Source organism: Halalkalibacter flavus (genome assembly GCF_036663575.1).
GTDB classification, from domain to species: Bacteria; Bacillota; Bacilli; order Bacillales; family Bacillaceae_D; genus Halalkalibacter; species Halalkalibacter flavus.
The window spans coordinates 173,014-230,684 of sequence record NZ_JAWRVK010000001.1 but is presented as its reverse complement, the minus strand read 5'-3'; the positions used below and the strand labels follow the sequence as shown (position 1 = coordinate 230,684).

The 57,671-nt window shown below is 40.6% G+C and carries 59 protein-coding genes (2 of these 59 only partly in view); 47 read left to right on the top strand and 12 right to left on the bottom strand.

Annotation, left to right across the window (positions count from 1 at the left end; genetic code table 11):
• The 28 genes from SAY88_RS01040 to SAY88_RS00905 form a co-directional block, all read left to right on the top strand.
• Nucleotides 1-1,065, top strand: the 3' end of a protein-coding gene (locus SAY88_RS01040) for a S8 family serine peptidase (protein WP_332628616.1). 1,203 nt of this gene lie to the left of the window's left edge; 1,065 of the gene's 2,268 nt are visible here — the last part of the coding sequence; its start codon lies off the left edge, out of view; its stop codon occupies nt 1,063-1,065.
• 246 nt (nt 1,066-1,311) lie between these two features.
• Nucleotides 1,312-1,539 carry an AtpZ/AtpI family protein gene (locus SAY88_RS01035; RefSeq protein ID WP_250096819.1) on the top strand — a complete coding sequence of 76 codons (228 nt, stop codon included), beginning with the start codon at nt 1,312-1,314 and terminating at the stop codon, nt 1,537-1,539.
• Nucleotides 1,539-1,931 (top strand): ATP synthase subunit I, encoded by a 393-nt coding sequence (locus tag SAY88_RS01030; RefSeq protein ID WP_332628615.1) that lies wholly within the window; start codon nt 1,539-1,541, stop codon nt 1,929-1,931. Before SAY88_RS01035 ends, SAY88_RS01030 begins: the two co-directional genes overlap by 1 nt.
• 7 nt (nt 1,932-1,938) lie before the next feature.
• Nucleotides 1,939-2,652: a F0F1 ATP synthase subunit A gene (gene atpB, locus SAY88_RS01025; protein WP_332628614.1), complete on the top strand. Its 714-nt coding sequence runs from the start codon at nt 1,939-1,941 to the stop codon at nt 2,650-2,652.
• A 69-nt stretch (nt 2,653-2,721) separates the two neighbouring features.
• A complete protein-coding gene (gene atpE, locus SAY88_RS01020) occupies nt 2,722-2,934 on the top strand; it encodes a F0F1 ATP synthase subunit C (protein WP_034632875.1) in 213 nt (70 codons plus the stop codon).
• 181 nt (nt 2,935-3,115) lie between these two features.
• On the top strand, nt 3,116-3,607 hold the full coding sequence (gene atpF, locus SAY88_RS01015) for a F0F1 ATP synthase subunit B (RefSeq protein WP_250096822.1): 492 nt from the start codon (nt 3,116-3,118) through the stop codon (nt 3,605-3,607).
• The gene (locus SAY88_RS01010) at nt 3,604-4,149 is read left to right on the top strand and encodes a F0F1 ATP synthase subunit delta (RefSeq protein ID WP_250096823.1); all 546 of its coding nucleotides are present in this window, start codon (nt 3,604-3,606) and stop codon (nt 4,147-4,149) included. The genes atpF and SAY88_RS01010 overlap by 4 nt, the downstream gene beginning before the upstream one ends.
• 18 nt (nt 4,150-4,167) lie before the next feature.
• A complete protein-coding gene (gene atpA, locus SAY88_RS01005) occupies nt 4,168-5,676 on the top strand; it encodes a F0F1 ATP synthase subunit alpha (RefSeq protein ID WP_332628613.1) in 1,509 nt (502 codons plus the stop codon).
• 75 nt (nt 5,677-5,751) lie between these two features.
• Entirely contained in the window at nt 5,752-6,609 is an 858-nt protein-coding gene (locus SAY88_RS01000) for a F0F1 ATP synthase subunit gamma (RefSeq protein WP_332628612.1), read from the top strand.
• Nucleotides 6,610-6,766: 157 nt separating this feature from the next.
• Nucleotides 6,767-8,176 carry a F0F1 ATP synthase subunit beta gene (gene atpD, locus SAY88_RS00995; protein ID WP_332628611.1) on the top strand — a complete coding sequence of 470 codons (1,410 nt, stop codon included), beginning with the start codon at nt 6,767-6,769 and terminating at the stop codon, nt 8,174-8,176.
• 55 nt (nt 8,177-8,231) lie between these two features.
• Nucleotides 8,232-8,633, top strand: a complete 402-nt coding sequence (locus tag SAY88_RS00990; protein WP_250096827.1) for a F0F1 ATP synthase subunit epsilon — start codon at nt 8,232-8,234, stop codon at nt 8,631-8,633.
• Between the two features lie 699 nt (nt 8,634-9,332).
• A complete protein-coding gene (locus SAY88_RS00985) occupies nt 9,333-9,569 on the top strand; it encodes a DUF1146 family protein (RefSeq protein ID WP_250096828.1) in 237 nt (78 codons plus the stop codon).
• Nucleotides 9,570-10,416: 847 nt separating this feature from the next.
• Nucleotides 10,417-11,736: a UDP-N-acetylglucosamine 1-carboxyvinyltransferase gene (murA, locus tag SAY88_RS00980; RefSeq protein ID WP_332628610.1), complete on the top strand. Its 1,320-nt coding sequence runs from the start codon at nt 10,417-10,419 to the stop codon at nt 11,734-11,736.
• 217 nt (nt 11,737-11,953) lie between these two features.
• Entirely contained in the window at nt 11,954-12,979 is a 1,026-nt protein-coding gene (gene spoIID, locus SAY88_RS00975) for a stage II sporulation protein D (RefSeq protein ID WP_332628609.1), read from the top strand.
• Nucleotides 12,980-13,190: 211 nt separating this feature from the next.
• A complete protein-coding gene (gene spoIIQ, locus SAY88_RS00970) occupies nt 13,191-14,048 on the top strand; it encodes a stage II sporulation protein SpoIIQ (RefSeq protein ID WP_332628608.1) in 858 nt (285 codons plus the stop codon).
• 200 nt (nt 14,049-14,248) lie between these two features.
• Entirely contained in the window at nt 14,249-14,425 is a 177-nt protein-coding gene (locus SAY88_RS00965; protein ID WP_250096833.1) for a hypothetical protein, read from the top strand.
• 380 nt (nt 14,426-14,805) lie between these two features.
• Nucleotides 14,806-15,108: a DUF4212 domain-containing protein gene (locus SAY88_RS00960; protein WP_332628607.1), complete on the top strand. Its 303-nt coding sequence runs from the start codon at nt 14,806-14,808 to the stop codon at nt 15,106-15,108.
• Nucleotides 15,109-15,150: 42 nt separating this feature from the next.
• Nucleotides 15,151-16,812 carry a sodium:solute symporter family protein gene (locus SAY88_RS00955; RefSeq protein ID WP_332628606.1) on the top strand — a complete coding sequence of 554 codons (1,662 nt, stop codon included), beginning with the start codon at nt 15,151-15,153 and terminating at the stop codon, nt 16,810-16,812.
• A gap of 220 nt (nt 16,813-17,032) precedes the next feature.
• A complete protein-coding gene (locus tag SAY88_RS00950) occupies nt 17,033-18,697 on the top strand; it encodes a DUF294 nucleotidyltransferase-like domain-containing protein (protein WP_332628605.1) in 1,665 nt (554 codons plus the stop codon).
• Between the two features lie 55 nt (nt 18,698-18,752).
• Nucleotides 18,753-19,424, top strand: coding sequence for a 3'-5' exonuclease (locus SAY88_RS00945; protein WP_332628604.1), 672 nt, complete (start codon nt 18,753-18,755; stop codon nt 19,422-19,424).
• A gap of 96 nt (nt 19,425-19,520) precedes the next feature.
• Nucleotides 19,521-19,805 carry a sporulation transcriptional regulator SpoIIID gene (gene spoIIID / locus SAY88_RS00940; protein WP_332628602.1) on the top strand — a complete coding sequence of 95 codons (285 nt, stop codon included), beginning with the start codon at nt 19,521-19,523 and terminating at the stop codon, nt 19,803-19,805.
• Nucleotides 19,806-19,926: 121 nt separating this feature from the next.
• On the top strand, nt 19,927-20,931 hold the full coding sequence (locus tag SAY88_RS00935) for a rod shape-determining protein (protein WP_250096838.1): 1,005 nt from the start codon (nt 19,927-19,929) through the stop codon (nt 20,929-20,931).
• 77 nt (nt 20,932-21,008) lie between these two features.
• A complete protein-coding gene (locus SAY88_RS00930; protein WP_332628601.1) occupies nt 21,009-21,206 on the top strand; it encodes a flagellar hook-basal body protein in 198 nt (65 codons plus the stop codon).
• Nucleotides 21,203-21,643, top strand: a complete 441-nt coding sequence (locus SAY88_RS00925; protein ID WP_332628600.1) for a flagellar hook-basal body protein — start codon at nt 21,203-21,205, stop codon at nt 21,641-21,643. Before SAY88_RS00930 ends, SAY88_RS00925 begins: the two co-directional genes overlap by 4 nt.
• An 83-nt stretch (nt 21,644-21,726) precedes the next feature.
• Nucleotides 21,727-21,828 (top strand): flagellar basal body rod C-terminal domain-containing protein, encoded by a 102-nt coding sequence (locus SAY88_RS00920; protein WP_431308824.1) that lies wholly within the window; start codon nt 21,727-21,729, stop codon nt 21,826-21,828.
• 57 nt (nt 21,829-21,885) lie between these two features.
• On the top strand, nt 21,886-22,527 hold the full coding sequence (locus tag SAY88_RS00915; RefSeq protein ID WP_332628599.1) for a DNA-directed RNA polymerase subunit beta: 642 nt from the start codon (nt 21,886-21,888) through the stop codon (nt 22,525-22,527).
• Nucleotides 22,528-22,642: 115 nt separating this feature from the next.
• Nucleotides 22,643-23,065, top strand: a complete 423-nt coding sequence (gene fabZ, locus SAY88_RS00910) for a 3-hydroxyacyl-ACP dehydratase FabZ (protein ID WP_250096842.1) — start codon at nt 22,643-22,645, stop codon at nt 23,063-23,065.
• 495 nt (nt 23,066-23,560) lie between these two features.
• Entirely contained in the window at nt 23,561-23,833 is a 273-nt protein-coding gene (locus tag SAY88_RS00905) for a hypothetical protein (protein WP_250096843.1), read from the top strand.
• A gap of 135 nt (nt 23,834-23,968) precedes the next feature.
• Here SAY88_RS00905 and SAY88_RS00900 read toward each other — a convergent pair whose 3' ends face one another.
• Nucleotides 23,969-24,529: a transposase gene (locus SAY88_RS00900; protein WP_332628597.1), complete on the bottom strand. Its 561-nt coding sequence runs from the start codon at nt 24,527-24,529 to the stop codon at nt 23,969-23,971.
• A gap of 206 nt (nt 24,530-24,735) precedes the next feature.
• Here SAY88_RS00900 and SAY88_RS00895 point away from each other — a divergent pair, with 206 nt between their 5' ends.
• Nucleotides 24,736-27,783 (top strand): efflux RND transporter permease subunit, encoded by a 3,048-nt coding sequence (locus SAY88_RS00895; RefSeq protein WP_332628595.1) that lies wholly within the window; start codon nt 24,736-24,738, stop codon nt 27,781-27,783.
• Between the two features lie 227 nt (nt 27,784-28,010).
• On the opposite strand, the gene SAY88_RS00890 is transcribed toward SAY88_RS00895, so the two are convergent.
• Together SAY88_RS00890 and SAY88_RS00885 are read right to left on the bottom strand one after the other, a co-directional pair.
• Nucleotides 28,011-28,610 (bottom strand): hypothetical protein, encoded by a 600-nt coding sequence (locus SAY88_RS00890; protein ID WP_332628593.1) that lies wholly within the window; start codon nt 28,608-28,610, stop codon nt 28,011-28,013.
• Nucleotides 28,611-28,906: 296 nt separating this feature from the next.
• Nucleotides 28,907-30,946, bottom strand: coding sequence for a sigma 54-interacting transcriptional regulator (locus SAY88_RS00885; protein ID WP_332628591.1), 2,040 nt, complete (start codon nt 30,944-30,946; stop codon nt 28,907-28,909).
• Nucleotides 30,947-31,230: 284 nt separating this feature from the next.
• On the opposite strand from SAY88_RS00885, the gene SAY88_RS00880 reads away from it, so the two are divergent.
• A complete protein-coding gene (locus SAY88_RS00880) occupies nt 31,231-31,482 on the top strand; it encodes a biotin/lipoyl attachment domain-containing protein (RefSeq protein ID WP_332628589.1) in 252 nt (83 codons plus the stop codon).
• A 26-nt stretch (nt 31,483-31,508) separates the two neighbouring features.
• The gene (locus tag SAY88_RS00875; protein ID WP_332628587.1) at nt 31,509-32,726 is read left to right on the top strand and encodes a M20 metallopeptidase family protein; all 1,218 of its coding nucleotides are present in this window, start codon (nt 31,509-31,511) and stop codon (nt 32,724-32,726) included.
• A 44-nt stretch (nt 32,727-32,770) separates the two neighbouring features.
• Here the strand turns inward: SAY88_RS00875 and SAY88_RS00870 are convergent, their stop codons facing one another.
• Entirely contained in the window at nt 32,771-35,011 is a 2,241-nt protein-coding gene (locus tag SAY88_RS00870) for a helix-turn-helix domain-containing protein (protein WP_332628586.1), read from the bottom strand.
• 631 nt (nt 35,012-35,642) lie between these two features.
• Between SAY88_RS00870 and SAY88_RS00865 the strand changes: the two genes are divergently transcribed.
• The 10 genes from SAY88_RS00865 (at nt 35,643) to SAY88_RS00820 (ending at nt 46,534) form a co-directional block, all read left to right on the top strand.
• Complete coding sequence (locus SAY88_RS00865; RefSeq protein WP_332628585.1) at nt 35,643-37,226, top strand: ABC transporter substrate-binding protein; 1,584 nt, start codon at nt 35,643-35,645, stop codon at nt 37,224-37,226.
• A gap of 126 nt (nt 37,227-37,352) precedes the next feature.
• On the top strand, nt 37,353-38,267 hold the full coding sequence (locus SAY88_RS00860; protein WP_332628584.1) for an ABC transporter permease: 915 nt from the start codon (nt 37,353-37,355) through the stop codon (nt 38,265-38,267).
• Between the two features lie 14 nt (nt 38,268-38,281).
• Nucleotides 38,282-39,166: an ABC transporter permease gene (locus SAY88_RS00855; RefSeq protein WP_332628583.1), complete on the top strand. Its 885-nt coding sequence runs from the start codon at nt 38,282-38,284 to the stop codon at nt 39,164-39,166.
• Between the two features lie 72 nt (nt 39,167-39,238).
• Nucleotides 39,239-40,231 (top strand): ABC transporter ATP-binding protein, encoded by a 993-nt coding sequence (locus SAY88_RS00850; RefSeq protein ID WP_332628582.1) that lies wholly within the window; start codon nt 39,239-39,241, stop codon nt 40,229-40,231.
• Between the two features lie 12 nt (nt 40,232-40,243).
• Nucleotides 40,244-41,290: an ABC transporter ATP-binding protein gene (locus SAY88_RS00845; protein ID WP_332628580.1), complete on the top strand. Its 1,047-nt coding sequence runs from the start codon at nt 40,244-40,246 to the stop codon at nt 41,288-41,290.
• Between the two features lie 5 nt (nt 41,291-41,295).
• Nucleotides 41,296-41,958, top strand: a complete 663-nt coding sequence (locus tag SAY88_RS00840; RefSeq protein ID WP_332628579.1) for a hypothetical protein — start codon at nt 41,296-41,298, stop codon at nt 41,956-41,958.
• Nucleotides 41,959-41,983: 25 nt separating this feature from the next.
• A complete protein-coding gene (locus SAY88_RS00835; protein WP_332628578.1) occupies nt 41,984-43,480 on the top strand; it encodes a gamma-glutamyltransferase in 1,497 nt (498 codons plus the stop codon).
• Between the two features lie 104 nt (nt 43,481-43,584).
• A complete protein-coding gene (locus tag SAY88_RS00830; protein WP_332628577.1) occupies nt 43,585-43,899 on the top strand; it encodes a hypothetical protein in 315 nt (104 codons plus the stop codon).
• A gap of 45 nt (nt 43,900-43,944) precedes the next feature.
• Complete coding sequence (locus SAY88_RS00825; RefSeq protein WP_332628653.1) at nt 43,945-45,141, top strand: golvesin C-terminal-like domain-containing protein; 1,197 nt, start codon at nt 43,945-43,947, stop codon at nt 45,139-45,141.
• 259 nt (nt 45,142-45,400) lie between these two features.
• Nucleotides 45,401-46,534: a CapA family protein gene (locus SAY88_RS00820; protein ID WP_332628576.1), complete on the top strand. Its 1,134-nt coding sequence runs from the start codon at nt 45,401-45,403 to the stop codon at nt 46,532-46,534.
• Between the two features lie 209 nt (nt 46,535-46,743).
• On the opposite strand, the gene SAY88_RS00815 is transcribed toward SAY88_RS00820, so the two are convergent.
• Nucleotides 46,744-47,202, bottom strand: coding sequence for an NUDIX hydrolase (locus tag SAY88_RS00815; protein WP_332628652.1), 459 nt, complete (start codon nt 47,200-47,202; stop codon nt 46,744-46,746).
• Nucleotides 47,203-47,347: 145 nt separating this feature from the next.
• Here SAY88_RS00815 and SAY88_RS00810 point away from each other — a divergent pair, with 145 nt between their 5' ends.
• Nucleotides 47,348-47,545 (top strand): PLDc N-terminal domain-containing protein, encoded by a 198-nt coding sequence (locus SAY88_RS00810; protein WP_250096849.1) that lies wholly within the window; start codon nt 47,348-47,350, stop codon nt 47,543-47,545.
• A 132-nt stretch (nt 47,546-47,677) separates the two neighbouring features.
• Here the strand turns inward: SAY88_RS00810 and SAY88_RS00805 are convergent, their stop codons facing one another.
• Entirely contained in the window at nt 47,678-48,082 is a 405-nt protein-coding gene (locus tag SAY88_RS00805) for a VanZ family protein (protein WP_332628575.1), read from the bottom strand.
• A gap of 118 nt (nt 48,083-48,200) precedes the next feature.
• Between SAY88_RS00805 and SAY88_RS00800 the strand changes: the two genes are divergently transcribed.
• On the top strand, nt 48,201-48,653 hold the full coding sequence (locus SAY88_RS00800; protein WP_332628574.1) for a hypothetical protein: 453 nt from the start codon (nt 48,201-48,203) through the stop codon (nt 48,651-48,653).
• A gap of 181 nt (nt 48,654-48,834) precedes the next feature.
• Here the strand turns inward: SAY88_RS00800 and SAY88_RS00795 are convergent, their stop codons facing one another.
• A complete protein-coding gene (locus tag SAY88_RS00795; protein ID WP_332628573.1) occupies nt 48,835-49,572 on the bottom strand; it encodes an SGNH/GDSL hydrolase family protein in 738 nt (245 codons plus the stop codon).
• 260 nt (nt 49,573-49,832) lie between these two features.
• Between SAY88_RS00795 and SAY88_RS00790 the strand changes: the two genes are divergently transcribed.
• Nucleotides 49,833-50,729, top strand: coding sequence for an LCP family glycopolymer transferase (locus tag SAY88_RS00790; RefSeq protein WP_332628572.1), 897 nt, complete (start codon nt 49,833-49,835; stop codon nt 50,727-50,729).
• A gap of 251 nt (nt 50,730-50,980) precedes the next feature.
• Here the strand turns inward: SAY88_RS00790 and SAY88_RS00785 are convergent, their stop codons facing one another.
• From SAY88_RS00785 to SAY88_RS00770, 4 genes are all read right to left on the bottom strand, one after another.
• Nucleotides 50,981-51,715 (bottom strand): DEAD/DEAH box helicase, encoded by a 735-nt coding sequence (locus SAY88_RS00785; protein WP_332628571.1) that lies wholly within the window; start codon nt 51,713-51,715, stop codon nt 50,981-50,983.
• Complete coding sequence (locus SAY88_RS00780; protein WP_332628570.1) at nt 51,712-53,295, bottom strand: TOTE conflict system archaeo-eukaryotic primase domain-containing protein; 1,584 nt, start codon at nt 53,293-53,295, stop codon at nt 51,712-51,714. Before SAY88_RS00780 ends, SAY88_RS00785 begins: the two co-directional genes overlap by 4 nt.
• 157 nt (nt 53,296-53,452) lie before the next feature.
• Nucleotides 53,453-53,782, bottom strand: coding sequence for a type II toxin-antitoxin system PemK/MazF family toxin (locus SAY88_RS00775; protein WP_332628569.1), 330 nt, complete (start codon nt 53,780-53,782; stop codon nt 53,453-53,455).
• 6 nt (nt 53,783-53,788) lie between these two features.
• Nucleotides 53,789-54,022, bottom strand: coding sequence for a hypothetical protein (locus SAY88_RS00770; protein WP_332628568.1), 234 nt, complete (start codon nt 54,020-54,022; stop codon nt 53,789-53,791).
• A gap of 203 nt (nt 54,023-54,225) precedes the next feature.
• Here SAY88_RS00770 and SAY88_RS00765 point away from each other — a divergent pair, with 203 nt between their 5' ends.
• Both SAY88_RS00765 and SAY88_RS00760 read left to right on the top strand, forming a co-directional pair.
• Nucleotides 54,226-54,495 (top strand): hypothetical protein, encoded by a 270-nt coding sequence (locus SAY88_RS00765; protein ID WP_332628567.1) that lies wholly within the window; start codon nt 54,226-54,228, stop codon nt 54,493-54,495.
• 66 nt (nt 54,496-54,561) lie between these two features.
• Nucleotides 54,562-55,755, top strand: coding sequence for an IS1096 element passenger TnpR family protein (locus SAY88_RS00760; protein ID WP_332628566.1), 1,194 nt, complete (start codon nt 54,562-54,564; stop codon nt 55,753-55,755).
• Nucleotides 55,756-55,846: 91 nt separating this feature from the next.
• On the opposite strand, the gene SAY88_RS00755 is transcribed toward SAY88_RS00760, so the two are convergent.
• On the bottom strand, nt 55,847-57,391 hold the full coding sequence (locus SAY88_RS00755) for a gluconokinase (protein WP_332628565.1): 1,545 nt from the start codon (nt 57,389-57,391) through the stop codon (nt 55,847-55,849).
• Between the two features lie 143 nt (nt 57,392-57,534).
• Here SAY88_RS00755 and SAY88_RS00750 point away from each other — a divergent pair, with 143 nt between their 5' ends.
• Nucleotides 57,535-57,671, top strand: the 5' portion of a protein-coding gene (locus SAY88_RS00750; protein ID WP_332628564.1) for an ATP-binding protein. It continues 1,123 nt past the right edge of the window; only the first 137 of its 1,260 coding nucleotides appear in the window; the start codon lies at nt 57,535-57,537; the stop codon falls past the right edge of the window.

Genomic DNA, 57,671 nt, shown 5'->3' with positions numbered 1-57,671 from the left:
GTTGTCAGCATCTCTAAAGAAGATGGTGAGTGGCTGTTAGAACAGCTAGAAGAAAGCAAAGATCGTCAGTTTGCACGAACGATTTACCGTAATGAGGAGGATTTTATCGCCCCATTTAGCTCAAGAGGACCAGTTACGCAAACGTGGGAAGTAAAACCTGACTTGGTTGCACCTGGCGTGTCTATCGATAGCACCGTGCCAAAAGGGTACCTAGGACTAAATGGAACGAGTATGTCAGCACCTCACGTGGCAGGAGCGGCAGCATTGGTGAAACAAGCACATCCTGATTGGAATCCAGACCAAGTTAAAGCAGCGTTAATGAATACGGCAAAAAAGCTTATGAACGAGGACGGAGAACCGTATTATCCATATGAACAAGGAGCAGGAAGACTTCAAGTCGATAAAGCGATTGATGCGACAACTCTTGCGTATCCAGGAGCGATTACGTTTGGAAAATGGACAAAGGATGATCCGAGGGAAAAGCGTGAAGTGACGTTTACGATTGAGAACCATGACAAGAAGACGCGTACGTATAATGTGAAGCCACCATTTGAGCTACCTGATGGGTTGCAATGGGATGTTCCATTTGCAACGACAATTAAGCCAGGTAAGAAAAAAGAGGTTACGGTCAAGCTAGATCTCTTTCCGGCAGTACTTGCAGAAGGAATCCATCATGGGGATATTGTCATTGAAGGTGGCAAAGATCCAATCTCGATTCCTTATGTGTTTTTCATTGAAGAACCGGATTACCCGAGGGCAATGGCCTTTAACTTTGGACACGGTGATCGTCCTGGTGAATACCGTTATGAACTGTACTTACCAGGTGGAGCGGAAGAAATGGGTATCGCCTTGTATGACCCGGACACCTTCCAGTTTGTCAAGTTTTTAGACTTCAAGGAAGACGTCGGACGCGGCATGGTCGGAAAAGAATGGGATAATCTTGACTTGCCAGATGGCAATTACAAAGCATTAATTTTTGCTAAAAAAGATGGAAAAGAGGACACGATTGAATCGACGATTACCATTGGGGCCTCGCTGCCAGAAGAGAAACAAAGTGAAAATTAAGGGTCAGACCCCTCTTTATCACTGCGAAGCGTGAAAGAGGGGTCTGACCCCTATTTGTGAGCTTTTTTGACAATCGTGTGAACGCGGGAAATATCCTATTTATTTAGTGCGAAATCGCATTGACACAGGGTTTTCACTATTGTACGATTAAAAAGGTTGTGGTGAGAAGGTTTACATATGTGAAATTGTGTGAAGGTTTAGAATTACAAATTTCGACCAAAGCATAATGCGAAGAGGAGGCTGTTCATGACGAATGGCAGACGAAGTCCGTTACGTGCAATCGTACTCGTTTCGATCATTTCTTCTTACGTCGTAGGGGGAACCGTTGGTGGGGTCTTTCTCGGGTTATGGCTCGGCAATCAGTTCGGAGCAAAACCATTCTTTCTTATCACGTGCTTATTTTTAGGACTTTCAACAGGGTTATACGGTGTATACAACGCTGTCAAACCTTTTTTAGGAGACGGTAAAGAGTAATGTTAACAGTTGATGGAAAGATGAAACGTTATACCATTGTAGTAAGTGTGATTCTGTTGCTCTTTACAGTAGGTTTTTTTCTTACCGTACATAAACCTCAATTCCTCGGTCTCATAGTTGGACTAGCTTTTAGCTATCTTAGTCTTTGGACAACCTTCAGAAAAACGAAAGTAATTGGAGACGTTGCTTCTGGACTGAAGAAGTATTCGATGTTTTCCTATCTAATTGCTAGTTTTGGCGTCTTAATTCGGATAGGGTTGGCTATATTATGTGTGTGGCTAGCTTTGATGTACCCCAAGACGCTCCATTTAATTTCGGTCATTACAGGGTTTTCCCTGATCTATATTATCATTATGGCAGATATGCTTATTGAATTTGGTAGAAAGAGGTGAAAACATTATGGATCATATAGCACCTATGAGGGAGATTGGCGGCTTATGGTTTAATATGTCAACAGTTCTAATGACGACTGTGGCATGTCTAATCGTATTCTTAATCTGTTTTATTGGTACTCGTAAGTTGGCAATGCGCCCAAGTGGTTTACAGAACTTCCTGGAGTGGCTAATTGATTTCGTACGCGGAATCATTAAAGCGAACATGGGATGGAAAGTCGGTGGACAATTTATTGCCCTCGCCTTCACATTAATATTCTATGTCTTCGTTGCAAATATGCTGGGACTTCCTTTTGAAATCTACAATAAGGATTCTCACGAAGTATGGTGGAAATCACCAACATCAGATCCTGCCTTAACATTAACAATGGCAGCACTCGTTATTATCTTAACTCACTATTATGGAATTAAGATTAGAGGGTTTGGAGAGTACTTGAAGGATTATGTTCGTCCTGTACCATTCCTATTACCTTTTAAGATTATTGAGGAGTTCGCGAATACGTTAACGCTAGGTATGCGTCTATTCGGTAACGTATATGCAAAAGAAATTCTCATGGTATTACTCGTCGGCCTAGGTACATCAGGTTTGGTGGGGATGTTCGGAGGATTCCTTCCGACAATGATATGGCAAGCCTTTGGTATGTTCATTGGAACCCTGCAAGCATACATTTTCGCGATGCTAGCAATGGTTTACATGGCACACAAAGTAGAACATCATTAAACACAGCTCAATCCTGAGCGTTTAAAAATAATAAAAAAATTATATTATCCTTAAGGAGGACTTATTCTCATGGAAGCATTAGCAGTAGCAATTGTAGCAGGTTTAGCAGCAATCGGTGGTTCGATTGCAGTAGCAATTATCGTAAGAGCAACACTTGAAGGTGTAACGCGTCAACCAGAACTTAAAGGGACGTTACAAACACTTATGTTCATCGGTGTACCTCTTGCAGAGGCTGTTCCGATCATCGCGATCGTTATCTCTTTCCTATTACTATTTGGATAATTGCGCTCATCGCTTATTTGGCGAGGAGTTCACACATAACAATGGCGACAGGGTCGGGCTATGGGACCTTTCGCCATTCCTTATGTATCGTTAGTGAAATGAAACATTAATTACTGTCTGAGCAGTCTGTGAATAAATAGATTTACGAAAATCTTCACATCCAAGAAAGGAGTGAATCGAAATGGGTTTTGTAATTCCATGGGGATCAATACTTTATCAACTAGCAGCATTTTTAGTATTACTTTTCTTCCTCAATAAATTTGCTCTTAAGCCGTTACTAGGCGTAATGGAAAAGCGTGAGCAAATGGTTAATGAAAATATGGACTCAGCTGAAAAAAGCCGTAAAGATGCAGAGGGATATATTGAACAACAACGTAAAGAGTTAGAAAAAGCAAAGCTTGAAGCTCAAGAAATCATTCAACAAGCGAAAAAGCTAAGCGAGCAACAAGGTCAAGATATTTTAGATCAAGCACGTGAAAATGCTGAACGCCTGAAAGATTCGGCTTTAGCTGAAATTCAACGTGAGAAAGAACAAGCTGTATCTGCTCTTCGTGAACAAGTTGCTGGTCTTTCCGTTTTAATTGCCAAGAAGGTAATTGAAAAAGAGTTAGATGAAAAGGCACAAGAGAAACTTGTTGAAGAGTATCTTAAAGAGGTAGGCGATAAGCTATGAGCAATCAAGCAGTAGCGAATCGTTATGCATCAGCCCTATTTCAGCTTGCAAAAGAAAAGCATGACTTAAAGAAAGTAAATGAAGAATTACAAGTTGTGAAAAATGTTGTTGAATCAACACCTGAACTTGTACAATTCCTAACTCATCCGAAAGTGACCGTTGCACAGAAGCAAGCTTTTATCAAAGAAAGCTTTAAAGGCTTAAGTGACGTGAGCTTAAATGCACTTCTTATGTTAATTGACCGTAAACGAACAGATATCCTTGTTCCAATGGTAAATAAATATAAAGAGTTAGCCTACGAGGCTCAAGATATGGCTGAAGCGATCGTGTATTCGACAAAGCCGTTAACTGAGAAAGAGCAAGACCATATCGCAAAGGTATTTGCGAAAAAAGCAAAGAAATCAAAGCTTGAATTAAAAAACATCGTTGATTCAGAGTTAATCGGCGGAATTAAGATCCGTATCGGGGATCGCATATATGACGGCACTGTAAAAGCGCAGCTTGATAAGCTTGAGCGCAATATCGTAGCCGGAACACGCTAGAAGATAGGGGTGAAAGCAATGAGCATTAAAGCAGAGGAAATTAGTTCTCTTATTAAACAGCAGATTGATCAGTTTCAGTCTGATGTTCAAGTACAGGATGTAGGTACAGTTATCCGTGTTGGTGACGGTATCGCGCTTGCTCATGGCCTTGAAAACGTAATGGCTGGTGAGCTTCTTGAGTTCTCAAACGGGGTAATGGGGATGGCTCAGAACCTTGAGGAGAATAACATCGGTATTATTATCTTGGGTCCTTACTCAGATATCCGCGAAGGTGACGAAGTAAAACGTACTGGTCGTATCATGGAAGTACCAGTAGGTGAAGAGTTACTTGGTCGTGTTGTAAATGCTCTTGGACAACCTATCGATGGATTAGGTCCAATTGCTACTTCAAAAACTCGTCCAGTTGAAAGCAAAGCACCGGGTGTTATGGCTCGTAAATCGGTTCATGAGCCGCTTCAAACTGGTATTAAGTCAATCGATACAATGGTTCCAATCGGTCGTGGTCAACGTGAGTTAATCATCGGAGACCGTCAAACAGGGAAAACAGCTATTGCGATTGATACAATCTTAAACCAAAAAGACCAAGATATGATTTGTATCTATGTTGCGATTGGTCAAAAGAAAACAACAGTTGCAGGTGTAGTAGAAACACTACGTTCGCGTGGTGCTCTTGACTATACAATCGTTGTTTCTGCAAGTGCGTCTGACCCAGCACCGATGCAATTCTTAGCTCCATATGCAGGGGTATCAATGGGTGAGGAGTTCATGTATAATGGCAAGCATGTTTTAATCATCTATGATGATTTATCAAAACAAGCTGCTGCTTACCGTGAGCTTTCATTATTGTTACGTCGTCCTCCAGGTCGTGAGGCATTCCCAGGGGATGTATTCTACTTACACTCTCGTTTATTAGAACGTGCAGCGAAATTAAGCGATGAACTAGGTGGAGGTTCAATTACAGCTCTTCCATTCATCGAAACGCAAGCTGGTGACGTATCTGCGTACATTCCAACAAACGTAATTTCGATCACAGATGGACAAATCTTCTTACAATCAGATTTATTCTATTCTGGTGTTCGTCCAGCCGTTAACGCAGGTCTTTCTGTATCACGTGTTGGTGGTTCTGCACAAATTAAAGCAATGAAAAAAGTAGCTGGTACACTTCGTCTTGACCTAGCTGCATACCGTGAGTTAGAAGCATTCGCTCAGTTCGGATCTGATTTAGATAAAGCAACTCAAGCGAAATTAAATCGTGGACAACGTACGGTTGAGGTTCTGAAACAAGACCTTCATAAACCACAACCAGTTGAGTACCAAGTAACGATTATTTATGCTCTAACAAAAGGTTTCTTAGATGATATCCCAGTTGAAGACGTTCTTCGTTTTGAATCAGAGCTATTCACTTACTTTGATCATAACAAGAAAGAAATTCTTGATCACATTCGCACAACTGGTGGTCTTCCAAACGAAGATGAGTTCAAAGCTGCGATCAGTGAGTTCAAAAAAGGATTCGTTCCTAGTAACTAATTAGTATTTGTTCAACTGACATTTGAACATCTTAGGTAGATCGGATTAGTTTTTGCGAAAAGGTGGTGAAAAGAAATGGCTTCAATGCGAGATATAAAAGGACGAATTACTTCGACAAAGAAGACAAAGCAAATTACAAAAGCGATGCAAATGGTATCAGCTGCTAAGTTGAACCGTGCGCAGCAGAATGCGCAGTCATTCCAACCATACACGGAAAAAATTCGTGAGGTGGTAGCAAGTATTGCATCTTCTTCAACAGAAGTTTCTCACCCGATGCTAGAAGAGCGTCCGGTAAAGAAAACGGGCTATGTTGTGATCACTTCTGACCGTGGGTTAGCTGGAGGTTACAATGCAAGTTTAATTCGTTCCCTTCTCAAAACGATTAGTGAGCGTCATAAATCACCTGATGAGTACGGAATTATTGTCATCGGTCGAATCGGACGTGACTTATTCAAAAAACGTAATCTTCCAATCATTCAAGAAATCACTGGGCTAGCGGATCAACCAGATTTTAACGATATTAAAAATTTGGCGAAGACAACAGTTGAGATGTTTTCTGATGGGGTGTTTGATGAGCTATACGTGTGGTACAACCACTTCGTAAGTGCACTTACACAGGAAGTAACGGAGTCAAAGCTCTTGCCGCTTACAAACATTGCGGAAGGTGTGACGACAACAGCGTATGAGTATGAGCCGTCTGAGCAAGCCATTTTAGAACGTTTATTGCCACAATATGCAGAAAGCCTTATTTTCGGTGCATTGCTTGATGCAAAAGCAAGTGAATTTGGTGCACGTATGACGGCAATGAGCGCTGCAACAGACAATGCAACTGCTCTCATTGATGATTTAACATTAATTTACAACCGAGCACGTCAAGCGGCGATCACACAAGAAATTACGGAAATCGTCGGCGGGGCTGCAGCTCTCGAATAAAACAAAAGAGGTCTCTCAGAGTAGGGAGTCTCATTAATAAATCAATAGGAGGGTTTCCTTTTTCGGTTAATAAGTGTGAAAAAGGAACGCTCCGACATACAAGGAAGAAGGAAGATCCTTCAACCTTCAAGTAGTAGTGAATAGGAGGGACTAAAAAATGAATAAAGGTCGCATTACTCAGGTAATGGGTCCAGTTGTTGACGTAAAATTCGACAGTGGAAACCTTCCTGAAATCAACAATGCATTAACTGTTTCGCAAAAGAGCGATAACAATGCTGTTGATGTAAACGTTACTCTTGAAGTTGCCTTGCACCTTGGCGATAACTCAGTTCGTACAGTTGCAATGGATTCAACGGATGGTCTAGTACGTGGAACAGAAGCAGTAGATACAGGTGCGCCAATTTCTGTACCTGTTGGTGAAGCTACACTTGGACGTGTATTCAACGTGCTTGGAGAAGCAATCGATCTAAAAGATCAAGTTCCAGCAGATGTGAAGCGTGATCCAATTCACCGTGAAGCTCCTAAATTTGAAGAGCTTTCAACTACGACGGAAATCCTTGAAACAGGGATTAAAGTCGTTGACCTTCTTGCACCATACGTTAAGGGTGGTAAGATCGGTCTATTTGGAGGTGCCGGTGTAGGTAAGACGGTACTTATCCAGGAATTAATTAATAACATCGCTCAAGAGCACGGCGGTATCTCGGTATTTGCTGGTGTAGGTGAGCGTACTCGTGAAGGAAATGACCTTTTCCACGAGATGACTGACTCTGGCGTTATTAAGAAAACGGCAATGGTATTTGGTCAAATGAACGAGCCACCTGGAGCACGTATGCGTGTTGCTCTTTCTGGTTTGACTATGGCTGAGCATTTCCGTGATCGTGATGGACAAGATGTACTTCTTTTCATCGATAACATCTTCCGTTTCACGCAAGCAGGTTCAGAGGTTTCGGCCCTATTAGGTCGTATGCCTTCGGCCGTTGGTTACCAACCAACACTTGCAACAGAAATGGGTCAATTACAAGAGCGTATCACGTCAACAAAAGTTGGTTCAGTAACATCGATCCAAGCGATCTATGTACCAGCCGATGACTATACGGATCCAGCTCCAGCAACGACGTTTGCTCACTTAGATGCAACGACGAACCTTGAGCGTAAACTTTCTGAGATGGGTATTTACCCAGCGGTTGATCCACTTGCATCAACATCACGTGCGCTTTCTCCTGAAATCGTTGGAGAAGAGCATTATGAAGTTGCTCGTCAAGTTCAGTCAACTCTTCAAAAGTATAGAGAATTACAAGATATCATTGCGATCCTTGGTATGGACGAGCTTTCTGAAGAAGATAAGTTGATCGTTGCGCGTGCGCGTCGTATCCAATTCTTCTTATCTCAAAACTTCCACGTTGCAGAGCAGTTCACTGGCCAACCAGGATCTTATGTACCAGTTAAAGAAACGATCAAAGGCTTCAAAGAAATCCTTTCAGGTAAGTATGACGATCTTCCTGAAGATGCATTCCGCCTAGTTGGTCGTATTGAAGAAGTAGTTGAAAAAGCTAAACAAATGGCGTAAATAGCGCTTTATCAAATATTAAAACCCGGTTTTGCTACTTTAGGAGGGTTTTCAAATGCCGACAATTCAAGTAAGTGTTGTTACTCCTGATGGCAAGGTGTATGACGGTGCTGTTGATATGGTCGTTGTTCGCACAGTAGAAGGCGAACTCGGTATTTTACCAAATCACATCCCGTTAGTTGCTCCATTAACTGTTGGAGCCGTACGCTTAAATAAAGGCACCACTGTGGAAAAAGTAGCTGTGACTGGTGGATTTGTTGAAGTCCGTCCAGACCAGGTAACGATTTTAGCAGAGGCAGCTGAGTTGCCTTCAGATATTGATGTAGACCGTGCAAAAGAAGCTGAAAAACGTGCGAGACAACGTATTGATTCAGCTAGATCAGACGAAATTGACTTCAAACGTGCTGAATTAGCACTTAGAAGAGCTGTAAACCGTCTTGATGTTGCAGGTAAATAATCTTTACAAAAATAAGACGCCTTTTGGTGTCTTATTTTTTTGTTTTGCTAATACTATAAATGTGGGACTATTACTTCCTATTTATTCCATTGAAAAGTTGCTTATTTGTTCATTGTTTTGTGTCTAATTTGTTAACAGAAATTGTGTGTTTTTTGTGGAAAATGGTGCAAAATGAGCGGTTTGGGTAGTACTTTTTTTAATGTTGGTTTATTGTATTTTTAGTGTGATGTTGAAGTGGTTTAGTGTCCAAAAGAAAAAGGGTAAATCGTCCTTTTGAAGCTGTGCTACGAAAAGTGGCAATGGCTCCGCGCGCCGTACGCTTTTTGAGAAACCCGCTCAAAAGGCTTAAGAGATAACGGCGGTTGGGCACATTACGAAGTATCAATAAGAGGGAGGACGTCCTTTTTAGAAGCTGTGCTACGAAGAGTGGCAATGGCTCCGCACGCCGTACGCTTTTTGAGAAACCCGCTCAAAAAGCTCAAGACACAACGGCGGCTGCGCTCATTGCTTAGTCCAAAAGAAAAAGGGTAAATCGTCCTTTTTCTTTTGGACTAAAATAGGTCCGAACAACTAGAAAAATCGTGTGGATTTTTTACAATGAATCAGTTATGATGGAAAATGGGCTGAAATTTGTAGAGATGCTGATACAAAGGTAGGTTCGCCGTTTTTTTGATCATGAATAAGGGAGTAATGATGACGATGTTTGATGGATTGGGACAGCAAGCGGTCATACATATTGTGGTCAATGTGTTTTTCATTGGCGTTACATGGTGGGCATTACAATCTTTTCGATTTGATCTTTTTGTAAGAGAACCAAAGGGTCCGAAGGCAAAAGTCCTCATGATAATCGTGACGATTGCCATTGCTCAATTGGTTAGTCAGTTCTTTCTTGATTATCTATATTCTTCACAAATGCTTAAGTATTTGTGGGAGTAAGCACTTTCAAGTTTGACTACAACTTCCATGTATGCTTAGTCTTCTTCAGGAAAAAATGATAGTAATAAACGTTTTCTTGGGGAGGAGAACAACGTGGGTAAGGTTTGATTGTTCTTGTAATTGGTTTGAATCTTTCTGTTAAAGGGTATGAAGATGTTCAGCGGGCAAAAATAGACGTTCTGTCATATCAGCAACTATTCACTGGGTTTCAAAAAAAAAAAATGAAACTTTAGAGCACATTTAATCGTTTAAAGAATTGAGCATTCCGCACGCAGTTGCGTCGAAAACATTCGATGGATTGATGAGCTCTAGATCGAACAGCATGATGGATTGGTGATATAGGTGGGACTGAATAGACATGCTCACTTTACATAAAAATCCAAGCGATTAGGTTCCTGGATCAATTTCATTTAACGCTTTATCCAACACCAATGAACAACGTACCTAGGCATCTATACGGTACATGGAACGAATGGATCTGTACTTGAATCTAATATAGTATGCAATATTAATGTAGGAATTGGATTTGCGACTATATGTCCAGCTATAGAGGTTTCAAGCAGATTCTCCCAACAAAGATACGAGAGAGAGAGAGTGGGATCTTCGAATTTTAAGCTGAAACGGTTAGCTCACTGACTTCCTCAGTTTGTTCTCCTTTTCCGCGTATAATTCAAAATGGACACCATAATTAGAAAAAAAGTAAAAAAATATGAATGTCCAAGTTGCAATTTGAGACTTCAATGAAGGATTGGGCGCAGGGACAACGTTGACAATAGGAACGCCTATTATTACGACTGAATATTGATGATAGAGAAGAGACTATAATTTAGACGCGGAGGGGAATACGTTGGAAAAAATTATTGTCCGGGGTGGCAATCAGCTACGCGGCACTGTTAAGGTAGAAGGCGCGAAAAACGCAGTCTTACCTGTAATTGCTGCATCAATTCTAGCAGGCCGCGGCACAAGCCACATATATGATGTGCCACAATTGGCAGATGTATACACGATGAAAGAAGTATTAAGTAATTTAAATATCGATGTCAAATATGAAGATGGGAAATTTACTGTAAATGCAGAAAAACCATTAAAGACAGAAGCACCATTTGAATATGTACGTAAGATGAGAGCTTCTTTCCTTGTAATGGGACCTCTTCTTGCGCGTGTAGGAAAAGCAAGAATTGCTCTTCCAGGCGGTTGTGCAATTGGTTCACGACCAATTGATCAACACTTAAAAGGGTTCGAGGCAATGGGTGCAACTGTAGAGATCGGAAATGGATTTATTGAAGCACGTATTGACGGCCGCTTGCAAGGTGCGAAAATTTATCTAGACTTCCCAAGTGTAGGTGCAACAGAAAACATCATGATGGCAGCTGCAATGGCAGAGGGAACGACGATTATTGAGAATGCTGCAGAAGAGCCTGAAATTGTTTGTGTTGCTAATTACTTGAATGCGATGGGCGCGAAAGTCCGCGGTGCCGGTACTGGTGAAATCCGTATCGAAGGTGTTGACGAATTAGTAGGTGCAGAGCACACGGTAATCCCTGATCGTATCGAAGCTGGAACATTCATGGTAGCAGCTGCGATTACAAAAGGGGATGTATTAGTCGAAGGTGCTGTTACTGAACATTTACGTCCACTTATTGCAAAAATGGGTGAAATGGGCGTCAAGATCATTGAAGAAGAGAACGGGCTACGTGTTGTGGGACCTGAGAAGTTAAAGCCGGTTGACTTTAAAACAATGCCTCATCCTGGGTTCCCAACTGATATGCAAGCACAAATGATGGCATTACTGCTAGCTGCAGACGGAACAGGTGTCATCACAGAAACAGTATTCGAAAATCGTTTTATGCATGTAGAAGAATTTCGTCGCATGAACTCGAACATTAAGATCGAAGGCCGTTCAGCCATCATCACAGGACCAAACAATCTTCAAGGTGCAGAAGTTTCTGCAACTGATTTACGTGCAGGGGCTGCCTTAATCATTGCAGGTCTTATCGCAGATGGTGTTACTCGAGTAATGGAGTTAAAACATATCGACCGAGGATACGTCAACTTAGCTGGAAAACTTCAAGCACTAGGTGCAGACGTAGAGCGAATTGAGGAAGAACTAGAAGAAGAAATTGAAAATCTAGAAGCTCCAGCTCCACTACAAATCAAATCAATCTAATTATGGATAGCAAAGAGATACAAATCGAATGGTTTGTATCTTCTTTTTTGTTAGGCTGTTTATAATCATTTTTTCGCTTAACAGGTCTGTTGCATTGCTCCCCTCCACACCATACATCCCCGCAAAATCTCTTATTTTTACATATCGCAAGTGAGTTCTATTTCCTGCCAAGCTTTCATATACTTTTTTAGACAGATTAGTAAATGGAGGATCAGACATGAAACGACTTCTCGTTGTAGCCACTATTTTATGCACAGTTGTGCTCATTATTCCAGCCGTATTAGTAGTATTTCTTTCAGATCCTGCAGAGAGTACGACGACCGTCACTCGGACAATCACGTTAGAAGAGGCAGAAGAGCAATTTTCATATGTTCCTGAGGACGATGTCTTCGTTACCGTTTTTCGAACAGCAACCGAACAATTGGAGGAAACTCCTTTAGAAAGGTATGTTATGGGGGTTGTGGCGTCTGAAATGCACGCCAATTTTGAAATGGAAGCTTTAAAGGCACAAGCGTTAACGGCACGTACTTATATGGTGAAGCATATTTTACAACCGCGTACTGAACAGCTGCCAGAAGGGGCGATGGTGACTGATACGACGAATCATCAAGTCTATAAGAATGAAGAAGAGTTAAGAGAGCTTTGGGGTGATGATTACGAACGTAACATGGCGCGTATTCAGGAGGCTGTGCTGTCTACTCAAGGTCAGGTGTTAACGTATGAAGGGGAGCCAATTGATGCGTTGTTCTTTTCAACGAGCAACGGATATACAGAGAACTCAGAAGACTATTGGGGAGATGAAATCCCTTATTTGCGTAGTGTAGAAAGCCCATGGGATCAGGTGTCCCCTCGATTTTCTTCAGAAACAAGCGTGACGGTTAGTGAGTTTCAAGAAAAGCTTGGAGTCACACTGCCTGACGACGGTTCAGTAGGGGCCATTTTAGAGCGTACAGAGGGTGGACGCGTGGCCAAGGTAGTTATTAATGGAAAAGAGTTTACTGGTCGTGATGTGAGAGATAAATTAGCGCTAGACTCATCTGACTTTCAGTGGCAGCGTCAAGGAGAGCAGGTTACGATTCAAACAAGAGGATGGGGTCATGGTGTTGGAATGAGCCAATTTGGAGCTGATGGCATGGCGAAGGAAGGCAGCAACTATACCGACATCATCCACCACTATTATAAAGGGGTAGAAATCCAGCCAGTCGATCCATTTGTATCTGAAATGTTAGCAAAAGCTGAATAATGTATTGAAAGATCCTTGAGTCACTCAAGGATCTTTTTTTATGGAATCTAGAAAAAACCTCTTACCAATCCGCAACACTAAGCCTATTCACAACTTTTTTAATAAAGTGCATAAAAGAAACCCGTTTGTCGAAAACTAATTTAAAAAAAGTTTTTGCAAGATGTATACATTTCTAGCAATCTGATCAGAATGATTGCTGAGGTGATGGAAAATGAGAGAAGAAGAAAACAATCGCTCTTCTAAATCTGAAGAAAAACTAAATGTAAAAAATTTATTACGTAAGCGTTGGGTATTACCTGCAGTATACTTAGTAGCTGCAGCTGGTGTGTTAAGTGCCGTTTTTGTTATGCAAGGTGGAGACGAGTCAGCAGCACCAGAAGATAGTGTTGAAGTAACAGATCCAAACTATACTGGAGATATGAACCCATATGGTGAAGATGCTGTAGCTGTTACGGCTTCATCTGAAGTTGTAAAAATGCCTGTTGTTGATGAAGAAGAAGTCACTGTTGTTGGGTATTTCTATGATGTGAATAGTTCACCTGAAGAACAGCAAGAAGCTCTTGTATACTACAATAATACGTATTTCCCAAATAAAGGAATGGACTTCGCTCATGTAGATGGTGAAAGCTTTGAAGTAGCTGCTGCCCTAAGTGGAACAGTAGTGAGAGCAGAGAAAGATTCATTGCTAGGTTATGTCGTTGAAATCTCTCATGAAGACGGTGTCGTTACACACTACCACAGTTTAGAAAATGTGGAAGTGGAAGAAGGTGCAACACTTGAGCAAGGTGAGATTCTTGGCCGTGCAGGACGCAACAGTTACAATGCTGACGCTGGAATCCACGTACACTTTGAAATTCGTTATGATGGCGTTGCTGTCAATCCAAATGATGTGTTCCAACAACCAATTGACTCTGTAAGAGACATTGTGGATGAACAAGAAAAAGAAGAAGAAAAGCCAGCTGAAGAAGAAGATGGCAAAGAAGATGGCACGACAGATGAAGAAGAAGTCACACCTGAAGAAAACAATGACGAAGGTGAAGACGAAGAAGAACAAAGTGAAATCGGCTAAACGAAGCCAAGCACAAACTGACTTACAAATGAAAGTCAGTTTGTGTTTTTTTTGTCGTACAGAAATGTTTGACAAAAATCTGAAATTTTGAAATAATGTGATATAGAACAGGGGGTAGGTATTATAATTTTATTGTAACAGCCACCTTTTTTTAGAATAATAATGATAACGCTTACAAACTGGCATTGGAGGGATCTAAAATGATGTATGTCTTTCTAGTAATTTTGCTGTTATCTATTATTTTTACATTTCGCTTGAAAAAACCATTATTGTTGTCCGTCCCCTTTATCTCCATTTTCATCTATATGATTGTCCAAATTGCAATGGTACCGCTCGGCTTCTTTGAAACAGTAAGATTCATTATGGGGTTGAGATAAAATGAACAAAAAAAATAGAAGTCATCTACGTCTAATTCAGACCGACCATTCAGTATGCTCACAGTGTAAACGTGGAGAACTCGAAGATATGCCGAATTCCAGGTATGTCATCTTTCTCAGTGTGCTGCCATGGGTATTAGCAATGCTGTTAGTTTTTACCGTTCACCCGCTTTTCTTTCTTTTTGTACCGATTGTGACGATTATCAACATGTACATTTCAAAAAAGCAAAAACCTCTCAAACGATGCAAGTCCTGTCACAAAATCCAACGACACCTAAGAGCCATTTAAAAGATAAGTTTACTCTGTAAAGGAGGCGATGAAGTAGCTTAGCCAGCTGCGCATAAAAACGAGGTTGATAAAAAACGAGGAGGAATGAGTTGTGAAGAAAATTGATAAAAAAGTGGCGGATGCATACTTTTGTGCTCGTACTTGGCTAGTCGTCATTTGCTTATTCATCGGTGGTCTTGTTTCGTTTGGTGTTGTAGCCTTTGCTGAACGCTTTGCAGAATTTACAATTATGGGAATGCCGGCCCATTATTATATGGGGGCACAAGGAGCTGTTGTTACCTTCGTCATCCTGTTATTTGGAAACGCCATCATAAGTGATCAGATCGATAAAAAGTTTGGAATTGATGAAGAACATAATACGAGAGTTAGTTCTGGCAAGGTGTTAGATCACTAGGTTTGAAACGGAAAATAGAGACCTGCAGGGGGGAATAAATCAATGGATCAGCAAACAATTGTGTCGTTACTTCTCATTTTGGCAACATTTGGACTTTATATTGGTATTTCTGTCTACAATAGGGCGCGAGCAACCTCTGACTTTTACGTAGCAAGCCGTGGTGTTCCTCCTTTCTGGAACGGGATGGCAATTGGTGGAGACTGGATGAGTGCAGCCTCTTTCATCGGAATGGCCGGGACAGTCATGATTCTTGGGTATGACGGTTTAGCCTACATTATGGGCTGGACTGGTGGGTACTTATTCCTTACATTCTTACTAGCACCACAGCTTAGAAAATATGGACGTTACACGGTTCCTGAATTTATCGGTGACCGCTTTGATAGTAACGCCGCACGATTAATCGCTGCGATTGCAACGATTATCATCAGTTTTACATACATCATCGGTCAGCTAGCAGGTTCCGGGGTGGTCATCGGACGTATCCTCAACATTCCATCGATGTATGGAACGATGATCGGGGTCGTTGTTATTGCAATCTACGCGACACTCGGCGGGATGAAAGGGATCACGTGGACACAAGTAGCACAATACATGATTTTAATCATTGCCTATATTATTCCAATCGTCTTCATGTCTTTGCAAGTGACAAACAATCCGTTGCCATGGTTAACGTATGGCAACATCGTGACACAGCTTGGGGAGCTTGACCGAGAACTCGGGATATCGGAGTATTTTGCTCCATTTGCTGAAAGTGACAAATCACAATTTATTGCTCTAATGTTTACATTAATGGTTGGTACAGCAGCGCTTCCTCACGTTATCGTTCGCTTCTACACAGTAACAACGATGAAAGCAGCACGTTGGAGCGGCGCTTGGGCACTTGTTTTTATCGCCCTTCTATACTTATCAGCTCCTGCTTATGCAGCATTCTCTCGTTTCATCTTAATGACACGTGTAGCAGGTCAGCCACTTGATCAATTACCAGCATGGACTGAAACATGGGTAAATACAGGTTTACTTCAGCTTGCTGATACGAATGGGGATGGCATTCTTCAATGGTCTGAGATTGTCATTTCAAATGATATCGTCGTCATGGCGACACCAGAAATTGCGAACCTCGGTGTGTTTGTTATCGGTTTAGTTGCTGCCGGTGCGATGGCAGCCGCCCTTTCAACAGCCGGTGGTCTATTAATTACGATCTCGTCCTCGTTTGCACACGATATTTACTACCGTTTATTAAAACCAGATGCAAGTGATAAAAAGCGTTTAGCAGCAGGACGCTGGGCAATTGTGTTAGCAACGGTTGTAGCTGGGGTTGTGGCGTTGAATCCACCAGGCGTAATTACTCAAATTGTTGCTTGGGCGTTTGGTCTTGCAGGTGGAACGTTCTTCCCGGTCTTGCTTCTTGGTGTATGGTGGAAGCGTTGTAACAAACAAGGTGCGATTGCCGGGATGTTAACGGGATTAACGGTTACACTCACATATATTTTCTTAGCACGTTCAGGCATAACACTATTTGGTATTCAAGATACAGGTGCTGGTTTAATTGGGGTTCCAATTAACCTACTTGTTACGATCCTTGTTTCAAAAATGACAGCAGCACCATCGCAAAAACTTCAAGATGAAGTCGTTGACCTTCGTTATCCAGAACAAATGACGTATCGCGACGGAGAGGTATGGATGGATGAGGGAGCAGGAAAATAAGTTCGACACGCAAATCCGTGAGCACCCAATATTCAAAGGGCTCAGTGACTCTGAGTTTACCGAATGCTTGGGTGCCTGCGCTCTCAAATCCTATAAAAAAGGCGACAAGGTGCCCTACATTAAGGCACCAAGAGAAGGACTTCTGCTTATCCTAAAGGGGTTAGCAGAAGTTTTTGTTGCAACAGAGCTTGGGCAGCACCAACAGAAGGAGGTCCTGGAGGTGCTCGAGCAAAACGATATGATTGGTTTTTCAAGCTTAGCCGATTTTTTAGGAGGAAAAACAGAGGACCCCAAGCGCTACGAGGTAGAAGTCGGTGCGGTCGAGGAATCGGTCTGTCTCCATATTCCATACACGGTTGTCAAAGCGCGGTGGGAAGACCCGTCCGTACGAGATTTTGTATTGCAGCAAGCGACGATTCGCCTGCGTGATATTTATGGCTCATTTGCTGAGCAAGTGCAGCTAGCAAGCAAATGGGGAGAGAGCGAACCGTTTATTCGGAGAATACAAGATATTATGAATGAACCTGTTGTCGTCGCTGATATGGATGATGATGTGCAGGATATTGCTGGAAAGATGGTGGAGCATTCCACAAGCTCTGTTGTCGTATTAAATGATAGCGACCAATTGATTGGGATTGTTACGGAAAAGGATCTCGTGCAACGTGTGGTTGCGCGCGGACTAGGTGCTGGGACTGTCGCTCGTGAAATCATGACTCCACACCCTTTCATTATTGCCCGGGACGCGTACTACTACGAAGCGATGTCGAGTTTTCTGATGAATGGCATTAAGCATTTGCCGGTGATGGACCGCGGCCGTGTCATTGGGATGGTGACATTATCTGATTTGCTGCGGAAGAAAAATCGAGGGACGATGGAGCTTTTGCAAACCGTTGAGGAGTCAACGATTGAGAATCTACATGAGCTTACATCTGCTTTTTATGATGTGTTAGGAAATTTGATTCAAGACGGGATCCCAACTGTCCATACGCTTGATGTGATGACAAAGCTGTATGATCGCTTCGTTCGTCATGCGATTGAGCTTGCTGTTGATGAGGTCGGTGAGCCTCCTGTTGCATTTGCTTGGTATATGATGGGGAGCGGCGGTCGGAAGGAACAATTTATGTTAACGGATCAGGATCATTTTCTCGTTTATGAGGATGGCGGCGATCAGGTGGTTGTTGATGAGTATTTTGAAAAGTTAGGTGGTAAGATTGTTCGTTGTTTAGAAGCTGCTGGCTATAAACGGTGTAAAGGTTTGATGATGGCGAGTGAACCGCAGTGGCGCGGGACACTTACGGTTTGGAAGGAGCGTTTGCGCAGCTGGGGTGTGAGGGCAACGAATGAAAATATTTTACTTGCTCATAACTTTTTGGCGTTCCGTTACGTTTATGGCGATGAAGCGTTGCACGACCAATTTGTGACAGGTGTGAAAGAACAGCTTGAGCGGTCACGTATCTTCTTATATAGAATGGCTGAACTTGAGAAAGAGAAGCCTGTGCCGACGTTTGATCATCCAATTCGTGCGTTGTTTCGGATGAAGCGGGAGTCGGTGGATTTAAAAAAACAGGCGCTTTTTCCATTTCACCATTGCCTACAGCTGCTTTGTGCGAGAAAGGGGCTCGTTGGAGGGGGAAGTCCGTTAGAACAAATGGAATGGCTCGTGAAGAAAAAAGTACTGTCAGAGGAAACCGCTGATGAACTGCGCTTTGCCTATGAGGTGGTGCTCCGGATTCGTGTGGAGTGCGGATGGGAAGCCTACCGCACTGGGAAAGAGAATGATAGTTTAATAGATTTCAACCACTTACGAACGAAGGATAAAGAAGAACTGCTGTTAGCACTTAAAACCATTCGAGCACTGCAGAACCAAGTTGTCGGGATGTATTGAGGGGTCAGACCCCTCTTTACTCTATTTATTAAAGCTAAAGGGGGTGCTCCACTCCGTGTTTTGGAAGAAGCCTGTTTTACCAGCGAGCCAGTCGATCACCAACACTGAAACGTCTCTTAACACCCCGATCTCTGATATCACCTTTACTGTATTCGACACGGAGACGACAGGGTTTGCGGTAGGAAGGCACGATCGGCTCATTGAAATTGGAGCGGTTCATGTGAAGGGAAACCGAGTCCTAGAAGAGGAAACGTTTCATACGCATGTAAATCCAGAGAGAAATATTCCACAAGAGATTACTGAGCTCACCGGTATTTCCTTGGAAACAATTCGACATTCTCCGAGCTCGCTTGAGGCGATTGAAGCGTATCTACAATTTAATAAGCAAGCAAACAGCACGATTTGGGTCGGGCACTATGTGAGCTTCGACTTGCTAGTCATAAAAAAAGAGTTACAACGTCATCAGTATCGTATTGATATGCCTACAACAATCGATACACTTGATCTAATTGGCTATATAAACCCGTCTAAGCACATGCTTGATTTAGAAGTTTACGCTAGTCAATTTGGCACAAGAATCTATAATCGCCACGAGGCCTTAGGAGATGCACTAACAACGGCGCACCTTTTTTGTGAGCTGTTATATCACCTTGAAATACGCGGCAAACGTACATTTGCCGACCTTTTGGCTATTAGTGACATGTCTAAAAGGAACATACAATTCTGAAAAGTCAAGCATGTCCTTGCAAGAATGTGGTATATCTGTGGACTCCCCCTAATAAACTGTACCAAATCACCAACACAGAATTAGGAGGCGAGTCGTGTGCACGATTACATCAAAGAGCGAACTATCAAGATAGGTAGGTATGTTGTTGAGACAAAGAAAACGGTGAGGACGATAGCCAAGGAGTTCGGCGTCTCAAAAAGTACCGTACACAAAGACCTCACAGAAAGATTGCCAGAAATTAACCCGGAGCTTGCAAATGAAGTGAAGGAAATTCTGGAATACCACAAGTCCATCCGTCACCTGCGCGGAGGAGAAGCTACAAAGGTGAAATATAGGAAATCTGAAGACTCAACAGAACCAATTATGAAAGCACCAAATTAATTGTCAAACAATTTTTCCAAAAAAGTGACCCCTGTCAGAACATTATGTGATAAAATAAAAAATTAGGTAAATCGTAATACTAAATGCGATTATGTTCGGATAACAGGGAGGAAAAAGAATCATGTTTGGTCGCGATATTGGAATTGATCTAGGTACTGCAAATGTCCTCATTTACGTAAAAGGTAGTGGAATTGTCCTAAATGAACCGTCTGTGGTTGCGGTTGAAACAACAACCAATCGAGTACTTGCAGTAGGGGAGGAAGCGTTCCGTATGGTCGGACGTACACCAGGAAATATTGTTGCCCTACGCCCAATGAAAGACGGTGTCATTGCAAACTTCGAAATGACTGAATCAATGCTCAAACATTTCTTAAGCAAGATCAACGTCAAAAGTCTTTTCTCAAAGCCTAGAATTCTGATCTGCTGCCCAACTAATATTACATCGGTTGAGCAAAAAGCAATTCGTGAAGCAGCAGAGAAAAGCGGTGGGAAAAATGTTTATTTGGAAGAAGAACCAAAAGTTGCTGCAATTGGAGCAGGGATGGATATATTCCAGCCAAGCGGGAACATGGTCGTAGATATAGGCGGTGGAACAACAGATGTTGCTGTTCTTTCGATGGGGGATATCGTCACCGCCTCTTCCATAAAAGTAGCTGGTGATCGTTTTGACTCAGACATCTTGGCATACATAAAGAAGAAGTATAAGCTCTTAATTGGTGAGAGAACGGCTGAGAATATCAAAGTCCAAGTTGCAACAGTATTTCCGGGTGGACGACAAGAAGAAATTGACATTCGCGGACGTGATATGGTAAGTGGACTTCCAAGAACAATTACGGTACACTCAAAAGAGATTGAAGAAGCATTATTGGAATCTGTTTCATACATAGTCCAAGCTTCACGACAAGTATTAGAACAAACCCCTCCAGAGCTTTCAGCAGATATTATTGATCGCGGCGTTATATTAACAGGCGGAGGAGCCTTATTGCACGGCATCGACCAACTGCTTGCTGAGGAGCTTAAAGTTCCTGTATTAGTTGCAGAAGAACCAATGCATTGTGTTGCAAAAGGAACGGGGATTATTTTAGAAAACCTAGATCGTATGTCAAGTAAAAAAGTACGTATATAAGCAGGACAAGCAATTAGTAAAGTTGCAGGAGGAATAAGAGCATGCTTCGTGGAATGTAGTACGGGGCTGCGGCAGGGATGATTGCTGCTGTGACAATGGGGCAGATTCAAAGAAAGCTTGATATGATTTCACACAACATTGCAAACACAACAGGCTATAAGCGCCGTGAATCAACGTTTTCTGATTTGCTTTATCAGCAAGTGAACAATCAATCAAAAGTCGAAGTTGAAGTAGGACGTTTCACCCCAAATGGCATACGTGTTGAACAGGAGTGAAAATTGCTCAAACGGCTGTTCGAACAGAAGTTGGAGCTCTTATGCAGACCGAGCTCCAACTTGATTTTGCGTTAACGGAAAAAAATCATTTCTTCCGTATTCAAGCGATTGAAAATGGTGCACCAGTAGAGCGCTTAACAAGAGATGGAGCGTTTTACTTAACGGAATACCCCGATAACGTCGAAACGTTAGCTCTAGTAACAAGTACTGGTGATTTCGTTTTAAACCAAGCCGGTAACCGTATTAACTTACCAAGAAACTTTCAATCTATTAATTTTTCTGGAGAAGGCCAATTACTTGTTACAATAAATGATGGAACGGTACAAAACGTCGGACAGCTTGGTTTAACGAATGTATTAAAACCACAGTTGCTTAATGCTGTTGGAAGCAATATGTATCGTTTTCCTGATCTGCAAGCATTAGATTGGGACTTTTAGATGTACAGGAAAATATTGCATCGAATGGACAAATAGTGAGCCAAGGTTTTCTGGAAGGATCCAATGTAGACTTGAGCAAAGAAATGACTGAGTTAATTGAAGCGCAGCGTCATTATCAATTCAACGCGCGTTCTATTTCAATGGCGGACGAAATGTCTGGATTAGTAAACGGCCTCCGCAGATAATAAAAATAGACGCAAGAAAATCAGCATGAACGGCTGAACAGATTTGAGGAGAAAACGATGACTGATAATCGATCAAAAGAGAAAAGCCGAAAAATAGAATCAGAGCTAGCAGAAGAGAAGGGCTTGAACACCGAAGAGACGGAGCTTGTGGAATCTTCCAAAAAAAATGATGCAGCTAACGCTGAAGAAGCGTTGAATGACACGTATAATGAGGGTGCATCCAACGAGCTTGAGCTTTCAAATGACGACGAACAGATGCTTGATCAAGAACTGATAAGCTCTGAGCATATGACCGAGACAGAGCTTTTAGATGAGGTGGAAGACCTCAACAAGCTTGATGACAAAAACTCGCTCACGTTAGGAGACGAGGATCTATCCACAGATGAACTTTTAGATGAGGAAGCTCTTGGTAACAAAAACGAGGAGCTTGTCGATTCAGAGGCACTTGCTCTTCAAGCGCAGGAAAAAAATCAAGATGAAGAAGATACAAGAGAGACACGAAGAAACAAGCGCCCTAAAAGGGAGCGTCTACGTCTCATTCCAATTTGGCTTCGTCTTGTCATTTCAATTCTCTTAGTTGGGGGAAGCTTAATTTTAGGTGTGATCGTTGGCTATAGTGTCATCGGCGGTGGTGAAGCTGGTGAAGCCACAAGGCCGGAAACATGGTACCACATTGTTGATATGATTCGAGGACGCTAGCAGTCCTCGATTTTTTTGCTTTTGGCATTGGAAGCATGTACCTGGGCTGTTATTCATTAGCAAGAAAGTTATGCTATAATTGAAGAAATATACATATTGAAGGGATGAATGCTTCATGCTTACTATTGAAGAAATCAAAGAAATTATACCTCATCGTTACCCATTTTTATTAGTTGATCGTATTTTAGAAATTGAAGAAGGAAAAAAAGCGGTTGGAATCAAAAATGTCAGTGCAAATGAGGAATTTTTTAACGGCCATTTTCCTGACTATCCTGTTATGCCAGGCGTTCTAATTGTGGAAGCGTTAGCTCAAGTAGGAGCAGTAGCCATTTTAAAGCCTGAGGCAAACCGTGGCAAGCTTGCTTTCTTCGCTGGAATTGATAACTGTCGTTTTAAAAAGCAAGTGAAGCCTGGTGACCAATTACGCCTAGAGGTGGAAATTGTCCGCTTAAAAGGACCGATCGGAAAAGGACATGCCATTGCAACGGTCGATGGTGAAATTGCTTGTGAAACAGATATTACATTTGCGGTTAAGTAAATCAAAGCAATGCAGAACGAATGAAATCATACAAACGTGAGAAACTATACAGAGTCTATCCCGCTACAACGGATAGGCTCTGCTTTTGTCTATGTCTAGCTCGCTTTAGTACTTTAGAAGGAAGCCACTGAAAAAGGTACAAACAAACCTTTTTCAGTACCTCGATTAAGTAGCAATGGCTCTGCATGCTGCGCGCCTGCTACGAGAAACCCGCTCATAGCAGGCTTTTCAAAAAAGGAAGCTGCTCCTCACATTGCTTGGAGGGCACTGAAAAGGTACAATTCAACCTTTTTCAGTACCCTCGTGAAGAAGTACTGAGGGGTCTGACCCCCTTTATGGGAAAATGTGTGACAAGGTGAGAAACTTGTTAGACATTTCCAAAAAAGTGCGCAATTCGTAGACGAGCATGAATAATCTTGCTAAGATACACAAAGACTAACAGCAAGCCAAAGATATATCTGCTTAGTCATATAAAAAATTTTGGGGGTAATTATTATGAAGAAAATTTTAATGACCACAGCGGCAGCTGCACTAACAGTAGGTTTACTTGGAGCTTGTGGAGCACCTGCAGAAGAAGAGCCAATGTTAGATGATCCAGCTGTTGAAGAGCCTGCAGTAGAAGATCCAGCAATGGATGAGCCTGTAGAAGAAGATCCTGCGTTAGATGATGAAGAGTTCGACACTGAAGAAGAAATCGACATCGAGTTAGATGAAGAAGAGGGCGACGAATTCGCTGACGAGGAAGAAGACGAAGAAGAAGCTAACTAATTACTGATATAGGAACCTATCGCTTACGGGCGGTAGGTTTTTTCTTGTTTGGGGTCATTGTTTGGGGTCAGACCCCTCGGCGGTGCTGTAACGCGGTGAAGAAGGTTCGAGGGGTCTGACCCCGACGTATGTTAATTATTCCCGTGCTTGCAGCCAACGGATGTGTTCGAGCATAACATAGTTGCGGTAATTTTCCCTTGGGGACTCTTGGAAGTATTGAAGAATTGTTTTGGTTGTGACATTTTTTCTCGGCTTGTTTGATACAAATGAAAGGTAGGAACTCCAAGGATATTTTTCGGGGAGAGAAACCATATACGCTCTTACAGGGTTTAAGTGGATATAGCGGCTCATATTTAGAAGCGGGATGGCTCCAAGGACAGGTACTGAATTATAGCGACCTTGAAAAAGGTGGCCAGTTAGATTGTATTTTCGGTTGAAGTACATGGCGTAGCGAGAATTAATATGTTTCATGAAAACTTTGGGAGGCGTTTCAATCGTTTCTAATAACAGATGGACATGATTGGTCATGAGACAGTAAGAGTGGAGAAAAAAGGGGTGTTTTTGCTGTGTTTCCTCTAGCATGGCAAGGTATATTCGATAATCGCCAATGTCTAAGAAGATATTAGACTTTCGGTTCCCTCGGGAAGTAATATGGAAAGAATCACCGGGGTTCCAAGAACGTTTTTTCCGAGGCACGTAAATCACCTCCTTTGCAAAAAGATTTAGTATATTCGACGTTTGTTGACAAATTCCTGCTTATTGGGGTCAGACCCTTCTGTAGGTCTTCACCGTATTACATTCATACAGAGGGGTCTGACCCCCCATATAGAATTACACGAGTGAGTTCAACTGTTGTATAATGTTTGTATAATTTATTTAAACAGACTGGGGGGAAACAGATTATGATTTCGTGGCTCATTCGTAAGAGAAAAATTACGATTCTCTTTTTTGTCATGTTTATGTTAGTGGGGGTGCTTAGCTTTTTGCAGCTGCCGCAGCGCGAAATACCGGAAATTAGTCCGGCGGTCGCACAAGTAACGACAGTATACCCTGGTGCGTCAGCTGAACTAGTTGAGCAGAATGTCACCAATCTAATTGAGGAAGCGCTTGAGCCGATACAGGAGATTTCCTCGCTCACTTCCACCTCTAACCCAAACATCTCACTTATCACCATTGAGCTTGGAGGTGGGGTCGATGCGGATCGCATGTGGAATGAAGTGAGACAGCAAATAACGAATGCAGCGAGCGAATTCCCAGATGACGTCCATACACCGAATTTGAACAGTAATCTTAGCATTCAAGGTCTTGCCACGTATCAGCTGACGTTTAACGAAGAAATAAACCTGACTGCGGTGAACGAGCTTATTGATCGGTGGAGCAAACGCTTGGTTCAGCTTGAGGACATTGTGTCCATTAGTGCTCAAGGGGCACTCGAGAAGGAAGTTTTAGTAGAAATTGATTATGAAGCGATGCAGGACACAGGCATAACTACGAACCAACTCATTGGTGCTATTAACGGCGAATTAAGTACACTGCCTCCTGGTGAATGGAGAACGGACGAGTACAACTACCGAATCGAGCTCGCTACATATGACTCCTTGACTGACCTTGAAACACTGGCGATTGGATATTCTCAAGAAGACGGAGTCATTAGACTCGGTGACGTCGCTTCCATTAATGAAGTATTTCAATCACCAACAGAAAAAGTTTATTTTAATGGCGAAGAAGCCATTTCGCTTACGTTTTACTTAAAAGAAGGTGCAAGTGTAACGAGAGCCCAGTCTGAGCTCAATCAATTTGTAAAAGAGATGGAGCAGGACCTACCAAGCGGAGTAGAGATGACTCTCCTCTATTCTCAAGCTGACTTAGTGGATGAATTATTTAAGGACTTAGCGACCTCCTTTGCAATTGCTGTTGTTTCGGTTCTTCTTGTTTGTTCTCTCGGGTTAAATGTATCAACAGCGCTCAGTGTAGCCCTGGCAATCCCTGTTTCGCTCAGCCTTGGAGCGATTGTTTATCCGTTTGTTGGAATAGATTTGAACCTCATTTCACTAATTGCGATTATTATTGCTCTTGGGATATTGGTGGATGACGGTATTGTCGTAAACGAAAATATCGAACGCCGCTTGCAGGTAGGAGATAAGCCGATTGATGCAGCGATTAACGGGACAAAAGAGGTCGCGGTTTCTGTTATTACATCAACATTGACAGTTGTTTTTACCTTTTTGCCATTGCTTTTGCTCCCAGGAGAAGCAGGAGCCTTTATCAGGCCGCTTCCAGTTGTTTTAATTGCAACGATGGTCGCTTCAACATTTGTCGCTCTCTTTTTAATTCCGACGTTTCGATCTATTAAAGAAAGCAAAATAGAGCACCAGCAAGAGCGGAAATCAGCTGGATTTCTCGGTAAGACGTTTGATCGTTCTTCAAAATTTTATAGTGAAAAAATTGTCAGCCGAATCACAAGACGTCCGCTTTTAACGGTGATCGTGGGTTTTCTAATCGGAACAGCTGCGTATGGATTAATTCCTTTTATTCCATTGGAGTTTTTCCCAGAGACAGATCGTGAAGAAGTTTTCGTAGAGATGAAGCTGCCAGTGGGTACATCGCTTCAAGAAACAGATCGGCAAGCTGCTGTTGTCGAAGAATGGCTTGAAAATATAGAATATGTTGAGTCAGTAACATCCTATATTGGAACGAATGTCCCGCGTTTATTCGGTCCTGGCGGGGGAGGCGTTGCAGGTGATCACATCGCAAATTTCTTTGTTTTTATAAACAAGGAGAAAATAACAACACGTGATACGGTAGACATTTGGAATGAAAAGCTACCTGAGATGTTTCCTGATAAAACTTTTACTGCCTCCATGATTGAATCAGGACCGCCAGTTGGAGCACCTATTGCTATTCAAATAAGAGGGGAGTCGATGGAGCGCTTAGGCGAAATGGCGACAAAGGTAAAAGAAATCTTAGCGTCAACAGAAGGAGTAACAACTGTTACCGATGATGTTGGGATACCTCTTACAGCTATTCAGTTTATCCCAGAGCGTGACGAACTGGAGTCTCACGGAATATCAAGCAGCGATCTTGCTCAAACATTGCGCTTGATAGGCGAAGGAATTCCAATCGGGCAGCTGCAAACGCCTGACGAGTTGCTTGATATGCGGATGATCTTTGACACAGGGGAGCTTGGCTCAGAAGAGGTCCTTGAGGATCTAACTTTTCCTTCAGTACGCGGAGGCACGGTCGCTGTTGCTGAGTTAGTATCCGCTAGTGAAATAACAACAGCACCAAGCATTCCTCATCAAAACACGGTTCGAACAATCACAGTGCGAGCTTATCCAGGAGGAGAGCGCAGCACCGATGAGATCATAGCTGATACGCGTACGTCATTGGAAGAAGTGGTAGCAGAGGAGGCTGGGTACTCGCTCGTCATTGGCGGTGAAACCTCAGCAAGAACAGACGTCTTTATCGATATCGGCAAAATCTTCATCGTTGTCGTATTCTTGATCTTAATCGTCATTGCGATTCAGTTTTATTCATTGACGATTCCTGTTCTAATCATGAGTACCGTATACTTGGCTGTTGCCGGTGCATTGTTAGGTTTATTTATCACCCAAACCGGACTCGGCTTCATGTCAATGATGGGGGCAGTTAGTCTTGCCGGAATTGTCGTCCGAAACGGCATTGTCCTCATCGAATTTATTGAGCAAAGAAGGCGAGAGGGGTCAGACCCCAAAGAGGCAGTTATTCTAGCTGCTCGGCAACGTTTCCGTCCAATCGTTCTGACAACGATGACATCGATAGCTGGTCTCATGCCTATTGCGCTAGGCAATAGCACGCTATTTAAGCCGCTAGGTATCGCCATCGTCTCAGGACTCATCTTCTCAACACTACTCACACTAGTCATTGTACCAGCGTTGTACCTGCTAGGGGTCAGACCCCGAAGCAGGTAGTCACAGCCACTGAAAAAGGTACGGTTTTGACCTTTGTCAGTGGCCTTTAGGCAATGAGCGGAACCGTTGCTTTGTCTTAAGCCTGCTATGAGTGGTTTTCTCATAGCAGGCGCGCAACGTGTGGAGCCATTGCTGCTTCCTCGAATCCGCTAAAAAAGACTTTTTCAGCACCTCTTAAAGAGGTAAAGAGGGGTCTGACCCCTCTTTACCCCATTCCTGCTTTAACGTTATGCAGAAGGGCCTAGCCCGTCCATTTCTCTACTAGCCTCACGGAAATAAGCTTCAGCACTTTCAATAAAAGGAATAGCCTCTTCGATTGCAATGTGCGCACGGCGCTGGTCGCCTGCTTCCATGAAATCTAACGCCTCAGCTACCATCGCATGAAACTGCTCGACATCTCGAGCGCCTCTTACATATACCGCATGAACACGTTCGTATTGTCTTGGCACATTTTCCATCTCTCCAAATTGACCTACCATTTGGAAGACTTCATCATTCGCTTCACGAATACTAGCAATTTGGTCGGCGTTACTCTTAAGTGTCGTTAACCGTTCACGTATACTAGGTAAAGTCATATTCGTAAAGTGAATATTTCTCGTAAATTCAAAAATATACTGCTCCGACAACTCGTTTTGTCCTTGTACCTCAAGCTTATGAACAGGTGAATCGTTTGCAACTTGAGCAGTAGGTTGATTAAGATCCATTGCTTCTCGAGTAAAAGGGTCCATCACAAACAAGATAACCACGATCAAAAGAATCCCGTATACTAACGTCGCAAGTCGTTTCTTCCAACTTGTTCCACTTCTATAACCAGGTAACTTCATCATAACCTCCTAAGAAAATTGATAACTGCAGGTGAACTTTACAAAAATTAGACGGTAATAGTATCCACATGAACAGTCACCAATATACTTTGGGGTCACATTACTAGTGTTGCACAGAAGGAAGTACTACTGTCTATCCTTTAGTGACAAACGCCCAATTTAATAGGTTCTCCGGTAATTTGAGGTGTGTTTATAAGGAGTTTTTTATGTCCTTACAGATAAAATGTTACCATTAACTACAATTATTTAGTTTGTTCCTTTTTTTGTAATTGACGCAATGTCGCTGGGTCTGACCCCCTTCAATTTTTGATCTTTAGAAAGGTTTTAATCCCATTTTGTGTGATCGTTGTTCCTCCTCTCCCTAATCCTATATCCACTAACCCGCGTTCTTTCATTGAAGTAAGGTGGCTTCTGAGTTGCTGCTCAGAGAGAAAGAGGTCTCTGTTAAAAGCGATCTCAGCAATTCGTTTCCGCCCAACTCTTTTTTGATCTGTAAAAGCTTGGTAGAGAACCTCTAATATGAACAACTCGTTATGAGTGAGGTTATTCTCTAATTGGGGATCTGGTGTAACGTTACCCGATAACGTTGGGGCAGTTTCTGTATAGATGGGCAAATCAGTAGGTTCAACTATTTGCTTTCCATAATTGATTAAATAATTTGCGCAATTTTCTAATTCACGAATGTTGCCTGGCCAAGGGTAATACTCAATATAATGACGAGCTTCTTCTGTCAAAAGAATATCGTGACCTTGAATAAAGTATGAAAATAATGGAATGATATCTTCTGTTCTTTCCCGGAGAGGGGGAATACTTAAAGGCAGTACATTTAACCTGTAATAGAGATCTTTTCGAAAGGTCCCTTTGGTAACTTCTGATTTTAGGTCGCGGTTCGTTGCGGCGATAATTCGAATGTTAACTGGTATGATCGAGCTTCCTCCAACCCTCATTACTTCTTTTTCTTGAAGTACGCGTAATAGCCTAGCTTGTAATGATTTAGGCATCTCACCGATTTCGTCCAGAAAAACCGTCCCTAAATGACCATGTTCAAATAAACCAGGCTTTCCTCCTTTCTTGGCACCTGTAAAAGCACCTTCTTCATACCCAAAAAGCTCACTCTCTAATAACTGTTCAGGTAATGCTGCACAATTAAAGGCCACAAAGGCATATTGGCTTCTTTGAGAGTGATTATGTATTGCTTGTGCAAATAACTCCTTCCCTGTACCACTTTCGCCATTAATTAAAATCGATGCATCAGACATCGCCATTCGTTGGGCAATCTCTTTCTGCTTTTTTATAGAGAAAGAGTCTCCGATAATATGGAAGAAATGGTATTTAGGGACGAACCCTTTGCCTAGAAGCTGGGTACGAAGCCGATGTTGGCGCTTTTCTGTTTCTTGGAATGGAACGAGTCTGGCGACGGCTCCTGTTATCTCACTTCCTACTTTTAATGAGTTCATAGTTATGACGATTGACGTTTGCCTGAAATTCATGACTTCTTCTGTACTTTCCTTTTCTCCAGATAATATTTTTGAAAATGTAAGTTCAGGAAAGACGGTTTCGTAGGAATGTCCAATGACGGTAGGTGGTTTTTTATGAAGAAGATTTGCTGCTATATCGTTAAAAATGGTTATGATCCCAGAAGAATCGATGGCAATTATGCCGTTTGGGATGATTTGCAAGAATAATTCAAGCTGTGAAGCCAGTTGATCCTTTCTGCCAAGGAGTTTATCTAAACCGTAGCTAATAGGCACAATGTTAGCAAAATGAAGCTTTATTTTCTCCTCCAAATAAAGAAGGTTGTTATCCATTTTAGCTAAAATATCCATGTAGGTACTTAAATCTAAAATACGACTTCCGATATCGATTTTCTCTACTTCAACGGAGGGCTCTAGCTTCTCACCCGGTGTAATTACTAAATCGACATTGGGAAAAGGGTTCATATCTTTATAGGCAGGAATGAGGTTAATTTGGCGAATTCCCAATTGGTATATGGTAGAGATGGTTTCGATCGCCATTTCAAGCGTGACATTATATAAAATGGCATTCGTCCCTTTCTGTAAGTTCTTAATTTTTTTAATTCCTTGTTCACTTAGTGTTCTTCTAGCAATAATGACAGCTGCATTTCCATTTTTAATATACCGACGTGCTTGCTCAAATACGTTGTAATTTGACATGAGAATGACGTCTCCATCAATACCCTCATAAACTGTTTCATCTTCAAAACAATACAGCTTAATCTTTACATGATCCTGAAACATTTCTCTAATTTCTTTTTCGAATGCTACTAATGTGTTCTTATGCAATGAAATGATAGTTAGAAATTTTGGCAACTTTTTCATTTAGTCCCTCCGTCTCTTTAATGGTTAAATACGTTATTTGATTGACCAGTTAAACCAATTATTTATTTTGCTTAAAATAAAACGTAACATAAAAGCGGAATTATTTAAAGATTCAAACTAATTGTTATTCCTATATTTAACGGCTACGAGGTAGTTGCTGTAAATTACTGCATAAATTGATTCCTTTCGTAAACTTGGCATTAAATTTGCAAGTGTATTTTGTAGAAAGGACCAAATAGGATCAGTTGCATGAAAAAGTGTAGCTGTAAGAAAGGGGTTATGTGTTGAAAGTTAGTGAAGATATACTCAGCACCGTTTCTGGAAAAGTAGTAAGTGTATTGTGCAAAGAAAAAAAGTATGTGTATGAATGGGAGCCACTAATTGAAATAGAGACAAATGATGGGGCATTAGAAAAAATAGTAAGTGAGATTGGAGGTACAGTTACAACGCTATTAGTATTCCCGGGATCAGAGGTGAAAAGGGGAACAAATATCGCATGTATTGACGTAAGTGTTGTTGGAATTGCATCAGATTAGGAGAGAGAAAAAAGGAGAGAGAACTTGTGGATGATATATTAAGGAAAGCAAAATCAATTAACCCAAAAATGATTGAGTGGAGGAGGAAGCTTCACGAAAACCCAGAACTAGGCTTTGAAGAATATCAAACATCAAGCTTTATAATGGAGCAATTAGATGCTCTAAGAGTGGGTGAAATCAAACAAATTGCCGGGACGGGAATTTCTGCTCTATTGAGGGGGAAAAAGGAAGGACCGACAGTCATGTTAAGAGCAGACATGGATGCACTTCCGATCCAAGATGAGAAAAAGGTGTCGTATAGATCAAAAGTGAACAACAAAGCTCATTTATGTGGACATGATGCACATGTAACGATGATGTTAGGAGCAGTAAAGCTTTTATCAGAAGTGGAGATTGAGACAGGCAATATCCAAGTAATATTTCAGCCAGCTGAAGAAGGATTAGCAGGTGCGAAGAAGATGATTGATGAGAATGTGTTAGATTTTTACGATGTAAAAGCTGCTGCTGCTTTACACGTACAACCTACACTACCGACTGGATTTGTAACGGTGAGCCCTAAAGTTAGTACGGCTAATTCTGATCGGTTTGTCTTAAAGATCATTGGAAAGGGTGGTCATGCTGCTCATCCTCATCAAACCATTGACTCAATCACAGTAACGGCACAAGTAATATCGGCAATCCAACATGTTGTAAGTAGAAAAATAAATCCCATTGATAGTGCTGTTATTACGATAGGCAAAATACAAGGCGGGTTTGCTAGAAATATCATCGCTCCATCTGTAACGTTAGAGGGTACGGTTCGCACGTTAGAAAAAGAGGTGAGGGAAAAGGTACAAAAAGAATTAGATCGGATTATTTGCGGTGTATGCTTAGCATTTGGTGCAACGTATGAATTTAAATATGAAAAAGGGTATCCATCTGTTCTAAATGATCCAGATTTAACTTCTTTATTTGAAGAAACAACAGAAAGAGTGTTAGGGAAAAACAAATTAACGTTTAATCCTCCGTCCATGGGTGGAGAAGATTTTTCCTATTATACTGAGAGAGTACCAAGTTTATTTTTTAGATTAGGAGTTCGAAATGAAGAAAAAGGAGTAATTTACCCCCATCATCATCCTTTATTTGATATTGATGAGGATGCGCTGCCCTACGGAACAGCTTTGCTAGCTCAATTTGCATTAGATTTCTTAAAGCAGCAGCAAGAAAAAACGCCGAGTCAAGATAAGTATAGTGAAGTTAAGTAAGAAAAATAGAAGGCTCTAAAAAGGAATCCCCCTTTTTAGAGCTTTCATTTATGCTTTAATCTATAATTGGCAGGGGTGGTGTTTGTTATTTTTTTGAACGCTCTGCTGAATGTTCGTTCTGTATATCCGACGTGAGCGGCAATTTCTGACACAGATAAATTGCTCTCTGTTAACAGTTGTTTAGCGACTTGAATTTTTAACTCAGTTAAATACTGTACAAAGCTTTTACCGGTAGACTGCTTAAAAAGCCTGCTCAAATAACTCGCATTAAGATCAAAATAATCGGAAACAGACGTTAATGTGTGAGCCTCGGTGACATGATCCTGTAAGTAATCCATTACTTTTTGGATTTTTTGACCACTTCGATTTTCACTTAATTGCTCCGCTTTCTCCAAAAATTCTAAAAGAATTTCTGATTTAAACCACTTTTTTAATTCCCTTAGTGATTTCTTTTGATGTAAGACGGGATAAAATTGATCTAATGTGAAATTGTCGACCGCGTTGTGTTCGTCCAATGCTCTATAGAGGGAACTATATAGCATACTAAAAGCATGGTATATACTCTCCGGGTTACAATTTTGGTCTTTTAAATGATCAACAAATTGGTCAAAATGATCGATATAGGCTTGTTCATGATCATTCTTTAACGCTTTAATGATCTTACCTTCTATAGAATAGGGGTATTGCAAAGGATCAGTGTAGCGCAATTCTTCAAAACTAATCACTCGATTATTCCCTTTTACTAGTCTTAGTTGTAAGGCTTCCATGGCTTCCAAATATGAGCTCCTTAAGTCTGTAAATCTTTCTTGTAATGTACCAATCCCTATTGAGATTTGAAGTAGAAGTTCCTTTTGAATGGATTGCTGAATCTTTTCAGCTAAACTCAATATAATATCATGTTTTTCCGGGTCAGTTAAAATCTTTTTAAAAGGGAGGATTACGGCGAATTGTTGTGAATCATGGATAGGGACACAAACGGCTTTTACATCATATTGCTTACTAGCATCACGGCAAATTCTTTTCATGTCCATGATAAATTGATTCCCTTTTTGTTCGCTGCCTTTGTACTTTTCAACTTCAATAACAAGAACAGCTGGATACTTATCTTGGAGATGTTTAAATAAAGCAGATTCCCTGTTGTGATGGAATAGATCTTGAGTACCTAAGAGTGATCTTACTAAGAACGCATCTAATAATTGCTCTTGATGTTCTTTAACCTTTGTTGATAGTTCTACTATTCTTTCCTTTTCTCCCTGTGAAACAGAATCCAAGAGAGTCCATTCATTATATATGAGTGAATTTGTTGGTTTAGTTAACGCCTCTAACCGTCTGTGCAGAGGAGAATATAAATATGTTGTACAGATCAATGTAATGGCTATTGCTAAGACAAGTCCCATTCCCGTAGCAGACACCATATTAAAACCTAGACTGTTGCCAGCTTGAAGTGTGGATTCTGGGATTTCATATACGATGACCCAGTCATTATCACTTATTCTACCGTAGAATAGTAGCTTATCCTCGGTTGGGTGTTTATAGTAACCAACTTCTGATCCTGTAAGAATACGGGTAGTAAACTCAGAAGGTAACTGTGAAGCCATCCCGACTTTCTCTTTATCTTTATGTAACATAATTCGTTCGTTTCTTCTCATTACATAATAATCGCCAGCCTTTGATAATGAAGCGTTATCAAGAATCGTTAAGAGCAAGGCGTCGTGAATGTGTATCGAAAAATACCCCTGAGGAAAATTTGAACCGACAGGGAGAGGTTGAAAAAAGGAAATAACATTAGTACTTGTGCTTGGACTGTTAAAGTTCCAATAGGGTTTGCGGAGTGCTTGAACCGTTTGATATAACTCTTTTTTTTGAGTAGAAAGATTGTTGAATGAGGTAGCGCCATTGATACTTGATATTAATAGTTGAGATGAAGGTAAATATAGGTCGGCACTATAAACATTCTTTAATATTAAAGTTGTATTAATTAGTTTTTGATTTAAGGGAACGATCTTCTCATAGTCGTTTTCCAATTGCTTATTATAAAGGGCTTGGATGACATCTCTATTGACAATGGTCTCGGAAATGCCACTTTGAATAAAATCTAACTCATTTTCTATCCGTTCTTTAATTTGTCCTACGACTTCAAGGTTGGATTCAATCTTTTGTCTTTCTAAATGAGCGTCGCTTATGAGATATAGTGTAAGTGATAGACACAAAGTTAAGGAAACGACACTAGTACAAAATATGAATAAAATCTTCAGGAAGTACTTCCCTCTAAATAGTTGAATCATATACGCCCCTTCTCACATTTTTCATTAATATTGTTCAGTTTTAAAATGAATAAGATGAAGTCTGAAAATTCCCTCTACTTTATTCTACTACAATCTTGCTAAGACCACAATTGCATGAGCAGGATAAATCGTACTTTATCGATAATGTTAATAGTGGTGGTTTTAATCGTCAGTTTGCTGAACGGTCATTATTTTACTTGCGAATTAAGTGGTAAAAAAGTGTCTTAATCATTGCTTGATGCTAGTAGTTAAGGCGAATTTACAGTCATTTGTTTTTCAATTCTATATTTTTGACAGTTGTATGAGAATTCTGAATTTTAATATGATTGTCTTACAAACGAATGCGTTTGAAGCAGTAGGCAGCAATTGCATTGGAATGATATCTAAGAGTTGTGCAGTCATTCTTTTCTTACATTGGTATGTCGTCTTAGGTAGAAGTGCAAGTTACCTCTTTGTTGCCTATTGAAAAACAAATAAAAAGGAGGTTGTTTTTCGTTTTTCTTTTTCTACACTTGTGAGAGTAAGAAGGGGAAAGAGATATCACTAGCCTAATGTGTTGATGGTTTTCGTTTAATAATCAAACACAGGGTTCACGAATTGGAGAAATAGGATTATAAAAAAGGGGCGAAAAATGATGAAGAACCGATTAAATGTTATCGTGTTACTTGCTTTCATGTTTGTACTAGCGGCTTGCTCTAATTCAGAAAACACGAGTCAAAATGCAGAGGCACCTACCTTAAATGAGAATGAGTCTACTACTGAAGAATCGACTAATGATGGAGAGTTAACCATTGCTATTCCATCGGACATCGCATCGTTTGACATACATGACCATAACCAAATTCATACCGAAGCCGTTCATATTAACATTTTTAGTTATTTACTAAAAAGACAGACAAATATGGAGATTGAACCTGACTTATTGGAAAATTACGAAGCAGTTGATGATGTTACATGGTCCATGACCTTAAAAGAAGGAGTGACCTTCCATAATGGCGATCCATTAACTTCTGAAGATGTTAAATTCACTTTAGAAAGAGTAGCAACAGACGAAACTTTACAAGAACATAGTAACTTGAAAGTTATTAAAGAGGTAAACGTATTGAATGATTATGAATTTGAGATTATCACAGACGGTGCACAACCAACATTGCTCAACCTACTTTCACGTATTGGATCAGGGATCTTACCTAAAAATTATATTGATGAACATGGATGGGACCACTTCTTAAATGAACCAATTGGTACGGGCCCACTTAAATTTGTAGAGTGGGTAAGAGATGATCGAATCGTGCTTGAACCATATGAGGATTATTTTGAAGGGAAAATTCAAAATGCCGATCAAGTCGTTTTTCGTGTTATACCTGAAACATCGACTAGAATTAATGAACTGTTAACTGGTGGGGTTGACATCATTACAGATATTACTCCAGATGATATGGAACGAATTAACGCTCAAGAAGGAGTATCAGCCGTATCAGCACCGTCGCAAAGAGTTGGCTTTCTCGGTATACATCATGGCCAAGACCATCCAACAACTGATCCTAAAGTACGAGAAGCTATTGAATTAGCAATAGATAGTGAAGCGATTACCCAACAAATTTTGTTAGGAGAGGGAACTCCTACGCGAACGAGAATTACACCTGGCAATTTTGGAGCTCATCCAAACTTATTTAACAGTAATTTGTATGATATTGAAAAATCAAAGCAATTGTTAGCAGAAGCTGGTTATGCAGATGGGTTAGAACTGACGTTAACGTCTCCAGATCATCAATATTTAAAGTCGAATGAAATCAATGAAGTGATTGCTGCTATGTTGGGGCAAGTGGGGATTCAAGTCAATCTGCAATTTGAGGAATGGAGTAGATTTTTAGAATTGCGAAACAATGGAGAATACGGTGATATGTATTTTGCTGCATATGGAAACTCCATTTTTGATTCTTCGATCGGATTACAGGAATTTGCAACAGAGACAGCCTGGGACCGAGCTAATTATGCAAATGATGAAATTGTAGAGCTATGGGATGCGGCGCTAACAAATATGAATTTTGAAGAACGAGAACAGCAGTATCAAAGAATTCAAGAAATCGTAGCAGAAGAGCGTCCAAAGATTTATTTATATTTGCAAAATGAAGTGTACGGTGTAAATGATCACGTCATCTATACTCCAAGAACGGATAGTATGCTCGTTATTAAAGATATGGTGATTCAATAATTTAACTAGTAACGTGCTCCTTATGGAAGTGACAGAGGAAAGGATACTAGCAAAATCAAAACCATTGTTAGTCCTTCCTCTCATGTTTCTACTTACCGTATCTAGGAGAGAGGAGGAGAGAAGTACGTGACATATTTCTTGAAAAAAATTGCTCAAATTGTCCCAGTGTTATTGATTATATCCTTTGTTGTTTTTATTTTTGTTAACGTATCAGGCGATCCCGTTGTTCTAATGTTACCTGAAAATGCTAGCAATGAAGAGATTCAAGCCATGCGAGAGGCAATGGGTTTGGATAAGCCAGTTATCGTACAATACGGTATTTTTTTATTGAATGTGCTACAAGGAGAATTCGGACAGTCCTTTATTTATAAGCAAGAAGCGTTACCGATTGTGTTGGAGAGGTTACCTGCCACTTTTGAATTGATGACGGCAGCAATCTTTGTATCTATTATTATTTCTATTCCTCTAGGTGTGCTTTCAGCGATTAAAAAGAATTCTGCAATAGACCTTTTTATTAGTGGTTCATCTGTTTTGGGAAAAGCAATGCCTAATTTTTGGCTTGGACTAATGCTCGTATTACTTTTTTCTGTATATTTTCAATGGTTCCCTGTATCAGGTAGGGGCTCGCTCTCTCACTTAATCTTGCCAGCGATAACAACGGGGACGGCCATGGCTGCTGAAATCACGCGAATGTTACGTTCAAAAATGTTAGATGTTCTTCATCAAGATTATATGAGAACAGCTCGAAGCAAGGGCTTGAGTCGCTTTAATGTGATTTATCGTCACGGATTACGGAACTCCCTGCTGCCAGTTATTACATTAATCGCCATTAACATTTCTACATTGGTTGGGGGGGCATTAGTAACCGAAGTGGTGTTTGCTTGGCCGGGTATAGGTCAATTAGTAATATCGGCGGTTCATGCCAGAGATATGGCTGTCGTTCAAGCATGTATGTTTGTCATTGCCCTTTTAGTAATCGGTGCTAATTTAATGGCAGATTTATTATATCGTGTGGTCGATCCACGGATTACGTATAAATAAGGAGAAGATGCTTCATGTTGCTGAACGAAAGAAATCCTTCTACGTTAATGAAATGGGGTAAATTGCTTGCCGCAAGCAAAACCGGAAGCTTCGGGCTTGGAATTGTTTTATTGGTTGCTCTGACAGCACTTTTTGCTCCTGTCTTAGCCCCTCATGATGCAAGCGAAGTTAATTTAGCTGCTGCATCGCTTCCACCAGCATGGATTGATGGGGGGCAATCAGAACATTTTCTAGGAACAGACCGCTTGGGAAGGGATCTCTTAAGTAGAGTTATTTACGGAAGTCAAATATCCTTGCTAGTTGGGATTAGCTCCGTTCTTGTAGCTGGGCTAATTGGTATACCTATTGGTTTGATCTCAGGCTATTATGGGGGCTGGATAGACAGTATCTTTATGCGGATTGTTGATGCCAATATTGCCATTCCGGTTATTCTCATCGCTTTGTTTATATTAGGTTTTTTAAATCAAAGTTTGTTCATGTTTATTTTGGTTGTTGGAATTGCTACTTGGTACACCTATGCTCGGGTTGTTCGGAGTGAAGTTTTAAGCCTAAAAGAAAGGGAATACGTCAAAGCTGCCCAATCGATTGGAGTAAAAGATTATATGATTTTTCTAAGGCATTTACTTCCTAACGTTACGTCTTCAATTATTGTCATTTCAACTCTCAGTGTTGCGACGACCATTATGGTTGAATCTTCACTTAGTTTTCTAGGATTGGGCCCTTCTGCTATAACATGGGGTGCTCTTTTGAGTGATGGAAGAGAGTACTTAGCAACAAGCTGGTGGATTGCAACTTTTCCTGGTATAGCGATCACGGTTACGGTATTAGGAATTATTTTATTAGGTGATTGGTTGCGTGATGTGTTGGATCCACAATCTCAAGGTTCCACAAGATCGTAGCTAGAAAAGAAAGGTAGGAACAAAGTGGATAACGTTCATAAATAAGAAATTAACATGTGGGAGGGGGAGACGATGAACGAAAATATAATCTTACAAGTGGACCGATTAAAGACACACTTTTTTACAATTAATGGAACGGTTCCATCCATAGAGGATGTTTCATTTACGGTTCAAAAAGGGGAGAAGGTAGCAATCGTAGGAGAATCTGGGTCTGGCAAAAGTGTGACCTCATTATCCATTATGAGACTATTAAGTGAGGCCGGAAAGATTGTTCATGGAAGCATTCTTTTTGAAGGAGTAAATCTAGTAGAAGCATCTGAAAAGAAGATGCAGAGAATTAGAGGTAATGAGATTTCGATGATTTTTCAAGAGCCGCTCTCTTCACTAAATCCTGTGATGACGGTTGGTAAGCAAATTATGGAGAGTATCTTGATGCATCAAAAGATTGGAAAATCTAAGGCGAAACAACAGACGATTGAATTATTAACAAAAGTGGGAATTCCAAGGGCGGAAAAAGTATTCTCTTCTTATCCCCATTTGTTAAGTGGTGGGATGCGTCAGAGGGTAATGATTGCGATGGCGCTAAGTTGTCAACCTAAGCTCCTAATTGCAGATGAACCTACTACAGCCCTAGATGTTACGATTCAAAAACAGATTTTAACTATAGTAAGAGACCTATCAGAAAGGGAAGGGGTTGCTATTTTATTTATCACACATGATTTAGGTGTTGTAGCTGAAATAGCAGATCGAGTCATTGTGATGTATGCAGGTCAGGTAGTAGAACAGGGAGATGTATTTACCCTTTTTGACCGTGCGCAACACCCTTATACAAAAGCCTTATTAAACAGCACACCGAAATTAGATTTTACCCAAGAGGAATTAATGCCAATTGAAGGGACTGTCCCTGGTCCAACGGCGATGCCAACGGGATGTAGATTTTTTGATCGGTGCAAGTATGCATACGATGACTGTAAGAAAGAACCGGAATTGGTAGAAATATCACAAGGCCATCAAGTGAGGTGTTGGCTGAATAATATAGAAAACGCTAAGACCGTTCACGTTTAGGAGGATTATACTATGGGATCTAATCAAGATGTTCTGCTACAGGTGAAAGGATTAAAGAAGCACTTTGATGTTTCTGAGGGAAAGCTTCCCTTTAAAAAAAAATATTTGAAAGCTGTTGATGGTGTTGATTTTCATCTTCATAAAGGAGAAATCCTCGGTATTGTTGGGGAATCGGGATGTGGAAAATCGACACTAGGACAATTAATTATGCAATTATTAGATCCGACAGAAGGTGAAATTTCTTTTGAGGGGATGGACTTATCAGGGTTATCGGCAAAAAATTTACGGAAAAAACGTAAAGATATTCAGATGATTTTCCAAGACCCTTATTCTTCCTTAAATCCGAGAATGAACGTGTTTGATATTGTCGCTGAGCCATTGAGAACACATAAGGTAGCATCCGGGGCAGATTTAAAGAAACAAGTGATTGAAATGCTCGAAGTTGTTGGTCTAAACGCAGAAAGTGCTAGCAGGTATCCGCATGAATTTAGTGGAGGGCAAAGGCAAAGAATTGGTATTGCTAGAGCTTTGGCATTAAGGCCTAAGTTAATTGTATGTGATGAGCCTGTTTCCGCATTGGATGTCTCGATTCAGGCTCAAATCCTTAATCTTTTATTGAGGCTACAAGAGGAATTTGACCTGACTTTACTATTTATAGCCCATGGAATCCCGGTTGTTAAATATATCAGTAATCGAGTTGCAGTGATGTACTTAGGAAAAATAGTAGAAATAGCGGAAAAGGAACAACTTCTTACCAACCCACAACACCCCTATACAGAAGCATTGTTAGCTTCTGTTCCAGTCAGCCACCCTAGTCTACGTGTAAAGCAAGAACAACATACTATGTATGGCGAAATGCCAAGTCCAGTCGATTTGCCAACTGGGTGCAGGTTTCATACTCGCTGTCCTTATGCAGATGACGTTTGTAAAGAGCATGCACCAGAATTAAAGGATGCGAACCAAAATGGCCATTCTGTGGCATGTCATTATCCAGTTGGTTCTATTATGGAAACGGATAAAGTCGAGGCAATAGAGGCAACGAAAAGAATGGAGGCATAATGGTGATGTCAGAAGAGGAAATTTATGAGTACTCTCGTTTTTTCGAGAAGCAATTTGCTTTCAATGATTATAAAGGTCAAATGGGGGCCAAAATTCCTTTTGATGTTAAATGGGGATCGGGGCCCATCTTACTCTCAGCTCCTCATGCGACGAAATTATTTAGAAACAATCGAATAAAGGACCAAGATGATTATACAGGCGCTATCGGACTCCTCCTGCATCGTTATACGAATTGCCATTTCATCTATACGACCCGTTGCACATCAGAAGACCCTAATTTTGTTATTGGTGGTGCATATAAAGAGCAGATACGAAAGATGGCTGAAATTATGGATATTCGTTACATCATTGACCTCCATGGGGCCTCTGAGGGGAGAGGATTTAATATAGACCTTGGTACACAACATGGATTAACGATCGATCAGGATGTAGTAGACCAACTAATAGAAACGTTTAAAAACTACAACATCATGAGTGTGTGTGAAAATTCTGCCTTTCCTGCCAAGCATCCGGGAACGGTTACATCTTACTGTTATCATGAACTCGGTTTAGAAAGTTTCCAAATGGAAATCAACAAAAAATTTAGGGATCCTAATGAAAGCTTGGAGTTGTTCGTTTCCTTGGTGCAAGCTCTACAAGAATTTATTGTTACGCTACAAGAAAATTAATTCTTTGGAGAAAGGAGGGACATTTATGCAAGGTTTTCAAGGGGGCAGTTCTGGAGTGAGTGCAGCGCATCCCCAAGCTGTGGACGTTGGATTAGCTATCATGAAAAAAGGGGGAAATGCAGTTGACTCCTCCATTGCCATTTCTTTTGCTTTAAGTGTTCTAGAGCCATATGGTTCAGGAATTGGTGGTGGTGGGGTGATGATGATTCACTCTAATGACGACCAAAAGCCAAGCTTTTATGATTATAGAGAGTGTGCACCATGGGAAGGAAGCGTATCTAATCTGAAAATTGGAGTACCTGGATTTATAAAAGGGATGGAGAGAATTCATAATGATTTAGGTACGTTAAAATGGCACGAATTGATCGAACCGGCCATCTACCTCGCAGAAGATGGATACCCTGCTCATTCTGTGCTCAGAAAGCAACTCGATATTTCTGAGCATCTTAACCGGAGTGGTTTGTCTCAATTTTACGATGATGGAGTACCAAAAGCGCTTAAAACGAGCATTAAACAGCCTCAGCTTGCAGATACATTAACTGAGATTGCCAAGCATGGTTCCGGCGTTTTTTACACCGGCGAAATTGGAAAGTCGATCTGTGAAACCGTACCAGACCTTCACCTTAGTGATCTGCAACGCTACACCGTGAGGAAAAGCGAGGTGCTACAAGGAGCCTATGATGATTACATTATTTATAGTGCTCCAGCCCCTTTAGCTGGAAGTATGCTTATCCAACTACTTCAAATGTCTGAACTGATTAAACTAGAACAATTCGACAGATATAGTTCAGATTTTATTGATCAATTGGCTCAAATTGTACGTGCTTGCTATGAAGAACGCACCTTATTTAATGAGGATCCTGAATTCTGTGATCTGGACCATAGGGACTTTATAAGTCAACAACACTGTGAAAGACTGTTAAAGAAAGCTATCGTGAAAAATGATTTTTATAAGAAACCAAACTCTAATCAAACCTTTGATTACAACAACACGACAGCTTTTGTCGTAGTTGATGATAATGGGATGATGGTTTCTACTACAAATACATTAAGTGATTTATTTGGATCAGGCGTTTGTGTTAAGGGGTTTTTCTTAAATAATCAAATGCGTAATTTTAGTGAGCCTCCTATAACTCGGAATAAATTAGAACCTGGCAAAAAACCTCAAAGCTTTATTGCCCCATCTATCCTCATTAGTGAAAAAGAAAAAATTGTCATTGGTTCTTCTGGTGGGAAAAGAATACCAAATATGCTAACAAAGATTTTAATTCAGCATATAAAGCAAGGGTTATCATTACAAAGTGTGACAGATGCCTTTCGATACTTCATTGATGAGGATTACATTTTTCTGGAAGAAAAATTGCCGAAATCAGAAGAAAGAACTCTTCTTGAGAAAGGTTACTCTTTGAAGTATTCACCTAACTCCATTTTTTATGGAGGAGTGCATGCCCTATCTTTGCTTTCCGACAGTATAGATGGATGTGCAGACCCACGCCGTGGAGGAAAATGGGACGGTATGTAGACGATTTTTGCCGTTGTGAATTCAACATAATGGAAGCGCGTGTCATGACAATTGTTTTTCCCGCTATTTACTAAACCACTAAAATGAAAGAGGAGTGTTCGTAAGTGAAACTTGATCGTAAAGTGATTTTAATGGTTACATTCTTGACTGCTTTCTCTCTTTTAACTAGCACACTTAGCCCTCCTTCTCATACTCACGCTTCTACCATTGCCATTTCAACTGGGGATTCAACTATTGATGGTCGTCCTGTCGCCTGGAAGAACCGTGATCATTGGTCAACCCCTGATGGATGGAAGGTGTATCCATTTCAATATGAAGCAGATGCATCTTCATTTGGGAGTGGGGACCAGTACAAATCAAGATTTGATTATGTAGGCATAACCGCTCATGGAGACTCTGGGATTGATACTCATACATAACAGCAAGTCCCATGGGTCGGCATCAATGAGAAAGGGTTGGGTCTTGTGCAGGGGGCAGGTCACACATTAACTTCAAGTTTTACTCAAGATCATGGATTTCCAGTTTCTCAGGATTTGAATAATGGAATGCTCGCAGGATTTTTTAATCATGTTGTCCTTTCTCGTGCAGAACATATTGATGAGGTAGAGCAAATTCTAATAGATACAAACGATGGTGGAGGTTTTAATCAGAGTTTTGCTCGAAATACGTCTACAATGATTAGTGTGTTTGATAGATGGGGAAATGAAGCAGAATTAAAAGAGGATATGATTGAGTGGCAAACTAATTTAGCTCATCAAGTAAATGAATATTATGTGAATGAAGTCAGTATTTTCCCTGCCGTCGAAAATGCTTATGTTCGTCAAAGTGCCCCTGATTCAACTTTTAACGACTCTTTACGAGTGGGCCAAGATAGTGTGATTTCTTATTTGAAATTTGATTTAGGTGGGATTACTGGAAAGCCGATTAAGTCGGTAAAAGTTCGATTGACGGAAAGCTCAAGCAACGGAACAGGAAATACCAACTTTGAGGTGACTAAAACGATAGAAGATTGGAATGAAGACTCTGTCACCTGGGAAACGAAACCGGAAACTGACGGTCATGTTTATGGTACTTATTCAGGTGGTCAGCTTGAGGAAAGTGAAGTTATTGAAATTGATCTTCCTTTAGATAGTGGGTTTCTTGCTACGGATGGGATATATGAAATTGCTCTAGGGGGTTCAGTTAAGAATGAATTTGCACTGAAAGACACGCTAGATGGTGCAAAAATGATAGTAGAATACGATAATCTAAACGATATCATTGTAGACAATAAGAGAATGACAGCAGATTCTGGTTGGTGGAATTCAACAGCCGAGCCCAATTATAATGAATTTAACTATTATTACAGACGAACTTCAAGCAGTGAAAGCAAGGGAAGATGGACTCCATATATTACAAACCCTGGTATGTATGAGGTTTACTATTGGCTTCCAGATGGTACCCCAAATCGAACAACACAAGCGCCTTACACGATACAACATGCTGATGGGGCAGAAACTTTTTATGTAGATCAAACGGTTGCTGGTGGTGAGTGGATCCAATTGGGTGATGAAGCATTTCCTTTTGAGGCTGGTCTGAATGGTTATGTCGAAATTTCAAATATTGCAAATGGTGAGATTGTCATTGCCGATAGCATTCGTTTTATAAAAGTAGATGAGTAGCGATAACTGAATCGTAACCTTTAGAGATGAGAAACAACTACTGCAGGCTTTTAGCCAAAAAGTAGTTGTTTTTTTAGGAAGTCATTTCATTAGGGGGTCAGACACCTCTTTACCACAGCACCGCATTAAACTGTACTTCATCCCAATGTTTGTTGAAATTTGAAAACCGATAACAAGTTGTCATGTGTTACACTGTTAAAAGAAGTCTAAAAAATCATTCTTTTAAACGTTGAATCTATCAATCTACTGGAGTGTAACGATGAAACTAAAAACAATCTACGCAGCACTAATTGTCCTAATCATCACAGCCTGCTCACAACCAGAAGAACTTACTGTCGAACAAACGGAAACAGAAATCGATGCTGAAATCATTCGCCAAGAAGCTCCATTTGAGCCAGAAGAAGAGGAAACGACGATCACAATCGGTGCAGTAGGAGATGTCCTCCTGCATGAGCGAGTGTACGCCCCGGCAGAAATTGAAGATGGCTATGACTTTATGCCAATGCTTGAAAAAGTGGGGCCGCTTCTACAGGAACCAGACTTCTTAATGGCAAACTTTGAATCAATCCCTGGTGGCGTTGAGATTGGCTTATCAACCTATCCATCGTTCAATAGCCCACATGAAATTGTCACTGACCTGCAGTCATTGGGTGTTGATATGGCGATAGGGGCCAATAACCACACGATTGACCGCGGCGTAAGGGCGGTTGAAAGTGCCTTAGATTTCTTTGATGAAGTAGGCATGGATTATGTTGGAGTCTACCGAGACACGAAAGACCGTGAAACGGACCGTATCATCGAAGTAGAAGACATCACCCTTGGAGTATTAGCCTACACATACGGCACAAATGGCATTCCGATTCCAGAAGGACACGAAGACATCGTCGCACTCATTGACCCAGACCGTATCGAAAAAGATGTAAAAAACCTTCGTGATAAAGTCGACATCCTCATCGTTCATATGCACTGGGGAGACGAGTACATTCACGAACCGAACCAAGAGCAAAGAGAGCTAGCTCAGCTCTTATCAGAGGCAGGAGTAGATATCGTTTTCGGCCATCACCCACATGTCCTGCAGCCAATTGATCTGCTCGAACAAGAAGATGGACATGAAACGTATGTGTTCTATTCCTTAGGAAATTTCTTTTCCGGACAAAACTTCGAGTACACAGACATAGGCGGCCTAGCAACGATTAAAGTTACAAAAACAACAATAGGGGAAGACTCAACAATTGACATCCATACCCCTGACATCGAACCAACACTCGTTGTACTAGAAGACGACGTCTACAGTGTTATGCCAATGGCTGACTCAGAAGGCTCACTTATCAATGGCGTAACGACGGAAGAAACACGTGAACACATCTGGAAATACCTGAACGAATCTGAATGATTTACAAAAGACCCATCTTTACGCACTTAAGAGGCCACTGAAAAAGTCCTTTTTAGCCGATTCGAGGAAGCAGCAATGGCTCCACACGTTGCGCGCATGCTATGAGAAAACCACTCATAGCATGCTTTAAGACAAAGCAACGGTTCCGCTCATTGCTTAAAGGCCATTGAAAAAGGTAAAAACCACACCTTTTTCAGTGGCCTTCGCACTTAACGTGGTAAAGATGGGTCTTTCTTAAGTTGCTCCAACATCCGCCGACTTGTCGGAATCATCTCCTCAGGCAGGGAATCTAAAGGAAAATAGCGCAGGTCCTTACCTTCATGGTCCGCCTGTAACTCACCAGAAACATCCTTAGACATAAACGTAACAATGACATTATAAACTTCATCACCATTTGGATACTGAAAATAAAATTCCTCACCTGAAAACACCGTATATAAGCTCATCTCACCAACGGTTAATCCAGTTTCCTCAAGAATTTCCCGACGAGCAGCCTCCTCAACCGATTCACCCATCTCCATAAATCCACCAGGGACACCCCAATTATCCGTATCCGTACGATGTTGTAACAATACACGCCCTTGTTCATCAAGAATAAAAACCGCACACGCTGTTAAAATTAATGGTCTACTCCCAGCAATAGACCGTATCATATCAATATAGTTCATCATTTCCTCCTTCAGGGGTCAGACCCCACGTTACTTATGTATCACGTCACAGAGCTAAAGAGGGGTATGACCCCACGTTACTTATGTACCACGTCACAGAGCTAAAGAGGGGTCTGACCCCTCATAGCAGAAAGGAGCACTCAAAATGGAAATATCCATCGTCCTTTTGGTCTTATTCTTACTCGTATCTGGTGGTCTTATCTTAAACATTATTACAAGTATTTGGTGTTATCGAGACTCATTAAGGCAAGGTAACAGCAAGGAATATAGCCTGCTGTGGCTAGTTGCAACCCTCTTCTTTCCTGTTGTCGGCGTGATCATCTACTTAATCATTCGAAAGTAGGAAAGTAGATAATTTTTACTTTAGCACAGTAAAGAGGGGTCTGACCCCTCATAACCTCCACAAAAAATAACTCCATAAATCGTAGCAGGAACAACGTCTATCATCCTACCAAGATCAATGGAGTTACTCGTCTCACCTAGCTAAATTCCCTCGCCGTCTATCAACAAAGTAAACAACCATCAACACCAAAAACGCCCCTGCCGAATCAATCACAACATCTGAAACCAAACCCGATCTTTCTGGGATAAAAGACTGATGCCACTCATCTATTGCACCGTACAACGTGGCCAGCGCCCAAGCCCAAACATAACGATAACGCACACCACGTAAAGCTAGCCAAAAAAACAATGCCAACAACCCAAATGCAGCTAAATGAACGCCTTTTCTAGCAATATAATTGACGATAGCTGAATCAAAAAATGGATTCTTTAGCATTTCCTCCGTTGAATCCCCAGTAAACACGGGCATGCGTGTGGCAATTGCAATTCCAATACACCATAAGATCGCAACCGTCCACCATAACTTTTTCCTATTCATAATATCACCCGAATCAATTATACACGAAATCCCCACAACCAAAATCCTAATTAATATAATGGGACACTAACGAATACGATGAACTATAGATCATTATTTGAGAAAAGGAGGGATTTTTTTGTACAAAAGAGGACCAAAAAAAATGATCCTCATCATCCCAGTAGCGATACTCGTAGCACTAATCTTCTTCTTCCTCATACCAACAGAGCCACAAAAAGCAAAAAAAGTCGTCGACGCATTTTATACATATGAGCAAAATGCCCAGTTTTCAGCAGCGTACGATCTGTTCCATCCAAAGATGCAAGAAAGGAATTCAAGAGGTCGCTACATTGAAAACAGAGGGAAGTTTGTTGGAGTAGAGGGCTTTCCGTATTCTCTTAGCAAACCAAAAAAAGTAAAAGACTGGAGCATGTCTGAGGGCTCTGAACCATTCGAAACAGCCTACAAAGTTACTGTAACAAAAGAAATCAGAGACCAAGACAACGGAAACTACCGCCTAGAACAAGATGTCTACGTTACCCAAGAGCTAGAAACGAATGACTGGAAAATCCTTTGGGACTTTAATGAATAAGTTTTCAAAAGATAAAAAAAGAAATCCTGTTAGCTAGTGTAACAAATGATGACAGGATTTAACATTTTTATGGCGATAGCCTTTTTATTTACAAAAAACCCCATGAGCTAATCAGTCCAAAAAGTAGTTAGCTAGCGCAACGTTAACTTACAGCATTTTACAGTTTAATGTCTATAACCCTCTAATTCACAAAAAAATCCATTAAATAATCAGTCCAAATGCTATGCCATTTTTCCTTTGGCAATTCATTTGCTTTTGCCGGCCAGGCTTCCCAGTGGTCCGCATATAGGTACTTTTGTTCGATAGCGAAGGCTTTCATTTTATTTGTAAATCTCAAGTATTTATCGTCTTCAAGTGGGTGTGGGGGAGATAAGACTATTAACGTATCAGATAGCTCCTCCGTTAATTCACTCATTACTGTTTCTAGATTTTCAAGGGAATCCTCAATTGATAATTGATCATAATCATTTAATAGGAATGGTTCAATGACTAAAAGGTCAGGGTTATTTTTTATTACTTTTTCTATGTAATTATCAGCTAGCACTTCACTTGAAGTAGCTTCTTTTACATCTATAACCGTTAAAGCTACGTTCTGACTAGGCAAGAGAGTTTTGAATTGTGGGAGTAATAATTGTGGCATGGAAGAGTTTTCTTCCGTACTAGATACAGCGGATGAACCGATTACCATCAGGAGAAACTCCTCTTCCTCTTCATTTTGCTTTGCCACTTCTTCAAGTAGGCCACCAAGCTCATATTGTGATTCCACCACTTCTTCTTGAATAGCCTCAGAAGGTAGCTGAAGTTTAATATCCTCGGTATCAGCAGTAATTGTTGCTAGCTTATCTTCATAATGAATATAACCAAGAAAGATAATAATGATGGTTGTAAGAATAATAGCGTAATAAACGAATTGTCTCATAGTAAATGACTCCACCTTTCTACTAGTCAAAAAGCGCTAGTTTTTATCTATAGTAAGAATATAGCAATCATTATTTGGGAAGTAAGACGAACGATGTCACAGGGAGGGCCGTTTTTACCGACAGATTCAGCAAGTGAAAGTCGAATGAATGGAGATAAGGAAGAAAATTGTTATTGCTAGCTTAGGTCGGATTCACTATAATATCTAAGAATCTATATTAATTTCAACAGGTTCAAGAATTTATAGAGATGAGGCAAGAAATGAAAAAGAAAAAGGTTTTCATATCACTTGGGTTAATTGTTGGGGTTGTATTTTTGTCGGTTGTTGCTTATTTCTTTTATTTATACAAATCTGTAACGGACACAGTTCAGGAAATGCACGAACCATTTTCGCCCTCTCGAGTTGTTGATCTAGAGAGCCGAGAACCACTTTCATTTCTAATAGCTGGTGTCGACTCAAGAGGCGATACCCATGCTGGACGTTCCGATACGATTATCGTGATGACTGTCAATCCGAATGATCAATCAATTAAAATGTTAAGCATTCCGCGTGATACACGTACGGAAATTATTGGACGCGGACAACTCGATAAAATTAATCATGCATATGCATTTGGCGGCGTCCAAATGACAGCTGATACAGTAGCAAACTTTTTAGATATTCCAATCGATCATTATATAAGTATTAACATGGAAGGCTTCAAGGGTGTTGTTGATGCTCTAGGTGGGGTGGAAGTTGATAACCCATTTGCGTTTAATTACGGGGGGCACACATTCGCTGAAGGGCAATTATTCCTTAATGGTGAAGAAGCATTAGCTTATTCACGTATGCGAAAAGAGGATCCGCGTGGTGATTTCGGAAGAAACGATCGTCAACGTGAAATTGTTGATGCTGTAATCCAAGAAGCTGCCAACATTGGTACAGTCACAAAAGCTGGTGGTATTTTAGGAGCAGTCGGTGAGTCGGTACGTACCGATATGACATTAGACGAAATGTGGAAACTTCAAGCCAATTACCGCGATGCTCGTCACAACGTCGAGCAAATGGAGATCAAAGGGAATAACGCGACGATTAATGGTATTTATTATTTGCAAGTACCAGATGATGAGCTGGCTCGTGTAAGAAGTGAGCTAAGAGGACATTTAGGGTTAGAATAGTTTTTGGTGAGAGCTCTGGGCTAAGGCGCAGAGTTCTTTTTTTGTGGGGAGGCGTTTGTAAAAAGAGAGGGGAAATTCGCTAATACCCCACGAATTTCCGCTAAAAAAACCCAATTTCGATCCGGATCGCAGTCCTAAACAGCAAAAAAGTTGCTGCCCTCTCCTCAAATACATAATAAAAGGCTGATGAAGCACGATTTCATCAGCCTTTTATTAAAAGAATATAGACTTATCCTGTTTAATACAGGCATTTAAAACAATTCCATCTGTTCAATACGCTTCTCGCCATTATTTTTCATTTTGTACCCCAATGCTTTATAGCCAGTAACTCGCTTTTCATACATTTTTAGGAGCATAGGGACGTGCTGATCCACGTAATCGTACACTTGGACTTCTTGCTTATTGTCATGGTTGCGGTGAAGACGACCAACATATTGTTGCAATGTCCCTTTCCACGAGATAGGCATTGTTAAAAATAGAGTATCTAATCTAGCATCATCAAAGCCCTCACCAATATATTTACCAGTAGCTATCAACAATCGCTCTTCGTTATCTGGTATTTGGATGAGTGTTTGTAATGCTTGTTGACGCTCTTTTTTCTTCATTGCTCCTGACAGCACAATGATATTTTTGGCGAACCCTTTGAAGCGTTTCTCAAGCTCTGTTATATGTTCTAGCCTCTCAGTAATAACGATAGGGGATCGCTTTTCTTCTAAAGAAAGTAACACATCATTAAAGATCAGATCGTTTCTTTTTTGATTGGAAACAAGGGCAGCGTATATACTTTGAATCTCTGTCTCTTTTAGTTTAACGTTTGTGTTTCGAGTGATTAGTGTCTGATTGAATGTGCGTATTTTTGCTTGTTTCTTTGAATTGTTTTTAAATCTAATTGGTCCACATTGCATGAAGATGATAGGATGCAATCCATCTTTTCTAGTTGGAGTAGCAGTTAGTCCGTAGACTTTTTGTGCTCTTACAGCTTTCAATACTTATTCAAAACTATGGCAGAGATATGATGACATTCGTCAACAATTATTTGTCCATACTTAGTGATTTCAGGTTTTAACTGTCCCTTATGATGCAAACTTTGAATCGTAGCAACATCAATGTTATATGTAGCTTTATGCTTTCCTCCGCCAATTTGTCCTATCTCTTTTACCGGTAAGTTTAAGAATTTTGATAATTGTTCTTTCCATTGATCAATAAGCTGAGTACGGTGAACAATGACCAGTGTGTTCACTTCATTTTTAGCAATTAATGCAGATGCGGCGACTGTCTTCCCAAAGCCAGTATCAGCCTGTAAAACTCCGTGATCATGGTTTTGTAAGGTGGTGACTGCTTCTTCCTGTGAAGCCATTAGTTCCCCGTGAAATGTAACTTTCAACGGATGACCTGTATTTCTTTTATCTAAGAAATTAATGAATACCCCGTTTTCCTTAGCGATTTTTACAATATCATCAAGATTGCCTCTTGGTAAAATAAGTGTATCGTCGGTGAGAGTTGAACAATCAACGATTCGAGGAATGCGATAAGTTGAATATCTTTTTGCCTGTGCTTTATAAAATTCTGGATTCCCGAATGTAGCAACTTGCATGAATTTATTTAAAAGAGAGCCAGGCACACCACTTGTCTGTATATGGATCCCATTTTTCAGCTCAACTGAGATGCTTTTTGGGGCAAGAGTCAGATCAGAAGGAGTGGTTAAATGCTTTTCTGATTCTCTAATAATGCCCTCAATCGTTTCCCGAGAAATTTTTTTTATTGATGATAAATAGTGCCATTGGTCTCCGAATGGCTGAAAATTTTCATCTATAAAAACACTGTTTCCTTGTTCTCTAGCTAATTTTTGTAATGGTAGAGCGATTAAGTTCCCAAATCCTCCAGCTGGAAGTGTATCTTGATTTGGAAACATTCGGTCATATGAGTCCATACCAATTTCTAGCCGATTTTCACGAGCTTTCGATAACAACATCATTCCTAATTTGCGCGCAGATCTCGCTTTTATCTCTTGTTGAAAAAAGAACCAAATATGAGCGCCATTTCCTGAGCGTGAGCGTTCGATATGATAGGGGAGATTGTAAGTTTTACATGCTTGGCATACTGCCTTGACGTCTTCTTCCCACCCTCGCTTATCAAAATCAATGGCTAAGAACGAGCACATATCGTCCGTTTGCATTGGATAGATACCAGCTGTTATTTTACCGCTTAAATGATCATAGATTGCTTGTTTGGACAAAGCAGCGAAGGAACGGTGCTGACAATCCTGGCATTTGATCTTAGGTTTTTTACAGACTATCGGATCCCACTCATTTACACAAACAGGAGAATACCCAGAGCGTCCATCTTTTGCTTCCCATCGCTTAGCAAACACATCTTGTCTACCTTGAAAGAGACTCATATAGAGTAAAACTTTCTCACTAGGAGATGAATGAAGATTCACTCCAGAAGTTTGATAAGGCAGTTGAGTTGCTGACACTTTAGCTAGCTGAAGTTTTAAATGTTCGTTTTCTTTTCTTAAACGCTCACACTCTGCGAGAGCCTGTTGAAGCTTCTCTTGGATTTCCATAGTATCATCCTTATATTCACTGATTGATAAGTAAAATTATATCAAGGTTTCTGGTGAATGAGAAATATTGGAGGAGAGAGTGTGAGATAAGAAATGTACTAGTTTGTGGGGGGAAGCTTAACTATTGGTACTAGCAACTAATGGAGAATGCATAATGCTACATTTTATTTAATGATTTAAATTTTATTAAGATATTCTGAAAATCATATGGATGGAGTTCACCGACATATCTGTATTTGGGTGTTATGGGAATGATGGCAGTGCTGTCGAGCTCTGCGTATGAGGGTTTCACTAAATTTGCTCGTTTCCAATAAATAATCTTTTCTCGGTTGGGGAAGTAATCTGAGGGTTGAGATGTAGTGATTTTAACAGCAACAGCTATTGCGCGTTTCGCTTCAACAGCTAGAATAATCACTGGCCGTACTTTTCCACTTTTTGCGGGCGGTTTGTAAGGAAAAAACATGGTATAAATCTCTCCTGGCACCATTCAACTCTAATCCTCTAGCCATCTTCGGTGCGCAGGGTTATTATAATTAACTTCAACATTACCATTATTGTCTACGTCGAAAATTGAGGTTTTTCCGTCTTGTAACAATTGATCAAAGTTGATTGAAGAGGATAACTTTTCATTAGTTAGTCGCATTTTTTTATATGCACGTAACACTTGACCACGTTTTGGATGAGCTTTAACGCGTACAATTCCATTTCGTTTTAATTTAAGTTTCAATTTGATCAACTCCTTGTAATGTTGCCCTTATTAATAACAATCATATAAAGAGTGAATATAGATGTCAATTCGAGAAGTACCTATCATACTTCTTTTTTAGATTTCAGTTTCCAAGCAACAGATGGAAATGTCCCAGCTGCTATTTTATAATTATAAATAAATGGCCAAGGGTAAAACGATACTTGTAGAAAGGGGAGCAGCTTATGTCATATTCAAAAAAATCAAAAGAACAACGAAAACGTGAAAAAGAAATCCTTCATCTCTATCATAAAAAACTAACAGAAGATGAGTTAGATCCTCTTTACGAGAGTTTTGTTAAATGGAAAAAGGGAGAGCTCCCCTATGATGAGCTAACTGAGTATATCCATGAGTTTCATAAGAAAAATCAAAAGATATGGTCATGGTTCAATTATGGCCCTTCTGAAAAGGATTTCATGCTCATGCAAGCAAAAAAAAAGAGCTTGGTTTATTAACAGAGGAGGAAAAAGAGAGATATAGCGACTGGATTGAATAGTTTTAAAGTAGAAAGGGTCGATGTGATGCTTAAAAGTGATAAAGATTCATTAAAGATAACTGATGAATATCCTACAGCCATTGCAAAAGATTTTCGAGTGTTTCTTCGTTATCTCGAAGAAAATAAGGTAAAGCTTACGAGAGCTAGTGGATACATCACACGGAAAGATTTGAAAGTTATTTATTCGTCAATGTCAGAACCAAAACTTGTTGTTTCTGAAAAAGGAAATCAGCCGGATTATCCACTTATCCATCTCTTTTATCACCTTGCTATTACATTAGAATTAGTGGGTAAAGAGAGTATGTCCGGTGGTGAAGTGTTAGTAGTTGATGTTGAACGCGTCTCACTTTTCAAAGAGTTACCTATATCAGGGCAATTCTTTTCTCTACTTATCGCTTTTTGGATTGAAGTCGATTGGGACCTATTGCAGGAAGGATATCATAAAGGAGCACCTGATAACATTCTTTTCTTATTCGAACAGCTAGAAAGTCATCCAGCGGGCAAGGTAATTGAATTAAGTAAGTATGATATTTTGCAACAATTGCTTTCAAGGTTTGAACACTTCCTCCATTATTTTTATTATTTTGGGCTTTGGGATGTCAAGATTGATGAGCAAAAATCTTACCAGCCTGGCAGTGTTAAGCATAAGCAGGCAAAATCAATTAAGTTAACACCATTCTATAAATTACTTGAGGAAACGTTAAATGAAACATGGGATGCGTTAGATCCTCCTGATTTTGATTTTCTAAGTATTTTTACCGGAATTACAACTGAGGTAGAAGTTGAAGAAAGTCTTACAAAAGAAGAAAGAAAGGCGTTATTCCTTTCCCTTATCAAGCCACTAGTTTTGGAAGGGGAAAGCTTGCAGGTTTTAGCAAAGAAAGAGCAAACCTTTGTAGAAGGAGTGTATTGTTTTACTGTGAAAGAAGAGGGGGGAAGATTGCGGAAGATTGAACTGGACGGTGAGCACACACTTTTTGATTTACATCAATCGATTCAAGATGAGTTTGAATTAGATGATGATCATCTTTACTCATTTTATATGGATGGAAAGAAGTTCAGTAAGAATTGTTATAATTCAACACGGGATTATATGGGCCCTTATGTGACTGATGCAAAAATAGGTCGGTTAAATTTGTGTGAGGGTCAGAAATTCCTGTATTTATATGATTTTGGAGAAGAGTGGGAATTTTATATTACTGTTGAAAACAGTAAATAAATTACTAATAACATGATTGAATCCACTAAATTCCCTCTAATTCACAAATAAAAGGCTGATGAAGCAATAGTTCATCAGCCTTCTATTATAATCACCTACCTACCCCTCTTTGCAACGCAGAAAGCGATCGGAAATGCGGCTTTAGCGAAAAATATAACTCACTATATGTTTTGTATAACTGTAAATATAGCTCATGATTCACGCTGTTTGGAATGTAGCTCTCCTTCATCGGAATATCTTCCTTAATTGCAGCGAGCGAAGGAACGTCTCCGAGTGCATAGAGGCCAAACCAGGCAGCTCCCCAAGCCGAGCTTTGGTGGCTGACAGGAACGTGGACCTCGCGTCCGAATATATCGGCGACGATTTGCAGCCATAATGAAGACCTGGCGAATCCGCCGCTTGCAAACAGGTTAGAAGGTTTTCCAGCTAGGCGCTCCAGTGCTTCGCCGATGCTATACATACTAAAGATAACGCCTTCTAATCCTGCACGAATCATATGTTGTTTTCGGTGGGCAAGGGTTAATCCGATAAAGCTTCCACGAGCATCGGCATCCCAGTAAGGAGCACGTTCACCGTTTAGAAATGGCAAAAACAATAAACCGTCTGCTCCAGGCTGAACGTCTGTTGCTAAATTAGTAAGAAGGTCATAAGCACTTCCACTTCCAGAGGCCAGTGAACGCTCAACCTCTGCTTCTCCTAACACATCTTTCATCCACTGAAAGACGATGCCGCCGTTATTCGTTGGACCTCCCATAATCCATAAATCCTTTGTGACTCCATAACAAAAAATTTCTTGTAATTCATCGGTCTCAGGCTTTGCTGACATTTGTCTTATCGCTCCGCTTGTTCCAATTGTAATTGCGACATCCCCTGGGTTAATCGCGCCGATCCCGAGGTTGGCAAGGGGGCCATCACTTGATCCGATCACAAATGGGATGTCTTGTGGGAGAGAAAGCTGTGCGGCCAACTGTGAGGAAAGCCCTTGGCATACCGTTGTAGAAGGTACAGGTTCTGACAACTGGTCACGTGTAATCCCGGCGGCTAATAGAGCTGAGCTCTCCCAGTCAAACGTATGAATGTTAAAAAGTCCGCTTGCTGAGGCAACCGCATAATCAACTTTGTATGTACCAAACCATTTTACTAATAAATATTCCTTAATTGATACGAATTTTGCTGCTTGTAAGTAAGGTTGATAGCCAGTCTCCTTCATCCAGATTAATTTAGGTAAAGGAGACATAGGATGGATTGGTGTTCCCGTTTTTAAATAAATGTCTTTACCTGCAAACTCTTTCAAGTGATTTGCTTGGTCGACACTGCGCCCGTCTGCCCATGTAATTGATGGGGAAATGGCTTCGTGTTGCTCATTCATACATATTAAAGAATGCATGGCGCTGGAGATGCCGACACAGCTTATGTCATGATGATCAATCCCACTTTTCAAAACAGCAGTAGAAATGGCTTCAATCGCCGCTTGTTCAATTTCATGAGGATCTTGTTCTACCCAAGCTGGGTGTGGATGATGCACAGGGTATGCGTTTTCATGTTCAGCTACAACAATGCCGCTTTTTTGAAATAAAACAGCTTTCGCGCTAGTTGTCCCTATGTCTAAGGCTAATACGTAGTTTTTTGTAGGCATAAATACCATCACCACCATAACTGATTCTATTGTTCTCTTTCTTATCTTCATCTAATTTGACATAAATGTAAAGATTGGAAAGGGTTTTGTAACGTTTAGGAGAATATGAAAGTAGCAAGAATATGTTAAAAGGGGGCGATCACTTGTATGGTTTTGAACAGATGTTATTAAACGTTCTTTTTTTGTTAGTGTTTTTGCTGTTTGTACCAATCATATTGGAGATTAATACATATAGATTTTTTAATGAACATAAGAGAATAATTCATACCGTCTCAACGAC

Excerpts from the sequence above, each read along its gene's own strand:
- SAY88_RS01000 (WP_332628612.1), top strand. The coding sequence starts at position 5,752 with ATGGCTTCAATGCGAGATATAAAAGGACGAATTACTTCGACAAAGAAG.
- SAY88_RS00795 (WP_332628573.1), bottom strand. The coding sequence starts at position 49,572 with ATGAGACAATTCGTTTATTACGCTATTATTCTTACAACCATCATTATT.
- SAY88_RS01010 (WP_250096823.1), top strand. The coding sequence starts at position 3,604 with ATGAGCAATCAAGCAGTAGCGAATCGTTATGCATCAGCCCTATTTCAG.
- SAY88_RS00890 (WP_332628593.1), bottom strand. The coding sequence starts at position 28,610 with ATGATGAAGTTACCTGGTTATAGAAGTGGAACAAGTTGGAAGAAACGA.
- atpD (WP_332628611.1), top strand. The coding sequence starts at position 6,767 with ATGAATAAAGGTCGCATTACTCAGGTAATGGGTCCAGTTGTTGACGTA.
- spoIID (WP_332628609.1), top strand. The coding sequence starts at position 11,954 with ATGAAACGACTTCTCGTTGTAGCCACTATTTTATGCACAGTTGTGCTC.
- atpA (WP_332628613.1), top strand. The coding sequence starts at position 4,168 with ATGAGCATTAAAGCAGAGGAAATTAGTTCTCTTATTAAACAGCAGATT.
- SAY88_RS00765 (WP_332628567.1), top strand. The coding sequence starts at position 54,226 with ATGTCATATTCAAAAAAATCAAAAGAACAACGAAAACGTGAAAAAGAA.
- SAY88_RS00985 (WP_250096828.1), top strand. The coding sequence starts at position 9,333 with ATGTTTGATGGATTGGGACAGCAAGCGGTCATACATATTGTGGTCAAT.
- SAY88_RS00920 (WP_431308824.1), top strand. The coding sequence starts at position 21,727 with ATGACTGAGTTAATTGAAGCGCAGCGTCATTATCAATTCAACGCGCGT.
- SAY88_RS00915 (WP_332628599.1), top strand. The coding sequence starts at position 21,886 with ATGACTGATAATCGATCAAAAGAGAAAAGCCGAAAAATAGAATCAGAG.
- SAY88_RS00790 (WP_332628572.1), top strand. The coding sequence starts at position 49,833 with ATGAAAAAGAAAAAGGTTTTCATATCACTTGGGTTAATTGTTGGGGTT.
- spoIIQ (WP_332628608.1), top strand. The coding sequence starts at position 13,191 with ATGAGAGAAGAAGAAAACAATCGCTCTTCTAAATCTGAAGAAAAACTA.
- SAY88_RS00990 (WP_250096827.1), top strand. The coding sequence starts at position 8,232 with ATGCCGACAATTCAAGTAAGTGTTGTTACTCCTGATGGCAAGGTGTAT.
- atpF (WP_250096822.1), top strand. The coding sequence starts at position 3,116 with ATGGGTTTTGTAATTCCATGGGGATCAATACTTTATCAACTAGCAGCA.
- SAY88_RS00835 (WP_332628578.1), top strand. The coding sequence starts at position 41,984 with ATGCAAGGTTTTCAAGGGGGCAGTTCTGGAGTGAGTGCAGCGCATCCC.
- SAY88_RS00855 (WP_332628583.1), top strand. The coding sequence starts at position 38,282 with ATGTTGCTGAACGAAAGAAATCCTTCTACGTTAATGAAATGGGGTAAA.
- SAY88_RS00955 (WP_332628606.1), top strand. The coding sequence starts at position 15,151 with ATGGATCAGCAAACAATTGTGTCGTTACTTCTCATTTTGGCAACATTT.
- SAY88_RS00840 (WP_332628579.1), top strand. The coding sequence starts at position 41,296 with ATGTCAGAAGAGGAAATTTATGAGTACTCTCGTTTTTTCGAGAAGCAA.
- SAY88_RS00870 (WP_332628586.1), bottom strand. The coding sequence starts at position 35,011 with ATGATTCAACTATTTAGAGGGAAGTACTTCCTGAAGATTTTATTCATA.
- atpB (WP_332628614.1), top strand. The coding sequence starts at position 1,939 with ATGGATCATATAGCACCTATGAGGGAGATTGGCGGCTTATGGTTTAAT.
- SAY88_RS00760 (WP_332628566.1), top strand. The coding sequence starts at position 54,562 with ATGCTTAAAAGTGATAAAGATTCATTAAAGATAACTGATGAATATCCT.
- SAY88_RS00935 (WP_250096838.1), top strand. The coding sequence starts at position 19,927 with ATGTTTGGTCGCGATATTGGAATTGATCTAGGTACTGCAAATGTCCTC.
- SAY88_RS00965 (WP_250096833.1), top strand. The coding sequence starts at position 14,249 with ATGATGTATGTCTTTCTAGTAATTTTGCTGTTATCTATTATTTTTACA.
- SAY88_RS00805 (WP_332628575.1), bottom strand. The coding sequence starts at position 48,082 with ATGAATAGGAAAAAGTTATGGTGGACGGTTGCGATCTTATGGTGTATT.
- SAY88_RS00905 (WP_250096843.1), top strand. The coding sequence starts at position 23,561 with ATGAAGAAAATTTTAATGACCACAGCGGCAGCTGCACTAACAGTAGGT.
- SAY88_RS01030 (WP_332628615.1), top strand. The coding sequence starts at position 1,539 with ATGTTAACAGTTGATGGAAAGATGAAACGTTATACCATTGTAGTAAGT.
- SAY88_RS01035 (WP_250096819.1), top strand. The coding sequence starts at position 1,312 with ATGACGAATGGCAGACGAAGTCCGTTACGTGCAATCGTACTCGTTTCG.
- SAY88_RS00885 (WP_332628591.1), bottom strand. The coding sequence starts at position 30,946 with ATGAAAAAGTTGCCAAAATTTCTAACTATCATTTCATTGCATAAGAAC.
- SAY88_RS00850 (WP_332628582.1), top strand. The coding sequence starts at position 39,239 with ATGAACGAAAATATAATCTTACAAGTGGACCGATTAAAGACACACTTT.
- SAY88_RS00815 (WP_332628652.1), bottom strand. The coding sequence starts at position 47,202 with ATGAACTATATTGATATGATACGGTCTATTGCTGGGAGTAGACCATTA.
- SAY88_RS00775 (WP_332628569.1), bottom strand. The coding sequence starts at position 53,782 with ATGGTGCCAGGAGAGATTTATACCATGTTTTTTCCTTACAAACCGCCC.
- SAY88_RS00845 (WP_332628580.1), top strand. The coding sequence starts at position 40,244 with ATGGGATCTAATCAAGATGTTCTGCTACAGGTGAAAGGATTAAAGAAG.
- SAY88_RS00810 (WP_250096849.1), top strand. The coding sequence starts at position 47,348 with ATGGAAATATCCATCGTCCTTTTGGTCTTATTCTTACTCGTATCTGGT.
- SAY88_RS00755 (WP_332628565.1), bottom strand. The coding sequence starts at position 57,391 with ATGCCTACAAAAAACTACGTATTAGCCTTAGACATAGGGACAACTAGC.
- fabZ (WP_250096842.1), top strand. The coding sequence starts at position 22,643 with ATGCTTACTATTGAAGAAATCAAAGAAATTATACCTCATCGTTACCCA.
- SAY88_RS00780 (WP_332628570.1), bottom strand. The coding sequence starts at position 53,295 with ATGGAAATCCAAGAGAAGCTTCAACAGGCTCTCGCAGAGTGTGAGCGT.
- SAY88_RS00865 (WP_332628585.1), top strand. The coding sequence starts at position 35,643 with ATGATGAAGAACCGATTAAATGTTATCGTGTTACTTGCTTTCATGTTT.
- SAY88_RS00820 (WP_332628576.1), top strand. The coding sequence starts at position 45,401 with ATGAAACTAAAAACAATCTACGCAGCACTAATTGTCCTAATCATCACA.
- SAY88_RS00895 (WP_332628595.1), top strand. The coding sequence starts at position 24,736 with ATGATTTCGTGGCTCATTCGTAAGAGAAAAATTACGATTCTCTTTTTT.
- SAY88_RS00930 (WP_332628601.1), top strand. The coding sequence starts at position 21,009 with ATGATTGCTGCTGTGACAATGGGGCAGATTCAAAGAAAGCTTGATATG.
- atpE (WP_034632875.1), top strand. The coding sequence starts at position 2,722 with ATGGAAGCATTAGCAGTAGCAATTGTAGCAGGTTTAGCAGCAATCGGT.